Genomic DNA, 57671 nt, shown 5'->3' on the forward strand with positions numbered 1-57671 from the left:
GCAAGAACTTCAGCTACGGCCTCGACGTCCCCGCGATGGCTGGCTCGTTCACCCCGCTGCTGTCCGGGGACGCGCTGGCCGGCCCGCGGGCGGTCTTCCATCGCGAGGTCAAGCGCATGCAGGCCGCGATCACCGCGGTCGCGGATTGCCGCACCCCGACCATCGCCTCGGTGCACGGCTGGTGCATCGGCGGCGGGGTAGACCTGATCTCGGCGGTCGACATCCGCTACGCGAGCGCCGACGCCAAATTCTCGGTGCGCGAGGTGAAGCTGGCCATCGTCGCCGACGTCGGCAGCCTGGCGCGCCTGCCGTACATCCTGAGCGACGGGCACCTGCGGGAATTGGCGCTGACCGGTAAAGACATCGACGCGGCCAGGGCGGAGAAGATCGGCCTGGTCAACGACGTGTACGACGACGCCGAATCGACCCTGGCCGCCGCGCACGCCACCGCGGCCGAGATCGCCGCCAACCCGCCGCTGACCGTCCACGGGGTCAAGGACGTGCTCGACCAGCAGCGCGTCGCCGCGGTCTCGGAGAGCCTGCGTTACGTCGCCGCCTGGAACGCCGCCTTCCTGCCGTCGAAGGACCTTACCGAGGGCATCGCGGCGACATTCGAGAAGCGGCCGCCGCAGTTCACGGGCGAGTGAGGCACGTACCCTCTCTGAGGTGACGACGACACCAGACGGCAGGATCCGCCTCCCGGCTGACTTGGACGCGGTGACGGCGATCGGCGCCGAAGACCACTCCGAAATCGACAGCGCCGCCGTCGACCGCATCTGGGCGGCCGCGCGGCATTGGTACCAGGGCGGCTACCACCCCGCCATCCAGCTGTGCATCCGCCGGCACGGGCGCGTCGTGCTCAACCGGGCGATCGGCCACGGCTGGGGCAACGCCCCGAGCGACCCGCCCGACGCCGAGAAGATCCCCGTCACGCCCGACACACCGTTCTGCGTGTACTCGGCGGCCAAGGGTATGGCGGCGACCGTCGTTCACATGCTCGTGGAGCGCGGTGTCTTCTCGCTCGACGACCGGGTGTGCGACTACATCCCCACGTTCACCAGTCATGGCAAGCACCGCATCACCATCCGCCACGTCATGACGCACAGCGCGGGACTGCCCTTCCCAACCGGCGCCAAGCCGGACGTCAAGCGGGCCGACGACCACGAGTACGCGCAGCAGAAGCTGGGCGAGCTTCGCCCGCTCTACCGGCCCGGGCTGGTGCACATCTATCACGCGCTCACCTGGGGACCGCTGGTGCGCGAGCTCGTTTATGCGGCCACCGGCAAGGAGATTCGCGAGATTCTCGCCACCGAGATTCTCGACCCGCTCGGCTTTCGCTGGACCAACTTCGGCGTATCCCAGGAGGACCTGCCGTTGGTCGCGCCGAGTCACGCGACGGGGCGGCCGTTGCCGCCGGTGGTGGCCCAGATCTTCCGCAAGGCGATCGGCGGAACCGTGCACGAGATGATTCCCATCACCAACACCCCGTTGTTTCTCACCACCATCATCCCGTCGTCCAACACGGTCTCGACCGCGCACGAGATGTCCCGGTTCGCCGAAATCTGGCGTCGCGGAGGCAATCTCGACGGCGTCCGGGTGGTGAGCCCCGAGACGATGTACGGCGCGATCAAGCAATGCCGCCGACTGCGACCCGATTTCGCGGTCGGACTGCAGCCCGCCCGATGGGGCACCGGCTTCATCCTCGGAACCGACCGGTGGGGACCATTCGGACGCAACGCCCCCAACGCTTTCGGCAACCTCGGGCTGGTCAACATCGCGATCTGGGCCGACCCCGCGCGGGGCCTGGCGGCCGGCGTCGTCAGCAGCGGCAAACCCGGGCGCGACCCGGAAGCGAAGCGCTACACGGCCCTGATGGACACGATCACCGCCGAGATCCCCACCGATTGAGGGCCCCCTCGGGTGGGAACACTGCGCGCATGGCTACCTACCGAGTGCTCAACCCGAAGGGCGACGTGGTCGCGACCAAGGACATCGAAAGCGCCGACAAAGCGCACGCGTGGTTCGCCGACGAGGCCGTTGAGGGCAACGAACTGGGCTGGCGCATGGAAGTCGAGGCCGACGGCGAGTGGCGCTTCTTCGACACCAGCGAAGGCGATCGCAGCTACTAGGGTTTGTCTGTCGATCGGTGGGGCACCCGAAAAGGCATGGATTCTGATCGCTTCCGCAAGTTGCTCGACGCTTCCGGGCCGTTCGCGTCGGTCTACTTCGATGATTCGCATGACACCCACGACGCCGAAGCTCAGCTCGAGCTCAAGTGGCGGGCATTGAAAGAAGACCTCGAAAGGCAGGGCGCCGCCGAGGCGCTCGTCGAGGAGATCGGGCGCGCGGTGATGGACCTTCGGCCGGCTATCGGGCGCAGCGGCCGCGCCGTCGTGGCCGGTGCGGAGGGCGTGCTGCTGAACGAACGCCTGCTGAGGTCGACAGCGCAGCCGATCGTCCGGTTGTCCGAATTGCCTTACCTCGTCCCGATTGTCGAACACGGCTTTCACCGCCCCGACTACCTGGTGGTGGAGGTCGACCATACGGGCGCCGACATCACCCGGCAGGTCGGTGGCGGCGTGCGCTCCGAGACCGTGGACGGCGGTGGGTTCCCCGTCCACCACGCCGCGGGCGCCGAAACGGCCGGGTACGGCGATCCGCAACTGCGCACCGACGAAGCCGCGCGCAAGAACATGCGCGCCGTCGCCGACCGGATCGCGGAGCTGGTCGACGCGGCGAACATCGACGTCGTCTTCGTCGTCGGTGAGGTCCGCTCCCGGTCGGATCTGGTCGCCGAACTGCCGGAGCGGATAAGCCAACGCGTGGAACAGCTGAACGTCGGGGCGCGCCACAGCGGACATGACGCCGACGAGTTGCAGCGCGCCATCGAGGCCGGCTGCCTGCGCCGGCATCTGAGCGTGATCGACGACGCCGCTGAGCGTTTCACCGCCGAGGTGGGTCGGCAATCCGGGCTGGCCGCCGAGGGGCTGGACGCGGTGTGCTCGGCCCTGCGCCAGGGCGCGGTGGACACGTTGATCATCGGCGACATCGGTGACGCCACCGTGGTCGCCAATGCCGACCTGACGACGGTGGCCCCCAACGAGAACGTGCTGTCGGAACAGGGCGCGGCCCCGGACAGGACGCTGCGGGCCGACGAGGCGCTGCCGCTGTTCGCGATTTCGGTCGGGGCGGCGCTGGTGCGCACCGACGAGCGGATCACCCCGGCCGATGGCGTCGGTGCGCTGCTCCGCTACGCACCGACGCTGCATTAGGCCGCCGGCTGACATCCGCGGTGGCGGAGGGATTTGAACCCCCGGACGGTGTTAGCCGTCTCTCGCTTTCAAGGCGAGTGCATTAGGCCGCTCTGCCACGCCACCGCTGATTAGGGTAACCGGACTCGGTAGCGTGGCCACCATGCGCGCAATCGTCGCCGAATCCCCCGACCAGCTTTCCTGGCAAGACGTGCCCGACGTGTCGGCCGGCCCCGGCGAGGTGCTGATCAAGGTCGCCGCGGCCGGCGTCAACCGCGCCGACGTACTGCAGGCCGCCGGCAAGTATCCGCCGCCACCGGGCGCCAGCGAGATCATCGGCATGGAGGTGTCCGGCGTGGTCGCCGACACCGGTGACGGCGTGGCGGGTTGGTCGGCGGGACAACAGGTTTGCGCGCTGCTCGCCGGCGGCGGATACGCCGAGCACGTCGCCGTCCCCGCCGGCCAGGTGATGCCGATTCCCGATGGCGTGGACCTCGTCGACGCCGCCGGGCTGCCGGAAGTGGCGTGCACGGTGTGGTCCAACCTGGTGCTGACCGCGCACTTGGGCACAGGGCAGTTGCTGCTGGTGCACGGCGGGGCGAGCGGCATCGGGAGCCACGCGATTCAGGTGGCGCGGGCGCTGGGTGTGCGGGTGGCCGTCACGGCCGGATCGGCGGAGAAACTGGAATTCTGCCGTGAGTTGGGCGCCGAGATCACGATCAACTATCGCGACGAGGACTTCGTCGAGCGGCTGCGGGAAAGCGGTGGGGCCGACGTCATTCTCGACATCATGGGCGCCGCGTATCTGGACCGCAATATCGACGCCCTGGCCACCGACGGCCAGCTGGTCATCATCGGCATGCAGGGCGGCATCAAGGGCGAGCTCAATATCGGCAAGCTCTTGATGAAGCGCGCCCGGGTCATCGGCACCACGCTGAGGGCGCGGCCGGTCACCGGGCCCAACAGCAAGACGGAGATCGTGCAGGCGGTGATCGGGTCGGTGTGGCCGATGATCGCCGACGGCCGCGTCCGCCCGATCATCGGCGCCCGCCTGCCCATCCAGCAGGCCGGTGAGGCACATCAATTGCTGACCGAGGGCAAGGTGACCGGGAAGGTTGTGCTGACGGTTTAGCCGGCGCTCGTCAGCCCAGGGATGCCAGGGCGCGCACCAACTGGTCGACCTCGGCCGTCGTCGAGTAGTGCGCCAGCCCGATGGTGACGGCGCCGCCGATGTCGTTGACGCCCAGCACGTCGAGCGCGCGGGAGTTCTCGCACGTGACGGCCAGAATCCCGTTGTCCGCCAACCGCTGCACCACCCGCTCGGCGGGCACGCCGTTCAGCGCGAAGCTGACCACGGGTATCCGCACCTCCGGGCGGCCGATCACCATGACCAGCGGCAGCGAGCGCAGCGCCACCATCAGGTAATCGAAGATCCGGTTCATGTACAGGCCGGCCGATTGCATCGACACCGACAGGCGCTCGCGCCGGCTGCCGCGGGCGGACTCGTCGAGCGCCGCCAGATACTCGATGCTGGCGACCACCCCGGCCAGCAGACCGAATTGGTGCGCGCCGACCTCGAGCCGCGCCGCGCCGGTGGCCTTGGGGTCGGTGGAGATGGAACCGAACGAACTGAGCAGCGCCGGGTCGCGGAACACCACCGCGCCGATCGGCGGGCCGCCCCACGCCAGGGCGTTCACCGCGACCACGTCGGCGTCGGTTTCCTTCACGTCGAGCAACCGGTACGGCGCGGCGGCGGAATGGTCGACCACCACCAGCCCGCCGACGTCGTGCACCAGCTTGGTCATGGCCCGCAGGTCGGTGACCGTGCCCAGCGCGGCGGACGCCGAGGCGACGGCCACCAGCCTGGTCGACTTCCCGATCAGGCCCTCCCACTGCCAGGTGGGGAGCTCGCCGGTTTCGATGTCGATCTCGGCCCACTTCACCTTGGCGCCGTAGCGGTGCGCCGCCCGCAGCCACGGGGCGATGTTCGCTTCGTCGTCCAGGCGGCTGACGATCACCTCGTAGCCCAGCCCGGCCCGCGACGAGGACGCCTCGGCCAGCGCGGAGAGCAGGATCGCCCGGTCGGCCCCGAGCACCACACCGGCCGGGTCGACGTTGAACAGGTCGGCCACCGCCGCGCGCGCCGCCTCCAAGATGGCGGCGCTGCGCTGGGCCGAAGGGTGCGCGCCCACCGTGGTGGCGCTGGATCGCCGGAACGCCGTGGAAACGGTGGTCGCGACGGAGTCGGGGATCAGCATTCCGGTCGGCGCGTCGAAGTGCACCCACCCGTCACCCAGCGACGGATGCAGTCCGCGCACCCGGGCGACGTCGTAAGCCATGCCAGCCACCTTAGAGCTTGCGCATTTCCGCGAAACTGTGACCGTAGCGGGTGCCTTGAAAGGGTCCAAGCCGTTCCGGCCAACCGGTGGCTTCCCGAGGCAGGACACCCGGCCAGCCATACTAGTCGAGTGGGCCTTTGGTTCGGAACGCTGATCGCATTGTTCTTGCTGATAGCCCCCGGAACGGTCATCGCGCGAATCAGTCAGCTGAGTTGGCCCATCGCGGTCGCGGTCGGCCCCGCGCTGACCTACGGCGCGGTCGCGCTGGCGATCATCCCGTTCGGCGCCGTCGGCATCCCGTGGAACGGCTGGACCGCGCTGGCCACGCTGGTCGCCGTGTGCCTGGGGATGGTCGTCCTGCAGCTGCTGCTCGGTCGCTACCGCGACACCGAGGCCGAAGCCCGCGGGATCGGCCGCTGGCCGGCGCTGGCGGTGGCCGCCGGGGTGCTGCTCGGGGTGCTGCTGATCATGTGGGCCGCCTATCGCGGTCTGGCCGCCCATTGGCAGACCATCCCCAGCACCTGGGACGCCGTCTGGCACGCCAACGAGATCCGGTTCATCCTCGACACCGGCCAGGCGTCGTCGACGCACATGGGCGAGCTGCGCAACGTCGAAACACACCAGACGCTGTACTACCCGTCGGTGTTCCACGCGCTGGCCGCGGTGTTCTGTCAGCTCACCGGCGCCGCCCCGACCACCGGCTACACGCTGAGCTCGGTGGCCGCCTCGGTCTGGCTGTTTCCGACCAGCGCGGCGATGCTGACCTGGAAGCTGCTGCGCCCCCACTGGTCGGAATGGCGCACCGCCGGCGTCGCCGCCACCGCCGCGGCGCTGTCGGTGTCGTTCACCGCCCTGCCCTACGTCGAGTTCGGCGTGGCGGCGATGCCCAACCTGGCCGCCTACGGCGTCGCCGTCCCGACGTTCGTGCTGATCACCTCGACGCTGCGCCACCGCGATCGCATCCCGCTGGCGGTGCTGGCCTTCGTCGGGCTGATGTCCGTCCACCTGACCGGCGGGTTCATCGTCATCTTGTTCCTGGTCGCCTGGTGGTTGCTGGATGTGTTGTGGCATCCGGTGCAGGGCCGTATTCCCGACGCGGTGACGCTCGCCGGCGTCACCGTGGCCACCGGGCTGATCCTGCTGCCGCAGTTCATCAGCGTCCGCCAACAGGAAGACATCATCGCCGGGCACTCCTTCCTGACTCACCTGAGCAAGAAGCGCGGCCTGTTCGACGCCGTCTTCCAGCACTCGCGGCACCTCAACGACTTCCCCTACCAGTACGGGCTGATGGGGCTGGCGATCGCCGGCGGGCTGGTCTTCGCCTACAAGAAGATCTGGTGGCCGCTCGCGGTCTGGCTGCTGCTCGTGCTCGTCGACCTCGACGCGGGCACCCCGCTCGGCGGCCCACTCGGCGCGCTGGCCGGCGCCTTCGGGGAGTTCTTCTACAAGGATCCGCGCCGGATCTCGGCGGCGATCACCTTGCTGCTGATGCCGATGGCGGGGCTGGCCCTATTCCTGGTGGTGACGGCGGTGGTTGGTGCGGCCAAGCGGGCCGCCGACCGCCGATTCAAACCGTTGCCCGCGCCGGCCTGGACCGCGGCCACGGTTGTCGTGCTGTTGGCGACGACCGTGCTCACCGCACGCCACTACTTCTATCGGCACCTGGTGTTGTTCGGCGACAAGTACGACTCGGTGATGATCGACCAACGCGACCTGATGGCCATGGCGTACCTGGCGACGCTGCCCGAGGCGCACACCACCGTCATCGGCAACGCCAACACCGACGGCACGGCGTGGATGTACGCCGTCGCCGACCTGCACCCGCTGTGGACCCACTACGACTACCCGCAGCAGATGGGCCCCGGCCCCAATCGGTACATCTTCTGGGCCGGCGCCCGCAAGGGCGACGCCGACCCGCGGGTGGTCGAGGCGATTAAAGCGCTCAATATCAGGTACATCTACACCAGCACCCCGACGGTCCGGGGCTTCGCCGTACCCGACGGGCTAGTCTCACTGGATAAATCGAAGTCGTGGGCGCTGATCTACGACAACGGTGGAGCCCGAATCTACGAATGGCGCGGAATCGGCGCGGCGCCGCACCCTTAGTCCGCAAAGGATGGTGAAGGATTGAGTACCCGCAACGACGACGATGGCATCGAGATCATCGGCGGCGTCGACCCGCGGATCACGGCGGTAACGGAGGACGACTCCGACGAGCGCTCCCTGACCGACCTCGTTGAGCAGCCCGCCAAGGTCATGCGCATCGGGACGATGATCAAGCAGCTGCTCGAGGAGGTGCGGGCCGCACCGCTCGACGAGGCCAGCCGCAACCGCCTGCGCGAGATCCACGCGACCAGCATCCGCGAACTGGAAGAGGGCCTGGCGCCGGAACTGCGCGAGGAGCTCGACCGCCTCACCCTGCCGTTCAACGAGGACGCGGCGCCGTCCGACGCCGAATTGCGGATCGCCCAGGCCCAGTTGGTCGGCTGGCTGGAGGGCTTGTTCCACGGCATCCAGACCGCGCTGTTCGCCCAGCAGATGGCCGCGCGAGCGCAGCTGGAGAACATGCGCCAGGGCGCGCTGCCCCCGGGCGTCGGCAAGCCGGGCGGCTCCGGACACGGTCAGTACCTCTAAGCGAAGCACGGTGGCGGGCCCTCACATCGAGACGCACAACGCGTGGGTGGAATTCCCCATTTTCGACGCGAAGTCGCGCTCCCTCAAGAAAGCCTTCCTGGGCAAGGCGGGCGGCACCATCGGCCGCAACAGCTCCAACGTGGTCGTCGTCGAGGCGCTGCGCGACATCACCATGTCGCTGGAGCTGGGCGACCGCGTCGGCCTGGTCGGCCACAACGGCGCGGGGAAATCGACTCTGCTGCGGCTGCTTTCGGGGATCTATGAGCCCACCCGCGGCTGGGCGAGGGTCACCGGCCGGGTCGCGCCCATCTTCGATCTGGGCGTCGGCATGGACCCCGAGATCTCCGGCTACGAGAACATCATCATCCGCGGGCTGTTCCTGGGGCAGACCCGCAAGCAGATGATGGCCAAGGTGGACGAGATCGCCGAGTTCACCGAGCTGGGTGATTATCTGTCGATGCCGCTGCGCACCTACTCCACCGGGATGCGGGTGCGGCTGGCCATGGGCGTGGTCACCAGCATCGACCCCGAAATCCTTTTGCTCGACGAGGGTTTGGGCGCCGTCGACGCCGACTTCATGAAGAAGGCCCAGTCCAGGCTGCAGAGCCTGGTGGAGCGGTCCGGAATCCTGGTGTTCGCCAGCCACTCCAACGAATTCCTCGCCCGGCTGTGTAAGACGGCGATGTGGATCGACCACGGCGTGATCCGCATGTCCGGCGGCATCGAAGACGTGGTGCGCGCCTACGAGGGCGAGGATGCGGCCCGGCACGTGCGCGAGGTGCTCGCCGAGACGGCCGCAGACAATCCGCTGGCGCAAAGAGCATCCGGGGATGAGTGACTCCATCTTCGCCGTCGTCGTCACCCACCGGCGCCCGGACGAACTGGCCAAGTCACTGGGCACCCTGAGCAGCCAGACCCGGGTGCCCGACCATCTCATCGTCGTCGATAACGACGGGTGCGGTGACGGCCGGGTCCGCGACCTGGTGGCCGGCCAGCCCATCCCGACCACCTACCTGCCCTCCCGCCGAAACCTCGGCGGCGCAGGCGGTTTCGCGCTGGGCATGCTGCACGCGCTGGCCCACGGCGCCGACTGGGTATGGCTCGCCGACGACGACGGGCGACCGCAGGACTCGAACGTGCTGGCCACGTTGCTGGAGTGCGCCGAAAAGCACGGCCTGGCCGAAGTGTCGCCGATGGTATGCAATATGGACGACCCGGAGCGGCTCGCGTTCCCGCTGCGCCGCGGCCTGGTATGGCGTAGGCGCGCAAGCGAATTGCGTACCGAGTCGGGACAGGACCTGCTGCCGGGGATCGCGTCGCTGTTCAACGGCGCGCTGTTCCGGGCGTCCACACTCGAGGCGATCGGCGTCCCCGACTTGCGCCTGTTCATCCGCGGCGACGAAGTCGAGATGCATCGGCGGCTGGTGCGGTCGGGCTTGCCGTTCGGCACCTGCTTGGATGCGATCTACCTGCACCCGTGCGGCTCGGCGGAATTCCGGCCGATCCTGGGCGGCCGCATGCACACCCAATACCCCGACGACCCCAGCAAGCGGTTCTACACCTACCGCAACCGCGGCTACCTGCTGTCCCAGCCCGGCCTGCGCAAGCTGCAGCTTCAGGAGTGGGTCCGGTTCGGGTGGTATTTCCTGGTGACCCGCCGCGATCCCAAGGGCCTGGCCGAGTGGATTCGGTTGCGGCGCTTGGGCCGTCGCGAACAGTTCGGCAAACCTCGTGGCGGGTCGTCGCGAACAGTCGAAGCCGGGCGAAGCGGGTCGCCACCATCGGAGCCGGGAGGATCGGCATGACGTTTCTGGACGCCGCCGCCCAGTCGCGGACCTTCACCCGCGCCCGCGGCGACCTGATCGCCGGCTTCCGCCGGCACGAGCTGTGGCTGCACCTGGGCTGGCAGGACATCAAGCAGCGCTACCGTCGCTCGGTGCTGGGCCCGTTCTGGATCACCATCGCGACCGGCACCACCGCCGTCGCGATGGGCGGCCTGTACTCCAAGCTGTTTCACCTCGAGCTCGCCGTCCACCTGCCGTACGTCACGCTGGGCCTGATCGTCTGGAACCTCATCAACGCCGCCATCTTGGAGGGCGCCGACGTCTTCGTCGCCAACGAGGGACTGATCAAGCAACTGCCGACGCCGCTGTCCGTGCACGTGTACCGATTGGTGTGGCGGCAGATGATCCTGTTCGCGCACAACATCGTCATCTACGCCGTCATCGCGGTCATCTATCCCAAGCCGTGGTCGTGGGCGGACCTGTCGGTCATCCCGGCGCTGGGGCTGATCGTGCTCAATTGCATTTGGGTGTCACTGTGTTTCGGCATCCTGGCCACCCGGTACCGCGACATCGGCCCGCTGCTGTTCTCCGTCGTGCAGTTGCTGTTCTTCATGACGCCGATCATCTGGAACGACGACACGTTGCGGCAACAGGGCGCCGGCCGCTGGTCGCGGATCGTCGAACTCAACCCGCTGCTGCACTATCTCGACATCGTCCGCGCGCCGCTGCTGGGCGCCCACCAGGAGCTGCGGCACTGGGCCGTGGTGGTGGGGCTGACCGCCGTCGGCTGGGTGCTGGCGGCGTTCGCGATGCGGCAATACCGCGCCCGGGTCCCGTACTGGGTCTAGCGATGTAGCGCTCACATGAGGGGCGGCAGCGGATTGAGCCAGTCCAGCGAACCGTCGATCTGCCCCTTGTACTGCGGGCAGTAGGCGGACACCGAGAGCCCGACGAAGAACCCGGCTTGCCGCGCCGAAAGGTTGGTGTCCTTCATCACCTTCATCGCCACGACGCTGGATTTCTGGTTCCGGTCGAGCCCGGCGCAGACGGCGCGGCCCATCGCGATCGCGGTGCCCGGGTCGTTCATGACGATGCCGTTGGCCGCCAGGGCGCCCACGAAGGCGTCGTCGGACGGGTCGGCGACCGCCGGGGCAGCAGCGACCAGCGCGACGACGGCCAGCGCGGCCGCGGCGACCGTCGACCTCGTTACCGGACCGACGTTCATATCCACCACGATAGGCCGCGATCACCCTCCAAGAATTCATAGAGGATCCCGCAAGGCCGGCGCCCGACGCTGTGCCCATGCGTAACACCGCTTTCGCCGATGGGGCCCGCGTGGCCACGATCCACCGCGCCGACGCGCCGCTGGGCCGCACCGCCAGGTTCCACTTGCGCAGGTTGTTCGACAACCTGCCCTGCTGCCACCGCTCGTGGGCCAACCACGGCAAGCGCTTCTTCCTGCACGGGTACGAGCGGGCCTTCGACATCGAGTTCGCCTGCGCCGAAACCGAAGCCGACACCGACGCGGTGATCGACGAGGCCACTCTGGACGAGGTCAAGACGGCGCTGCGGGGCCAGTTCGACCACACCACGCTGATCGCCGTCGACGACCCGCAGCGCGACCTGTTCGAGTTGCTGGCCGACCGGGGCGTCATCGACCTGCGGATCATGGACGACACCGGGATGGCGGGCACGGCCGCCTGGACGTTCGAGACGGTCGAAGGCATCGTCGCGCGGGCGACCGGCGGCCGCGTCTGGGTGTCCCGGATCAAGGCGCGGGAGAGCCGCAACAACGTCGTCACGCTCACGGCCGGCCCCGTTTAGACGAAATCCGACGCTCGCAATGCCGATGCGGGAGTATGCGTTCGTGAGCGACGCCTCGGCAATCGGTTGCGTTGGGACGTTGACCGTGGCGACCCGCGGCGCCCGCGGCGCCGGGGAGGTGCTGGTCACCGTGCGGGGCGCCAAGGAGGCCTTCCTGGCGTGGTCCGACCATCCCCTGCCGAAGGGCGCCCAGGTGCTGGTGGTGGAGGTCAGGGGTGCCCGGACGGTGGTCGTCGAACCCTGGCACGGCCTCGCCTGATCCGAATTGACCACCCGGCTTCGCCGGGATACAACAGCGAAACCCAAAAAGGAGTCCCCATGCTCGGTTACAAAGTGCCCTCCCCCGACGAGGCGATGCTCGTCTCGGGCGGCCGAAGCAAGAACAACGCCCCGTTCCGCGTCGTCACCGGCCACGGCGCCTTCATCATGCCGTTCTTCCGCAAGGCGCGCTTCCTCACGCTGGCGATGTGCGAGGCCGAGGTCGCCGAGAAATGCGTGACCCAGCAGGGCATCACGCTCAACGTCCGGGCGGTGATCGCCTTCAAGGTCGGCAACGACACCGAAAGCATCATCAGCGCGGCCCAGCGATTCCTGTCCGAACAGGACCAGATGTCCGTGCTGACCGGGCGCATCTTCGCCGGCCACCTGCGGTCGATCATCGGCTCGATGACCGTCGAGCAGATCATCCGGGAACGCCAGAAGCTGGCGACCGAGGTCCTGGACGGCTCCAAGGAGGAGATGGCCCGCATCGGCCTCACGGTCGACGCGCTGCAGATCCAGTCCATCGACGACGACGGGCTCGGCTACATCAACGCGATGTCGGCGCCGCACAACGCGGCCATCCAGCAGCAGGCGCAGATCGCCCAGGCGCAGGCCAACCAGGCGGCCGCCGAAGCCGAGCAGGAGTCGCAGCGCAAACAGGCCGAGTTCGCCCGCGAGACGGCGATCGTCAAGGCCCAATACAAGGCCGAGGTAGACAAGGCCCAGGCCGAGGCCGCCCAGGCCGGCCCGCTGGCAGAGGCCGAGGCCCAGCGCGAGGTGCTGCAGATGCGCACCGAGCTGGCCCAGCGCGCCGCCGAACTGCGCCAGCAGGAGCTGGTCGCCGAGGTGGTCAAGCCCGCCGAGGCCGAGGCCGAACGCGTGCGGATCCTGGCGGTGGCCGACGCCGAGAAGATGAAGATCCAGGCCGAGGCGGCGGCCTCGCACAACCGCGTCGCGCTGGACAAGGCGCTGATCGATCAGCTGCCCGAGATCGTGGAGAAGGCGGCGCGGGGGCTCGCCAACGCGAACGTGACCGTGCTCAACGGCGCGGAGGGGCTCACCGAGGTGGCCAGTGGGCTGGTCGCCCAGGGCAGGGCGATATTCGACGCCCTGCGGGGCACCGTCGACTACTACGACGACGAACCCGCCGCGCCGCCGCTCACCACCAACTCCGAATCGGGCTCGACCAGCCACTGAGCAAAAATTGCCGCTTGTTCAATAACAGTGGCGGCGGCCCCGTCGTGGTGCAACACTGGAACGCCACCTGAGCAAACTGGGCGAAAGGTCCGACGTGAGCAAGAAGGCGCAATCAGCTGCGGACGCGGCGCGGGAGAACCTGGCCGCGGAGCTGGAGCGGCTGCGGCAGCGGCGGGACCGCCTGGAGGTCGAGGTCCGCAACGACCGCGGCATGGTGGGCGATCACGGCGACGCCGCCGAGGCCATCCAGCGCGCCGAGGAGCTGGTGGGGCTCAGCGACCGGATCAACGAGCTGGACCGCCGGCTGCGGACGGGGCCGTCGGAGCGCGACGCATCGGAGACCCTGCCCGGTGGCACCGAGGTGACCCTGCGGTTCTCGGACGGCGAAGTGGTCACCATGCACGTGATCTCCATAGTGGAAGAGACGCCGGTGGGCCGGGAAGGTGAGACGCTGACTGCGCGCAGCCCCCTGGCCCAGGCCTTGGCCGGACACAAGGCGGGCGACACGGTGACGTACTCCACGCCGGCGGGCGAGGATCAGGTCGAGCTGATAGCGGTCAAGCTGCCCCGCTAAAGCGTCGCGTAGCGTCCCCGGCGCGGCCCGCCGGCCCGGTTAGACTCCCCCCGATGGTTGCCCCGCTGCCCGATGCCGCGCCGCCCAGCCCGCAGTTGAGTCTGACGACACAGGTGATGCGTTTCGTCGTCACCGGCGGCCTGGCGGGGATCGTGGACTTCGGCCTGTACCTGGCGCTGTACAAGGCGGTGGGAGTTCAGGTCGACCTGGCCAAAGCCGCCAGCTTCGTCGTCGGCACCATCACCGCCTACCTGATCAACCGCCGGTGGACGTTCCAGGCGGCGCCCAGCACCGCCCGGTTCGTCGCGGTCATGATCCTCTACGGCATCACCTTCGCCGTGCAGGTCGGCCTGAACCATCTGTGCCTGGCGCTTTTGCACTACCGCGGGTGGGCCATCCCCGTCGCGTTCGTGATCGCGCAGGGCACCGCGACCGTCATCAACTTCATCGTGCAGCGAGCCGTTATCTTCCGCATCCGCTGAGCCACTTGCGCAAGCGGTACCCTCTTTGACGATGTTGAGCACCGACGTTCCGACCACCACCACCCGGCTGATGGGCTTTGGCCGCACCGCGCCGTCGGTGGCCGAGGTGCTCTCCACCCGCGACCCCGAGGTGATCGCCAAGGCCGTCGCCCGGGTGGCCGAATCCGGCGGCCCGAACGGTCGGGGCGTCATCGCGCGCGGACTGGGCCGGTCGTACGGCGACAACGCCCAAAACGGCGGCGGCCTGGTGATCGACATGACCCCGCTCAACCGCATCCACTCGATCAGCGCCGACACCCGGCTGGTCGACGTCGACGCCGGCGTGAGCCTGGACCAGCTGATGAAGGCGGCGCTGCCGTTCGGGCTGTGGGTGCCGGTGCTGCCGGGCACGCGCCAGGTCACCGTAGGCGGCGCGATCGCCTGCGACATCCACGGCAAGAATCATCACAGCGCGGGCAGCTTCGGCAACCATGTGCGCTCGATGGACCTGCTCATGGCCGACGGCACCGTCCGCACCATCACCCCCGACGGTGACGACGCCGAACTGTTCTGGGTCACGGTCGGCGGCAATGGGCTGACCGGGATCGTGTTGCGCGCGACCATCGAGATGACGCCGACGGAAACGGCGTACTTCATCGCCGACGGCGTCGCCACCAAGGACCTCGACGAGACGGTCGCCGTTCACCTCGACGGCAGCGAGGCCAACTACACCTACTCGAGCGCCTGGTTCGATTTGATCAGCCCGCCGCCCAAACTCGGCCGGGCCGCGGTCAGCCGCGGCAGCCTGGCCAAGCTGGACCAACTGCCCGACAAGCTGGCCAAGAATCCGCTGAAATTCGATGCGCCCCAGCTGTTGACGGTGCCGAACGTCTTTCCGGTCAGCGCGATGAACAAGCTGTCATTCATGGCCATCGGCGAGGTGTACTACCGCTTGGGCGGGACCTACACCGGCAAGATCATGAACCTGTCGCAGTTCTACCACATGCTCGACTTGGTCAGCGGCTGGAACAACGCTTACGGCCCAATGGGTTTCGCGCAGCACCAGTTCCTGGTCCCGCCGGACGCGATGGACGAGTTCAAGGCCATCATCCGCTGGATCCAAACCCGAGGCCATTACTCGGCGTTGAACGTGTTCAAACTCTTCGGCCCGGGCAACCGCGCGCCGCTGAGTTTCCCGATGGCCGGGTGGAACGTCGCCATGGACTTCCCCAACAAGCCGGGCATCAACGAGTTCCTCAACGAACTCGACCGGCGCGTACTGGAATTCGGCGGCCGGGTGTACACCGCCAAGGATTCCCGCACGAGCGCCGAGACCTTCCACGCCATGTACCCACGCATCGACGAATGGATCGCGGTGCGCCGCAAGGTGGACCCCGCCGGGGTGTTCGCCTCCGACATGGCCCGACGTTTGGAGCTGTTGTAAATGGTGCTGGACGCCGTGGGAAATCCACAGACCATCCTGCTGCTCGGCGGTACCTCCGAGATCGGGCTGGCCATCTGTGAGCGCTACCTGCAGAACGCGCACGCCCGTATCGTGCTGGCCGCCATGCCCGACGACCCGGGCCGCGACGCCGCCGTCGCCCAGATGAAGGCGGCGGGCGCGCGGTCGGTGGAGCTGATCGACTTCGAGGCCACCGACGCCGACAGCCATCCGAAAACGATCGAGGCGGCCTTTGCCCACGGTGACGTCGACGTGGCGATCGTCGCGTTCGGCATCCTCGGGGACGCCGAGGAGCTGTGGCAGGATCAGCGCAAAGCCGTCCTGGCCGCCGAAATCAACTACACCGCAGCGGTTTCGGTGGGGGTGCTGCTCGGTGAGAAGATGCGCGCCCAGGGCTTCGGCCAGATCATCGCGATGAGCTCGGCCGCCGGGGAGCGGGTGCGGCGATCCAACTTCGTCTACGGCTCCACCAAGGCGGGGCTGGACGGCTTCTATCTGGGCCTCGGAGAGGCGCTGCGCGAGTACGGGGTTCGCGTCCTGGTGATCCGCCCGGGCCAAGTTCGCACCCGGATGAGCGCGCACGTCAAGGAAGCCCCGCTGACGGTGGACAAGGAGTATGTCGCCAACCTCGCGGTGACCGCGGCCGCTAAAGGTAAGGAATTGGTTTGGGCGCCAGGAGCATTCCGTTACGTGATGATGGTGTTGCGACACATTCCCCGGCCCATCTTCCGCAAGCTGCCCATCTGATCATGCGTAACGCGCTGGCCAGTCTCGGCCAGATGGCTTTGGCGGCCGCGGTGGCCGTTGTCGTCGCCGTGGTCTCGCTGGTCGCCATCTCCCGCGTCCAGTGGCCGGCCTTTCCGTCGTCGAACCAACTGCACGCGCTGACCACCGTGGGCCAGGTCGGCTGCCTGGCCGGCCTTCTCGCCGTCGGCTGGGCGTGGCGGCGGTGGCGCTGGCCCGCCCAGCTGGGCGGGCTGGTGTTCGTGTCCGCGTTCACCGTCGTGACGCTGGGCATGCCGTTGGGGGCCACCAAGCTGTACCTGTTCGGCATCTCCGTCGATCAGCAGTTCCGCACCGAGTACCTGACCCGGCTCGCCGACAGCCCCGCCCTGCGCGACATGACCTACATCGGGCTGCCGCCGTTCTACCCGCCCGGCTGGTTCTGGATCGGCGGGCGGGCCGCCGCACTGAGCGGGGCGCCGGCCTGGGAGGTCTACAAGCCGTGGGCGGTCACCTCGATCACCATCGCGGTCGCCGTCGCGCTGGTGCTGTGGTGGCGGATGGTCCGGTTCGAGTACGCGCTCATCGTCACGACCGCGACCGCGGCGGCGACGCTCGCCTACGGCTCGCCCGAACCGTACGCGGCGATGATCACCGTGCTGCTGCCGCCGGTGCTGGTGCTGACGTGGTCGGGCCTGCGCGCTGGCCGACGCGAGTGTCACGCTAGCGTGACGCCCGACGCCGACGGCCACGCTGGCGTGACGGTCGGTGCCGCCAGTGCGACGGTCGACGCACGAAGCGGCTGGGCCGCCGTCGTCGCCGCCGGACTCTTCCTCGGCGGCACCGCCATTTGGTACCTGCTGCTGTTCGGCTTCACCGCGTTCGCGATGGCGCTGATGGGCCTCGCGCTGGCCGGGTCGCGCTGGCGAGAAGGAGGTTTCCGGGCGGCGCTCGACCCGCTGCGCCGGCTTTCCGTCATCGCCGTCATCGCCGCGGCCATCGGCAGCACCACCTGGCTGCCGTTCCTGTTGCGGGCGGTTCGCAGCCCGGTCAGCAACTCCGGCAGCGCGGCCCACTACCTGCCGGCCGACGGCGCCGTCCTGACGTTCCCGATGCTGCAGTTCTCCCTGCTGGGCGCGATCTGCCTGCTGGGCGCCTTGTGGCTGGTGGTGCGGGCCCGGTCATCGGTGCGGGCCGGCGCCCTGGCGATCGGCGTGCTGGCCAGCTATTTGTGGTCGCTGCTGTCGATGCTGACCACGCTGGCGCGCACCACGCTGCTGTCGTTCCGGCTGCAGCCCACCCTGACCGTGCTGCTGGTCGCCGCCGGGGCGTTCGGCTTCGTGGAGGCGGTCAAGGCCCTGGCCCCACGGAGCCGCGCCATACTTCCGGTGGCCGGCGCCGTCGGCCTGGCCGCCGCGATCGCGTTCAGCCAAGACATTCCCGACGTGCTGCGTCCGGACCTCACCGTCGCCTACACCGACACCGACGGCAACGGCCAGCGCGGCGACCGGCGACCGCCCAGCTCGGAGAAGTTCTACCCCGACATCGACCGCACCATCGTGACCGTGACCGGCCGGCCCCGCGACCAGACCGTCGTGATGACCGCCGACTACAGCTTCCTGTCCTTCTATCCCTATTGGGGATTCCAGGGACTGACGTCGCACTACGCCAACCCGCTGGCGCAGTTCGACCTGCGGGCCGCCCAGATCAACAAGTGGTCCAAACTCAAGTCCGCCGACGAACTGCTGCACGCGCTGGACACCTGTCCCTGGCCGCCGCCCACGGTGTTCCTGATGCGCCGCGGCGCGAACGGCAACTACACGCTGCGCCTCGCCGAGGACGTGTATCCCAACCAGCCCAACGTCCGTCGCTACACCGTCGACTTGCGGGCCGCCCTCTTCGACAGCCCGCAGTTCGTCGTCCACAGCGCCGGCCCGTTCGTGCTGGCCATCCGCAAGCCGGTGCCAGGCCGCTGATGAGCACCGACACCTCGCCGCCCGGCGTCGAAGAACTAGCATCTAGCACCGTGACCGACACGGGAGCGAACCACCGGATCGCTCGGTGGGTTGCTATCGTCGCCGGGCTGCTCGGGGCTTTGCTGGCCATCGCCACCCCGCTGCTGCCGGTCAACCAGACCACCGCCGAGCTGAACTGGCCGCAAAACGGCAGGTTCGAAAGCGTAGACGCCCCCCTGATCGGTTACGTGGCGACCGACTTGAACATCACCGTGCCGTGTCAGGCCGCCGCCGGGCTGGCCGGACCGCAGAACGCCGGCAAGACGGTGCTGCTGTCCACGGTGCCCAAGCAGGCGCCCAAGGCCGTCGACCGCGGGCTGCTCATCCAGCGCGCCAACGACTACCTGGTGGTGGTCGTGCGCAACGTCGCGGTGGTGACCGCCCCGCTGAGCCAGGTGCTCAGCCCGGCCTGCCAGCGGCTGACCTTCACCGCGCACGCCGAGAAGGTCACCGCCGAATTCGTCGGCCTGACCCAGGGCCCCAATGCGGAGCACCCCGGCTCGCCACTGCGCGGCGAAAAGAGTGGCTACGACTTCCGGCCCCAGATCGTCGGCGTCTTCACCGACCTGAGCGGGCCGACGCCGGCGGGCCTGAGCTTCTCGGCGACCATCGACACGCGCTACAGCAGTAGCCCTACCGAGTTGAAGATGGCGGCGATGATCCTCGGGGTCGTGCTGACGGCCGCCGCCCTGGCCGCGCTGCACCTGCTCGACACCGCGGACGGCACCCGGCACCGCCGTTTCCTGCCGTCGCGTTGGTGGTCGATCGGCGGGCTGGACGCCTTGGTCATCGCCGTGTTGGTGTGGTGGCAGTTCGTCGGCGCCAACACCTCCGACGACGGCTACATCCTGACCATGGCCCGGGTATCCGAGCACGCGGGCTACATGGCCAACTACTACCGCTGGTTCGGCACGCCGGAAGCCCCCTTCGGCTGGTACTACGACCTGCTGGCGGTGTGGGCCCACGTCAGCACCGCCAGCATCTGGATGCGGTTGCCCACCCTGGCCATGGCGCTGACGTGCTGGTGGGTGATCAGCCGTGAGGTGATGCCCCGCCTGGGGCACGCCGTCAAACAGAACCGCGGCGCGGCGTGGACCGCCGCCGGCATGTTCCTGGCCGTGTGGCTGCCGCTCAACAACGGGCTGCGCCCCGAGCCGATCATCGCGCTGGGCATCCTGCTCACCTGGTGCTCGGTGGAACGTGCGGTGGCCACCAGTCGGCTGCTGCCGGTGGCGGTCGCCTGCATCATCGGCGCCCTGACGTTGTTCTCCGGGCCGACCGGCATCGCCTCGATCGGCGCCCTGCTGGTGGCCATCGGGCCGTTACGGACCATCCTGCACCGCAGGTCCAAACGATTCGGCGCGCTGCCGCTGGTGGCCCCCCTGTTGGCGGCGGTCACCGTCACAGCCATCCTGATCTTCCGCGACCAGACGCTGGCCGGCGAGATCCAGGCCAGCATGCTCAAGCGGGCCGTCGGCCCCAGCCTGAGTTGGTTCGACGAACACATCCGCTACGAGCGCCTGTTCATGCCCAGCCCCGACGGCTCGGTCGCCCGCCGCTTCGCCGTGCTGGCCGTGGTCCTGGCGCTCGCGATCACGGTCGCAATGTCGTTGCGCAAGGGCCGAATTCCGGGCACGGCCGCCGGGCCGAGCCGCCGCATCGTCGGGATCACGATCATCTCGTTCATCGCGATGATGTTCACGCCAACCAAGTGGACCCACCACTACGGGGTGTTCGCCGGGCTGGCCGGGCCGCTGGGCGCGCTGGCCGCCGTCGCCGTGACTTCGGTGGCGATGCGGTCCCGGCGCAACCGCACCATGTTCGCCGCCGTGGTGCTGTTCCTGATGGCCCTGTCCTTCGCCAGCGTCAACGGCTGGTGGTATGTCTCGAATTTCGGTGTGCCATGGTCGAATTCGTTCCCGGCGTGGCACTACGCCTTTGCCACCGCGCTGCTCGGACTGACGGTGGTGGTGCTGCTGCTGGCCGCGTGGTTCCATTTCGTCGATCCCGAGAACGGCGCACCGAAGACCCGGTTGGGGGCGCGGGTCGCTGGAATCGTCCAGTCCCCGTTGGCGATTGCGACGTGGCTGCTGGTCGTGTTCGAGGTGGCGTCGCTGACCCTGGCGATGGTCGACCAGTACCCCGCCTGGACGGTGGGCCGCTCCAACCTCGAGGCGCTCACCGGCAAGTCCTGCGGACTGGCCGAGGACGTGCTGGTGGAACAGGACCCCAACGCCGGCGCGCTGGCGCCGGTGAGCGCCACGGTGGCCGACGCGCTGGGCTCGGGCCTGTCGGAAGCCTTCACCCCCAACGGTATTCCCGCCGACGTCCGCGCCGACCCCGTGATGGAACGCCCGGGCGACCGCAGCTTCATCAACGACGACAGGCTGGTCACCGGTGCGGAGGCCGGCACCGAGGGCGGCACCACCCCGGCACCGGGAATCAACGGTTCGGTCGCCCAGCTGCCCTACAACCTCGACCCCGCGCGCACACCGGTGCTCGGCAGCTGGCGGTCGGGCATCCAACTGCCCGCCCACCTGCGGTCGGGCTGGTACCGGCTGCCCACCCGCGACAGTGCCCGGCCGCTGCTGGTGGTGAGCGCGGCCGGCCGCTTCGACCCCCGCGAGGTTCAGGTCCAGTGGGCGACCGACGAGCAAGCGGCCAGCGGGCATGCCGGCGGGTCGTTCCAGTTATCCGACGTCGGGGCATCCCCGGCGTGGCGCAACTTGCGGTTGCCGCTGTCGGCGATCCCCGCCAACGCCACCCAGATCCGGCTGGTCGCCGACGACGAAGACCTGGCGCCGCAGCACTGGATCGCGCTGACCCCGCCGCGCATCCCGCAGCTGCGCACGCTGCAGGACGTCGTCGGCTCGAAGGACCCGGTGTTCCTGGACTGGCTGGTCGGTCTGGCGTTCCCCTGCCAGCGCCCGTTCGGCCATCAGAACGGCGTCGACGAGACGCCGAAATGGCGCATCCTGCCGGACCGTTTCGGCGCCGAAGCCAACTCGCCGGTGATGGACAACAACGGCGGCGGCCCGCTCGGCGTCACCGAACTGCTGCTGAAGGCGACCACGATGGCGACCTATCTGAAGGACGACTGGTCACGCGACTGGGGTTCGCTGCAACGGTTGACCCCGTATTACGCCGGCGCGCAGCCCGCGCGCCTGCAGCTGGGGACGTCGACGCGCAGCGGCCTGTGGAGCCCCGCGCCGCTGCGCAAGACCTAGAGGCCTCCTGTTCGGCGGGTCTTGCCCCGCCCTGATCGGTAAGTCTACGCTTACCGTTCGTGGCCACTTACCAAAGCGGGGACGTGTGGCTGGCCCTGGCCGACGGCACACGGCGGGCGATTGTGGAACGCCTCGCTCACGGCCCGTCAGCGGTCGGCGATTTGGCCCGCGACCTGCCCGTGAGCCGGCCGGCGGTGTCGCAACACCTCAAAGTGCTCAAGTCCGCAGGGCTGGTGCGTGACCGTGCCGCAGGAACTCGCCGCGTGTACCAGCTCGACCCCACCGGCCTGGAGGCGTTGCGCGCCGACCTGGACCGGTTCTGGACCCAAGCGTTGGCCGGCTACGCCCAAAGAATCGACGAGAGTAAGGGAGAAAGCCTGTGAATCAACGGATATCGAACGTCGCCCACCACGTCGTCGTCAATGCCCCAATCGAGCGGGCTTTCGCCGTTTTCACCGAACAATTCGGCGACTTCAAACCGCGGGAGCACAACCTGCTCGCCGTCCCGATCGCCGAGACGATCTTCGAGCCGCGGGTCGGCGGGCACATCTATGACCGCGGCGTCGACGGCAGCGTGTGCCGCTGGGCGCGGATCTTGGTCTACGAGCCGCCGCACCGCCTGGTGTTCAGCTGGGATATCGGCCCCACCTGGCAAATTGAGTCCGACCCCTCGAAAACCAGCGAGGTCGAGGTGCGGTTCACCGCCGAGTCCGACGAGCGCACCCGGGTAGACCTCGAACACCGCCACCTCGATCGCCACGGTCCCGGCTGGCAATCCGTCGCGGAAGGCATCGACGGCGATGCGGGCTGGCCGCTGTACCTGGATCGCTACGCCCGTCTGCTACCCGCCCGGGACCGGCAATGACGACAAGCCTGATGAGCATGGCCCGCGACGAGCGGGCCGACCTGGCGGAATTCCTGGCCACCCTGACGCCGCAGCAGTGGGAGGCGCCCAGCCTGTGCTCGCGCTGGACGGTCAAAGACGTTGTCGCGCATACGATCAGCTACGAAGAGCTCGGGCCGCTGGGGTTGGCGAGGCGCTTCGCGAAGGGCTGGGTCGTCCGCGCCAACCAGGTGGGCGTCGACGAGTTCGCCGACCTGAGTCCAGAACAGCTGCTCGACTTCCTGCGGGCCCATCTGGAACCACGCGGGTTGACAGCGGGTTTCGGCGGAATGATCGCCCTCCTCGACGGCACCATCCATCACCAAGACATCCGCCGCGCGCTGAACCGGCCCCGCGTCGTCCCCGCCGATCGGCTCGAGCGTGTTCTCGAGCTGGCGCCGGGCAACCCGAGGCTCGGGGCCGGCCGCCGGATCCGGGGGTTGCGGCTGCGCGCCACCGACGTCGATTGGGAACACGGCCACGGGCCGGAAGTCACCGGCCCCGGCGAGGCGCTGCTGATGGCGATGTCCGGCCGCCCGGCGGCGCTCGCCGACCTTGACGGCCCGGGCCTGAACGCCCTGGCCGCCCGGCTCCGCCGCTGACGCCGCGCAGCCCCGCGCGGCCCCGCGTCCTCCGCGGACAAAGCGGCTTCGCTTACGATCGAGCCTCGTGCCCCACGACGGTTTTCAGCGATCGCAGCGGATCCCGCGGTTCGTGGCCGCCGTCGCGGGCATCGTCGGACTGCTGTTGTGCGCGCTCGTCCCGTTGCTTCCGGTGAAGCAGACCACCGCCACGGTGCTGTGGCCGCAGGGCATCGTGGACGGGCACGTCACCCAGATCACCGCACCCCTGGTGTCCGGGGCGCCACGCGCGCTCGACATCTCCATCCCCTGCGCGGCAATCGCGACCCTGCCCGCCAGCGGCGGCCTGGTCGTCTCGACCCTGCCCGCCGGCGGCATCGACGCCGGCAAGGACGGGCTGTTCGTGCGGGCCGACAAGGACCTGGTGGTCGTCGCGTTCCGCGACACCGTGGCCGCGGCCGCGCCGCGGGCGGCGGTCGCGGGCGGGGCCTGCAGCGTGCTGCACGCCTGGGCCAACGCGGGCGCGGCGGGTGCCGAGTTCGTGGGCATGCCGGGCGCCTCGGGCAGCCTGTCCCTGGAGAAGAAACCCCAGGTAGGCGGCATCTTCACGGACCTGAAGGTGCCGCCCCAGCCGGGGCTGTCGGCCCGCATCGACATCGACACGCGCTTCATCACCGCCCCGACCGCCGTCAAGCAGCTCGCGATGGCCGTGGGTGCCCTGGCCGTTCTGACCGCCGTCATCGCGCTCGCCGCCCTCGACCGTCGCAGCCGCGGCGGCGGCACGCTGGTCAATTGGCGGTCGCCGATCGCCTGGCTCTCCCGCTACCGCCCGCGGGCGCGGTGGAGTTCCTGGCGCCGCGTCGGGCTGGCAACCTGGATCGCCGATCTCGGGGTCATCGCGACGCTGCTGGTCTGGCACGTCGTCGGCGCGACCTCGTCGGACGACGGCTACAACCTGACCATCGCCCGCGTCTCCCCGAAGGCCGGCTACATCGTCGATTACTACCGCTACTTCGGTACGACGGACGCGCCGTTCGACTGGTACCTGGGCGTGCTGTCCAAGCTGGCGTCGGTGAGCACCGCCGGGGTGTGGATGCGGTTGCCCGCAACGCTGGCCGGGATCGCGTGCTGGCTGGTGATCAGCCACTGGATCCTGCGCAGGCTGGGCCCCGGTCGGGGCGGCCTGGCGGCGAACCGGGTGGCGGTGTTCACCGCGGGCGCGGTGTTCCTGGCCGCCTGGTTGCCGTTCAACAATGGACTGCGGCCCGAGCCGCTGATCGCGCTGGGTGTGCTGGTCACCTGGATGCTGGTGGAGCGGGCGATCGCGCTGCAACGCCTGGCCCCGGCCGCGGTCGCGATCTTCGTGGCGATGCTCACCGTGACGCTGGCGCCGCAGGGTCTGATCGCCGTCGCCGCGCTGCTGACCGGTTCGCGGGCCATCGCCCGGACGATCCGCCGGCGCCGGGCGACCGACGGGCTGATCGCGCCGCTGGCGGTGCTCGCGGCGTCGCTGTCGCTGATCACCGTCGTGGTGTTCCACGGTCAGACGCTGGCCAACGTCGCCGAGTCGGCGCGCATCAAGTACAAGGTCGGTCCCACGATCGCGTGGTACCAGGACTGGCTGCGCTACTACTTCCTCACGGTGGAGTCCAACCCCGACGGGTCCATGGCCAGGCGGTTCGCGGTGCTGGTGCTGCTGCTGTGCCTGTTCGGGATGCTGGTCATCCTGCTGCGGCGGGGGCGAGTGCCCGGCGTGGCCAGCGGCCCGGCCTGGCGGCTGATCGGCACCACCGCGATCGGCCTGCTGCTCTTGACGTTCACCCCGACGAAGTGGGCGGTCCAGTTCGGCGCCTTCGCCGGACTGGCCGGGGCGTTGGGCGCGGTCACCGCGTTCGCGCTTTCGCGGATCGGCCTGCACAACCGCCGCAACCTGACGCTGTACGTGACGGCGCTGCTGTTCGTCGTGGCGGTGGCGACCTCGGGCGTCAACGGCTGGTTCTACGTGGGCAACTACGGGGTGCCGTGGTACGACATCCAGCCGGTGATCGCGAGCCACCCGGTGACGTCGATGTTCCTGACGTTGTCGATCCTCACCGGGCTGCTGGCCGCGTGGCAGCACTTCCGCATGGACTACGCCGGCCACACCGAAGTCAAGGACAACCGGCGCAACCGGGTGCTGGCGTCGACCCCGCTGCTGGTGATCGCGAGCATCATGGTGGTCGGCGAAGTCGCCTCACTGACCAAGGGCGCGGTGTTCCGCTACCCGCTCTACACCACCGGCAAGGCCAACCTCGCCGCCCTTGCCTCGGGGCTGTCCCCGACGAGCTGTGCCATGGCCGACGACGTTCTTGCCGAGCCCGACCCCAACGCGGGCCTGCTGGCGCCGGCGCCCGGGCAGGCTTTCGGACCCGACGGCCCGCTCGGCGGGGTCAACCCGGTCGGCTTCAAGCCCGACGGCGTCGGCGACGACCTGCGGTCGTACCCCGTGGTGACCAAGCCCGGAGTGGTGAATTCGGACGCGTCGCCCAACAAGCCCAACGCCGCCATGAGCGACTCGGCGGGCACGGCCGGAGGCAGAGGCCCCGCCGGCGTCAACGGTTCCCACGCGGCGCTGCCGTTCGGCCTCGACCCGGCCCGCACCCCGGTGATGGGCAGCTACGGCGAGAATTCGCTGGCCGCCACGGCGACGTCGGCGTGGTACCAGCTGCCGCCCCGCACCCCGGACCGGCCGATCGTCGTGGTGTCGGCGTCCGGCGCGATCTGGTCGTACAAGGAGGACGGCACCTTCACCTACGGGCAGTCGCTGAAACTGCAGTGGGGAGTCACCCGCCCCGACGGCACCACCCAGCCGCTGGCCGAGGTGCAGCCGATCGACATCGGCCCCGAGCCGGCGTGGCGCAATCTTCGGTTCCCGCTGACCTGGGCGCCGCCCGAGGCCAACGTCGCACGCATCGTTGCCTACGACCCGAATCTGAGCTCGGATCAGTGGTTCGCGTTTACGCCGCCGCGGGTGCCGGTGCTGCAAACCCTGCAGCAGCTGATCGGGTCGCGCACCCCGGTGCTGATGGACATCGCGACCGCCGCGAACTTCCCGTGCCAGCACCCGTTCTCCGAACACCTTGGCGTGGCGGAACTTCCGCAATACCGCATCCTGCCCGATCACAAGCAGACGGCGTCGTCGTCGAACGGGTGGCAGGCCAGCGAGGCCGGCGGTCCGTTCCTGGTCACGCAGGCGATGCTGCGCACCTCGACGGTCGCGACGTATCTTCGCGGCGACTGGTATCGCGACTGGGGCTCCGTGGAGCAGTACTTCCGGCTGGTGCCGGCTGACCAGGCGCCCGACGCCGCGATCGAACAGGGTGTGATGACAGTGCACGGCTGGAGCCGGCAGGGACCGATTCGGGCGCTGCCATGAGCGTCACGGCCGTGAACAACCGCGAAGACAACGTGACCGCCCGTCAAGACGTGCGCACGACGCGCTGGGTCGCGACGATCGCCGGGCTGATCGGCTTCGTCCTGTCGGTCGCGACGCCGTTGCTGCCCGTCGTGCAGACCACCGCCACCCTCAACTGGCCGCAGGGCGGTCAATTGAACAGCGTTACGGCTCCGTTGATTTCGCTGACCCCGGTGGACGTGACGGCAACCGTGCCGTGCGCGGTGGTGGGCGCCCTGCCGCCGGACGGTGGGGTCGTCCTGAGCACGGCGCCCAAGAAGGGCAAGGACGCCGCGCTGAACGCGTTGTTCGTCGTCGTCAACGCCAAACGCGTCGACGTCACCGACCGGAATGTGGTGATCGCTAGCGCGCCGCGCGACCAGGTCGCCTCCCCACAGTGTCAGCGCATCGAGATCACCTCGACGAAGGCCGGCGCCTTCGCCACCTTTGTCGGACTGAACGATTCGGCCGGCAGGCCGATCGGTGGCGGTTTCCCCGACCCGAACCTGCGGCCGCAGATCGTCGGGGTGTTCACCGACCTGACCGGCCCCGCCCCGCCAGGCCTGAAACTGTCGGCCACGATCGACACCCGATTCTCCACCACCCCAACGACTTTGAAGCTGACCGCGATGGTGCTGGCCATCGTGTCCACCATCGTCGCGCTGATCGCGTTGTGGCGCCTGGACCAGTTGGACGGGCACCGGATGCGCCGGCTCATCCCGGCGAACTGGCGCACCTTCACCCTGGCCGACGTCACCGTCATCTTCGGGTTCCTGCTGTGGCACGTGATCGGGGCGAATTCGTCCGATGACGGTTACATCCTGGGCATGGCCCGCGTCGCCGACCACGCCGGCTACATGTCGAACTACTTCCGTTGGTTCGGCAGCCCGGAGGACCCGTTCGGCTGGTATTACAACCTGCTCGCGTTGATGACCCACGTCAGCGACGCCAGCCTGTGGATGCGGCTGCCGGACCTGATCGCGGGAATCGTCTGCTGGCTGCTGCTTTCGCGTGAGGTGCTGCCCCGCCTGGGGCCCGCGGTCGCCGGCAGCAAGGCGGCGAACTGGGCGGCGGGCATGGTCCTGCTGACCGCGTGGATGCCGTTCGACAACGGCCTGCGCCCCGAGCCGATCATCGCGGTCGGTTCGCTGATCACCTATGTGTTGATCGAGCGCTCCATGCGTTACAGCCGGCTGACGCCCGCCGCGCTGGCGGTCATCACCGCGGCGTTCACCCTCGGCGTCCAGCCCACCGGATTGATCGCGGTGGCCGCGCTGGTCGCCGGTGGCCGGCCGATCCTGCGCATCCTGGTCCGCCGGCATCGGCTGGTGGGCACCTTGCCACTGGTGGCGCCCATGCTGGCGGCCGGCACGGTCATCCTGACCGTGGTGTTCGCCGATCAGACGCTGTCAACGGTGTTGGAAGCCACCAGGATTCGCACCGCCATCGGGCCCAGCCAGGCTTGGTACACCGAAAACCTGCGCTACTACTACCTGATTCTGCCCACCGTCGACGGTTCGCTCTCACGGCGCTTCGGGTTCCTGATCACCGCGCTGTGCCTGTTCACCGCCGTGTTCATCATGTTGCGGCGCAAGCGGGTTCCGGGCGTGGCCCGCGGTCCGGCGTGGCGCCTGATGGGCGTCATCTTCGGCACCATGTTCTTCTTGATGTTCACCCCCACCAAATGGGTGCACCACTTCGGGCTGTTCGCCGCGGTGGGCGCGGCGATGGCCGCGCTGACGACGGCGCTGGTGTCGCCGAAGGTGCTGCGCTGGTCGCGCAACCGCATGGCGTTCCTGGCGGCGGTGCTGTTCATCCTGGCGCTGTGCTTCGCCACCACCAACGGCTGGTGGTACGTCTCCAGCTATGGTGTGCCGTTCAACAGCAGCATGCCCAAAATTGGCGGAATCTCAATCAGCACAATATTTTTCGCGCTGTTTGTGATCGCCGCGGTGTATGCGGCGTGGTTGCACTTCGCCGACACCAGCCACGGCGAGGGCCGCCTGGCCCGCGCGCTGACGGCTGCGCCGATCCCGCTGGCGGCCGGCTTCATGGCGCTGGTGTTCGTGGCGTCGATGGTGGCGGGCATCGTGCGTCAGTACCCCACCTACTCCAATGCCTGGGACAACCTGCGCGAGTTCAGCGGAGGCTGCGGCCTGGCCGACGACGTGCTCGTCGAGCCGGACAGCAACGCCGGCTTCATGGCTCCGCTACCCGGCGATTACGGTCCGCTGGGGGCGCTCGGAGGCACGAACCCAACGGGATTCAGCCCCAACGGCGTCCCGGACCGCACGCTGGCCGAGTCGGTCAAGGAGACGTCGGTGCCGCAGCCGGGCACCGATTACGACTGGGACGCGCCGCTCAAGCTGACGACGCCCGGCATCAACGGATCGACGGTCCCGCTGCCGTACGGCCTTAACCCCGCTGAAGTTCCGCTGGCCGGCAGCTACACGACCGGGGCGCAACGGCAGAGCAGGCTCACCTCCGCGTGGTATCAGCTGCCGAAAGCGGACGAGGGGCACCCGCTGGTGGTCGTGACCGCGGCGGGCACCATCGCCGGCAACAGCATCTTGCACCACCACACCAGCGGCCAGACGGTCGAGCTGGAATTCGGCAGGCCCGGTCCCGGCGGATCCGTGCAGCCGGGCGGCAGGCTGGTGCCCTACGACCTCTATGGCGAGCAACCCAAGGTGTGGCGCAACCTGCGCTTCGCGCGCTCCGAGGTCCCCGCCGACGCCGTCGCCGTGCGACTGGTCGCCGAGGACCTGTCCCTGACGCCAGACGACTGGGTCGCGGTCACCCCGCCGAGGGTGCCGGAACTGCGCTCGTTGCAGGAGTACGTAGGTTCGACGCAGCCGGTGCTGATGGACTGGGCGGTCGGGTTGGCCTTCCCGTGCCAGCAGCCGATGTTGCATGTCAACGGGGTCACCGAGATCCCGCGGTTCCGCATCACTCCGGACTACAACGCCAAGAAGCAGGACACCGACACGTGGCAGGACGGCGTCAACGGCGGCCTGTTGGGCATCACCGATCTGCTGCTGCGGGCCCATGTGATGTCGACCTATCTGTCGCACGACTGGGGCCGGGACTGGGGATCGCTGCGCAAGTTCGACACCATCGCCGACGCCCAGCCCGCGGAGCTCGAGCTGGGCACGGCGACCCGCAGCGGTTGGTGGTCTCCCGGGCCGATCCGCATTAAGCCCTAGGGATTTTTAAGCGCCTTTTTTGCGCAATTCGTCAGCCGCCTAATAAGTGGAGAAATTGACGATTGAGTAATTGCCGAAAAATGGTTTGATTTCGCCGCATTCGGGTTAATACCTAACCGCTGTGATCCAGTTCACACGGGGGGAAACGGGTAGGGCCCATGTACACGCTGAGACGTATCCGAACATGTGCGGCGCTGATTGCGGTGGTGACCACCGGGGCGATGACGTTCGGCGTCCAGGCCCACGCCGAAGGGGGCACCACAGTGGTGCTGGACAACTATTTGCGGCGCTGCGATTTCAGCCGCGTCGGCGTGGCCCCCAAGGTGCCGAGCCCGATGCTTGGCACCGGCTTCGCGGTGATCCGTACCGCCGGGTCGAAAGCGGTCGCCGAGGTGCACCTGTACGACGAGCCCGAGCCCGGCGCCCACTTCGACGTCGGGCTGATCCAGATGCCCCGGCCGTCGTCGAGCACGTGCGGGCCGGGTGACCCCGGCACCGCTTTCTCCGGCATGGATATCGATGCGGCGGGCACTGGTACAACGACCGTGCAAGACACCATTCGCCCCGGCACGACGGGGGTGTGGGTGATTATCGAGCGGGCCAACGCTAACTCGCAAAATCCGGCGGAGTTCTACACATCGGAGTTCGTCGCGCCGGTATAACCACGCCTTTGGGAAAGGCAGTGCCTTAAGTCCCTATCTCGACGCCGCGGTCGAGTGCTCCGATAAAGGGGTCGCCGCGTCGCCGGCGTCGGATGAAAGGTACGGCAATGGACACTTCCGCACAGTCGACACGCTTTTTCTGCCGCGTGCTCGGTCCCTTCCTTGTCGTCGTCGATGTGACGGCGGTGGCGCGCGCCGCGGACATGCAGTCGCTGCTGTCGCAGTTCGAGGCGAATTCGATGTGGACCTTCGTGACCGGCGCCTTCATCTTGCTGCTCGGCCTGAGCATCGTCGCGGCGCACCAAAGCTGGCGCGGCGCCGCGGCGGTCACCGTTTCCCTACTCGGCTGGCTGATCGTGCTGCGCGGGTTGCTGTTGGTGGCCTTTCCCAAGTTCTTCGCCACGCTGGCCAACGACATGATCGGCGCGCAGGGCTGGTGGATCACCCTGTGCGTCGTCTTCGCCCTGGTCGGTTTGTACCTGACCTACGTCGGTTGGGTGCCGGCGCCGGAGCGCCCGACATCGCGGGCGGCGGCGGTCAACCCGGACCTGCCGCGAGCGGCGTGAGCGAGACGGGGTCGACGCCGCACCGGCCAATTCGGCGCGAAGACTCGGAGGACCGCACCGGCGCCATCGGCAGCGCCATGCCCGCCGAGCTCGACGCGCCGGCGACCGCCGCCGACGCCGCGATCGAGGACACCTCGGCGTTGCGCCCGGGCTCGGCGTTGCTCGTCGTCAAGCGCGGCCCCAACGCCGGTTCGCGCTTCGCCCTGACCGCAGAGGTGGTGTCCGCGGGCCGGCATCCCGAGAGCGACATCTACCTCGATGACATCACCGTGAGCCGTCGGCACGCCGAATTCCGAAGCGATGGCGGCCAATTCCGCGTCGTCGACGTGGGCAGCATGAATCAGACCTACGTCAACCGGGAGCCCGTCGATTCGGCGGTGCTGGCCAACGGCGACGTTATCCAAATCGGCCGGGTCCGTCTGGTTTTCCTGACGAGCGCGTAGCGTCTCACCCATGAGCGAGTACGCCGCAGAGGCGGTAGACAGGCTGCCCTTCGCCACCGAGGAGAAGGCGCAGCGCTACCGAACCGAGAACTACCGCGGGGCCGTAGGCCTCAACTGGTACCTCACCGACCCCACCCTGCGGTTCACCATGGCGTACTACCTGCAACCGGAGGAACTGGCCGTCGTGGAGCCGCATCTGGCACGCATGGGCGAGCTGATGGGCGGTCCGGTCGCGAGATGGGCGGAGGAGACCGATCACAACCCACCCCGGCTGGAACGCTACGACCGGTGGGGGCACGACGTGAGCCAGGTCGTCATGCCGGCGTCCTTCACCCAGTCCAAGCGCGCGGTCCTGGACGCCCAGCAGGCGCTGCGCAACGACGCCCGCGCCGCCAAAGTGAGCTCCGGGCTGGGCCTGTTCGCGTCGAACTACCTGCTCAACCAGGCCGACATCGGGATGGGATGCGCGCTGGGCACCGGCGGCGGCATGGTCTCCTCGCTGGTGGCCGCCTATGCGCCGGCCGACGTGCGCGAGCACGTGCTGGCCAAATTCGCCTCCGGCGAGTGGGCCGGGGAGACGGCGCAGCTACTGACCGAACGCACCGGCGGCTCGGACCTGGGTGCGCTGGAGACGACGGCGACCCGCGCCGGGGATGCCTGGATCCTCAACGGGTTCAAGTGGTTTGCCTCCAACTGCGCCGGCGAGGCCTTCGTCGTACTGGCCAAGCCCGAGGGTGCGCCGGACTCGAGCCGCGGCGTCGCGAACTTCCTGGTGCTGCGCACCCGCCGCGACGGGTCCCGCAACGGGGTGCGGGTGCGCCGCCTGAAGGACAAGCTCGGCACCCGCTCGGTGGCCTCCGGCGAGGTGGAATTCGTTGACGCGGAGGCGTTTCTGCTGTCCGGGGAGCCCAGTGGTGAGGCGGGCCCGTCGGACGGCAAGGGCTTGGGCCGCATGATGGAGCTGACCAATGCCGCGCGCCTCGGCATCGCCTTGTTCGGGCTCGGCAACGCGCGCCGCGCCCTGGTCGAGTCGCTGTGCTACGCCCGCCGACGGCACGCGTTCGGCGGCGCGCTGATCGACAAGCCGCTGATGCGGCGCAAGCTCGCGGAGATGATCGTCGACGTAGAAGCCGCGCAGGCAATGGTTTTCGACGGCACCGGCGCCACGAATCATCGCCAGCCCCGCGGCATGCGGCAACGCATCGCCGTGCCGGTCACCAAGCTCAAGGCCTGCCGGCTCGGCATCACCGCGGCGTCCGACGCGATCGAAATCCACGGCGGCAACGGCTATATCGAGACCTGGCCGGTGGCTCGACTACTGCGCGACGCGCAGGTGAACACCATCTGGGAGGGGCCGGACAACATCCTGTGTCTGGACGTGCGGCGCGGCATCGAGCAGACCCGCGCGCACGAGGCGTTGTTGGCGCGGCTGCGCGACGCGGTGTCCGTCTCGGACGACGACGACACCACGCGACTGGTCGCCGGACGCATCGAGGATCTCGACGCGGCCATCACGGCGTGGTCCAAACTGGACCGCGACATGGCCGAGGCGCGGCTGTACCCGCTGGCTCAATTCATGGGCGACGTGTACGCCGCGGCGTTGCTCACCGAGCAGGCCGCCTGGGAACGCGAGGCCCGCGGCGGGGAGCGAAAGGCGTTGGTCGCCCGGCTATATGCGCAGCGGTACCTCGCCGATCGGGGGGCGCTGCGCGGCATCGACGCCGAGTCCGACGAGGCGCTGGAGCGGTTCGACGAACTGGTCGAGGGCGCGTTCGCCGGCTAGCGAATTGGGGAACCTTTCCCTCGCGAGCAGACGCAAATTCGCGTGATCTGCATGCCCGGAGCGCGATTTTGCGTCTGCTGGCCGAAGATACTAAACCGGGATCAGCCCGTGCTTTCGTGCCGTGCGGAACCATAACTGCTTGTCCCGCAACAACTTCATGGACTTACGCAGCAGCAGCCGGGTGTCGTGCGGGTCGATGACCGCGTCGATGAAGCCGCGCTCTGCGGCCGTCCACGGGATGGCCATGTTGAGGTTGTAGCCCTCGATGAAGTCCTTCTTGATCTGCTGCGCCTCGGGCGTGGTCGGGTCGGGGAACCGCTTCATCAGCAGCTGTGCGGCGCCCTCGGCGCCGATCACCGCGATGCGCGCGGTCGGCCACGCGAAGTTGAAGTCGGCGGTCAGCTGCCGGGAGCCCATCACGGCGTACGCGCCGCCGTAGGACTTACGCACGGTGATGGTCACCTTCGGCACGTCGGCCTCCACGACGGAGTAGAGGAACCGCCCGCCGCGCTTGATGATGCCCCGCTTCTCCTCCTCGGCGCCCGGCAGGAACCCGGGGGTGTCCACCACGAAGACCAGCGGGATATTGAACGCGTCGCAGAACCGGATGAACCGCGCCGCCTTGTCGGAGGCCTCGTTGTCAATCGACCCGGACAGGTACATGGGCTGGTTGGCGATCACGCCCACGGGGTGCCCGTCGACGCGGGCGTATCCGGTGATGATGGCCGGGCCGTGCTGCGCGGCGACCTCGAGGAAGTCGCCGTCGTCGAAGATCCGCAGCAGGATCTCGTGCATGTCGTAGGCCATGTTGTCGGAGTCCGGCACGATCGAGTCGAGCTCCAGATCGGTCGGCGTGACCTCCGGTTCCAGCCCGGGGTTGACGATCGGCGGCTTGTCGAAGCAGTTCGAGGGCAGGAACGACAGGAAGTCCCGCACGTACTGGAACGCCTCTGCCTCGGAATCCACCACCTGATGAATGTTGCCGTAGCGGGCCTGCGCATCGGAGCCGCCGAGCTCGTCGAGGGTGACCTCCTCGCCGGTGACCTCGCGGATGACGTCGGGACCGGTCACGAAGAAGTAGCCCTGGTCGCGCACCGAGACCAGCAGGTCGTCCTGGATCGGCGAATACACCGCTCCCCCAGCGCACTTGCCGAAGATGAGCGAGATCTGCGGTACCAGTCCCGACAGCGCCTCGTGGCGGCGGCCCAGCTCGGCGTACCAGGCCAGCGAGGTGACGGCGTCCTGGATGCGCGCTCCGCCGGAGTCCTGGATGCCGATGATCGGGCAGCCGATCATCGCGCACCACTCCATCAGCCGGGCGACCTTGCGGCCGAACATCTCGCCGACCGTGCCCTGGAACACGGTCTGGTCGTGCGAGAACACCCCGACCGGCCGGCCGTCGATCATCGCGTGCCCGGTGACACACCCGTCGCCGTAGAGCGCGTTCGGGTCGTTCGGTGTCTTGGCCAGCGCCCCGACCTCGAGGAAGGTGCCCGGGTCGACCAGTGCGTGGATGCGGGCCCGGGCACTGGGAATGCCCTTCTTGTCGCGCTTGGCGACGGCCTTCTCACCGCCGGGCTCCTTGGCCAGCTCCATCCGAACGTGCAGCTCGGCCAGCTTTTCGGCTGTCGTGTGAGCGCGAGAAGGCTCCGCACCGGTCACTAGTTGCCCACCTCACTCTTCCGGCGGCGCCCCGCCTCGATGTTCTCCAGCGCCTCGGTCATGTGCGCGCCGACCTTGGCGATGATCGGCTCGTCGATCGCCTGGATGTGCTCCCCGCCGATCGGCACGACCTCGAGCTCGGACACGTACTCGCCCCAGCCGCCATCCGGTTGCCGAATGGCATACCGCGGCTCGAACTCGATGACGTCGTCATGGTAGCGATCGGCCATGTAGAGCGTGACGTGGCCGTCGTACGGCTCGATCTGGACCGTCTCCAAGGCGCGGTTGTCCAGGTATGACGTCCGCTGGTGCTCGATGATCCCGCCCGGCACCTGCACGCCGCTCTGCTGGACGATCTCCAGCACGAACTTGACCTGACCCTCGTCGTCGAGCTCCTCGAGCTGCTCGTAGGGGATTGCGGGAATCTCGACGTTGAAGGTGCGTTCGGCGAATCTCGCGTACCGGTCCCAGCGCTTGCGGGTCTCTTCCTTGGTCTGCGGGATCTCCTCACCGGCCCGCACCGTGTCGATCATGCCGACGAACGCCACGTTGGCGCCCATCCGCTTGAGCCCGATCGCACAGGCGTAGGCCAACGCGCCACCCAGCGACCAGCCAACCAGGATGAACGGCTTGTCTCCGTTGATCTCCAGCAGTTTGGGCACGTATTGGGCGGCCCGTTCCTGCACGGTGCCCTCGACGCGCTCAAGCCCATACATCGGGGTGTCCGGCGGTAGCCGATTGAGCAGCGGCTCGTAGACCACCGTCGAACCGCCGGCCGGGTGGAAAACGAAAACCGGTATCTGCGAATCGTTTTGCGGCGGCCGGATGGTGCGGACGAATCCGTCGAGTTCGCCGGCCTCGAGGTATCCCCGCACCTTCTCGGCCAGCGCCTCGATGTTCTCCGACGTCAGCACGTCCTCGGCGGTGATCGGCCCTTCGGCCCGCTCCGAGAGGCGCTGGGCCATCTTCTCGGCCTGCGCGTCGTCCAGCTTGGGCAGCGGGTTGAAGATGCCGCCCGGGGACTTGCCGGTGACGATCGCCCACGTCGCGAACGTGACCCGTTCGGCGGCGTCGCGCGGCGGCACGTCGGAGTTGAGCGCCTTGGTGACCGCCTCCTGGTTGAGCGCTTGGGCAGCGCCGGCCAGGTTGGGCTGCCCGCCGTTGGCCTTCGGCCCGGATGGGTCGGTGGGCGGCGGCGGGATCGGGATGTCGGACGCCGGAGGGGCCCCCTGGGTCTCCGGCTCCGCTTGCGGGTCGGGCGCGGGCGCCGCGATCGTGGCGGGTGAGGCGCCGCTGATCAACTCCGCCTGAGCCTTGGCGATGTCCTCGGCCGAGTGCGTCTGCTGGTACTCGTGCAGCTGCTCGACCTCGTCACGGTGCTCGACCGCGTACTTGATCAGCTCCTCGATGTTGTAGAGGTTGGCGTCCCGAACGGCCGTCAATTGGATTGGCGGCAGGTCGAAGTCGTACTCGACGCGGTTCTTGATCCGCACCGCCATCAGCGAGTCCAGGCCCAGCTCGATCAGCGGCACCTCCCACGGCAGGTCCTCGGGCTCGTAACCCATGGCGGAGCCGACAATCAGCCCCAGGCGCTCCGCGACCGTTTCGCCCGAGTCGGGCGACCACTTGCCCATGCTGGCCGAGAAGTACCGGTTGGTCAGGCTGTCCGTCAGCGTTTCGGCGTCCGGCTCGTCGGCTGGCGCCTCGGGCGCGGCAGCCGCCCCGTTGGACGCAGCCGTGATCGCCGCGCCCGCGCCGACCGCCGCCGGCAAGGCGACGCCGCCCTCACCGGCCCGGGTCACCAGCGCGTCGTACACCAGCGTGAAGGACTCGTCGATGCGGGCGTGCACCTGCACCGAGGCGCCGCCCGGGTGCCGGGTCAGCGTCGTCACCAGCCGGGCGCCCTCGCCGGGGACCGCACGCTGCTCGGCGGCCGCCAGCTGCGCGTCCGGAAGGACCTCGGCCGCAGCGGCTTTCACCAACGCGGGCAGGTCAGTCAGGCCCCGGGGGTTGTACTCCCAGACGTGGCGGCCGTCCGGCAGCGCGACGTGGTTGCCCGGCATGAGCACCGAGCTGCTGCCGTGCGAGAAGTGCACGTCCAGCCAGTGCTCCTTGCGCTTGAACCGGGTCGGCGGGATGTTCGCGTAATCCTGCGGTCCGGAAGCGCGCGTGAACAGCGTCCAGATGTCCAGGGCGTGGCCGTGGACGTAGAGCTGCGCCATGGTCGAGATCATCGACTCGACCTCGTCCTGCTTGCGGGCCAGCGTCGGGATCAGCTGCGCGTCGTGCAGCCCGGCGGCGGCCGTGGTCAGGCCCACCTGCATCAGCGCCACCGGGTTGGGCGCCAGCTCAAGGAAGGTGGTGTGTCCGCTGTCGACGGCGTTGCGGACGCCGTGGGTGAAGTAGACGCTGTGGCGCAGGCCCTTCTTCCAGTAGTCGACGTCGTGGATCGGCTCGCCGCCGGGCTTGATGTAGCTGCCCTCGTGCACGGTCGAGTAGATCCCGACCGTCGGGCTCAGCGGCTTGATGCCCTGCAGCTCCGCGGCGAGCTCGCCCAGCAGCGGGTCCATCTGCTGGGTGTGGCTGGCGCCCTTGGTCTGGAACTTGCGGGCGAACTTGCCCTCGGATTCCGCGCGGGCGATGATCGCGTCCACCTGATCCGGCGGGCCGCCGATGACGGTCTGGGTGGGCGCCGCGTACACGCACACCTCCAGGTCCGGGAAGTCGGAGAACACCGTCTTGATCTCGTCGGCGGAGTATTCGACCAGCGCCATCAGGCGGATGTACTCGCCGAACAGCATCGCCTCGCCCTCACCCATCAGATGCGAGCGGGAGCAGATGGTTCGGGTGGCATCGCGCAGCGACAGCCCGCCGGCGAAGTACGCCGAGGCGGCCTCGCCCAGCGACTGGCCGACCACCGCGGCGGGCTTGGCGCCGTGATGCTTGAGCAGCTCACCGAGCGCGATCTGGATCGCGAAGATGGTGACCTGCGTGGTCTCGATGCCGTAGTCCTGCGAGTCGTCGAGGATCAGCTCGAGCACCGAGTAACCCAGCTCGTCCTGGACGAGCGCGTCGACCTTCTCGATCCACTCGGCGAAGACCTCGTTGCGAAGGTAGAGGCTCTTGCCCATCTTGCGGTGCTGCGCGCCGAACCCGGCCAGCACCCAGACCGGGCCGTTGGTCACCGGCCCGTCGACGCTGAACACGCCCGGCCGCTGCTTGCCGTCGGCGACCGCGCGCAGACCCTTGATGGCCTCCTCGTGGTCGTGGGCCAGCACCACCGCGCGGGAGCGGCCGTGGTTGCGCCGCGACAACGCGCGCCCGATCGATTCCAGGGACGACGCCTGCCCCTCGGGGCTTTCCATCCAGTCCGCCAGCTCGGCGGCCGCGGCCTTCTTGCGCGAGGTCAAGAACGCCGATACGGCGAGCGGGATCAGGGGCTTGGTTGGCTCCGCGTCCTCCTGCGCCGCAAGCTCTTCCAGCGCGATCTCCTTGAGCCGCAGCGCCTCGTCGGTGACGCCCGGCAGCTCGTACTCTTCCTCCTCGGGCGCCTCGACATCCGGGATGATGTTGCCGAAGTCGTCGAACCGCAGCGCGTGGCTTTCCATGGTGGGGGCCTCGGCGGGTTCGGCGGCCGCCTCGCCGGCGGTATTCACCTCGGGCTCGGCCTCGCGCTCGATGACGTCGCGGGGCAAGACCTCACGCACCACCAGGTGCGCGTTGGCGCCGCCGAAGCCGAAGCTGGACACCCCGGCCAGGGCGTAGCCGCCGTAGCGGGGCCAGTCGGTGGCCTGGTCGACCACCTTCAGGCGCATCGCGTCGAAGTCGATGTAGGGGCTCGGGCCGGCGAAGTTGATCGACGGCGGCAGCTTGTCGTGCTGCAGCGCCAGCACCACCTTGGCCATGCTGGCCGCGCCGGCCGCCGACTCCAGGTGTCCCACATTGGTTTTCACCGCGCCAAGCAGCGCCGGGCGGTCGGCCGGGCGGCCCCGGCCGACGACGCGGCCGAGCGCCTCGGCCTCGATCGGGTCGCCGAGGACGGTGCCGGTGCCGTGCGCCTCGATGTAGTCGACGTTGCGGGGATCGATGCCGGCGTCCTTGTACGCCCGGCGCAGCACGTCGGCCTGCGCGTCCTGGTTGGGGGCGATCAGTCCGTTGGAGCGGCCGTCGTGGTTGACCGCGCTGCCCGCGATCACCGCGAGGATCTGGTCGCCGTCGCGGCGGGCGTCGTCGACCCGCTTGAGCACCAGCATGCCGCCGCCCTCTGAGCGGGTGTAGCCGTCGGCGTCGGAGGAGAACGACTTGATCCGGCCGTCGGGCGAGAGCACCTGGCCGATCTCGTCGAAACCGAGCGTCACCACGGGCGTGATCAGCGCGTTGACGCCACCGGCGACGGCCACGTCGGCCTCGCCGTTGCGCAGGCCCTGCACAGCCTGATGGATCGCGACCAGCGAGCTCGAGCACGCGGTGTCGACGGCGACCGACGGGCCGCGGAAATCGTAGAAATAGGAGACCCGGTTGGCGATGATCGACGTCGCGGTGCCGGTGATCGCGTAGGGATGCGCGACGGTCGGGTCGGACACCGCCAGGAAGCTGTAGTCGTTGTTGGAGACGCCGACGTAGACGCCGACGGACCCGCCGCGCAGGCTCGACGCCGGGATGCGGGCGTGCTCGAGCGCCTCCCAGGTCAGCTCCAACGCCATCCGCTGCTGCGGGTCGATGTTGTCGGCCTCGGTCTTGGCCACCGCGAAGAACTCGGAGTCGAACCCCTTGATGTCTTTGAGGTAGCCGCCGCGGGTGCGGGCCTTCGCCATCCGCTCGGCCAGCCGCGGCTCCTCCAGGAACTCCTCCCAGCGGCCCTCGGGCAGGTCGGTGATGGCGTCGCGGCCCTCCATCAGCGCTTGCCAGGTCTCGTCGGGGCTGTTCATGTCCCCGGGCAACCGGGTCGACAGGCCCACGATCGCGATATCGACACGCTCGGCCGGGCCGTTGCGCGTCCAGTCGGAAACGTCGTCCCCGGAGGTGTCGAGTTCCGGCTCGCCCTCGATGATCCGCGTTGCCAGCGACTCGATGGTCGGGTGCTGGAAGGCCACCGCGACCGACAGGGTGACACCCGTCATGTCTTCGATGTCGGCGGCCATCGCGACGGCGTCGCGCGACGACAAGCCGAGCTCCACCATCGGCACCGACTCGTCGACGTCGTCCGGCGACTTGCCGACGGCCCGGCCCACCCAGTTGCGCAGCCACTCGCGCAGCTCGGGGACCGTCATTTTGCGCCGCTCCTCCTCATCGCTCCGCTCTGCATCGTCGCCGGCGCGCATATCGGTCTTCTTGGCGGGCAGATTCTCCTGCTGGTCCTGGGGGTCCTGGGGGTCGTCTAATTCAGCCATGGTTCCTGGGTTCAGTCGTTAGCGCCGGCGAAAGCCGTCGGTGATCCGACGCCGCTACGCAGGCTGCCGTCAAGGTAGGCGGCGCGGCACGCGCGGCGCCCGATCTTGCCGCTGGAGGTACGCGGAATCGTCCCCGCCTGCACCAGCAGCAGGTCGCGGATGGTCACCCCGTGGCGGACGGCGATGGCCGCCCGGATCTCGTCCGCGATCGGCTGGTATTCGAGCTTGTGCGTTCCGGGGGCGCGCTCGGCCACGATCACCAGCTGCTCGGAGCTGTCCTCGGGGTCGTACTTGAGCCCGGTGTGCGGGTTGTCGAACACCACCTGCGGCAGCTCGTTGGCCGGGACCGAGAACGCGGCAACGTAACCGGTGCGCAGGGCCCGGCTGGCCTCCTGCGCCGAGTACTCGAGGTCCTGCGGATAGTGGTTGCGGCCGTCGATAATGACCAGGTCCTTGATGCGGCCCGCAATATAGAGGTGCCCGTTGTGGTAGGTGCCGTAGTCGCCGGTGCGCACCCACAGCCCGTCCTCCTCGGCCCCTTCGGCGTGCGACTGGCTGATGCGCGACTTGAGGATGTTGCGGAAGGTCTCCTGAGTCTCCGCCTCCTTGCCCCAGTAGCCGAGCCCGAGGTTCTTGCCGTGCAGCCAGATCTCGCCGATCTGGTCGTCCGGCAGCTCGGTGGCCGTGTCGGGGTCGACGATCACGGCCCACTCGTCGACACCGATGACGCCGGCGGAGACCTGCGCGACGGCGTTGGGCGCGTCGGCGGCGACCTCGACGAAGCGTTGCTTGTTGAGCTCGTCGCGATCGACGTGGATGACCGTGGGCGCCTCGTCCATCGGCGTGGTGGAGACGAACAGCGTGGCCTCGGCCAGGCCGTAGGAGGGCTTGACCGCCGTCTCCCGCAGCCCGTACGGCGCGAACGCCTCGTAGAACTTGCGCATCGACGCGGGGGACACCGGCTCGCTGCCGTTGAGGATCCCCTTGACATTGCTCAGGTCCAGTGGCGGCCCACCCTCCTTGGGGACGCCGCGCACCGCGGCGTGCTCGAAGGCGAAGTTGGGGGCGACGGTGAACAGTTCGGAACCCGGCTCGTCGTCGGGCTTACGCGCCATCTCGCGGATCCACCGGCCGGGGCGGCGCACGAACGCGGCCGGCGTCATGAACGTGAAGTTGTGGCCGAGGACCGGGGACAGCAGCGCTGTGATCAGGCCCATGTCGTGGAAGAACGGCAGCCAGGACAGGCCGCGGTCACCTTCCTTGCCTTCCAGCCCGTTGAGCACCTGCAACACGTTGGTGGGCAGGTTCAGGTGACTGATCATCACGCCGGTCGGGGTCCGGGTGGAGCCGGACGTGTACTGCAGGTAGGCGATGGTGGTCTCGTCGGCCTCGGGCTCCACCCAGGTGGATGCCACCTCGGTGGGCACCGCGTCGACGGCGATCACGCGGGGGCGTTCCTTGGCGGAGCGGGCGCGGATGAACTTCCGGACGCCTTCGGCGGCCTCGGTGGTGGTCAGGATCGTCGAGGGGGTGCAGTCGTCGAGCACGGCGTGCAGGCGGCCGACGTGGCCCGGCTCGCCCGGGTCGAACAACGGCACGGCGATCCGCCCGGCGTAGAGCGCGCCGAAGAAGGCGATCAGGTAGTCCAGGTTCTGCGGGCACAGGATGGCGATGCGGTCACCGGGCTGGGTGACCTGCTGCAGGCGGGCGCCGACGGCGCGGTTGCGGGCGCTGAAGTCGCGCCAGACGATGTCGCGGTAGACACCGTCGCGTTCGGTGGAGTAGTCGATGAACCGGTAGGCCAGCTTGTCGCCACGAACCCTCGCCCACTTCTCAACGTGCTTGACCAGGTTGGTGTTGTCCGGGAACCTGATCTTTCCATTCACGATGAACGGGTTGTGGTACGGCATTCCGCTCTCCTGTCACACCTGTTTTAGGCCGGCGCTTACGCCGGCCTTTGTTCTTCGGTCGGCCAGGCCGACAATTTCCATCTCTACGCGGGCCAGTCCTCGCGCGGCGCCACTGACGCCAGCATCCTGCTCATCCCAGGTCGGCTTATACCGGGACCGGGTCCGCGACAAAGTCTCTAGCTCTTAAATTCCTCTTAATGTTAAGGGGCGGCCCGCAGCACACCAAATCACAAGGTACCGCTGATCTGCACCGGCAACGGGCTCCTGACGGTGTGTCCTTCGGCCGGGTCATCCATGTTTGGGATGCGGCGCGTTGGCGATCAATCCTTGAACCCAGTTCAACGTCCAATCGGTGGCCGGCTGCCCGTCCAGGTTCCAGAACTGCGTGGTCGCGTACAACGCGTGGATGGGCTGTCCGGCGCCGCCGGCCAGCGTGTTGAGCGTGTTGGGCAGATTGGCAACGCTAAACGCCTCGTCAGGGGCGGCGCAGATGAGGTCGCCCGGCGCGCAGATCTCGTTGGTCTTGTCGTTGAGCGCGCCGAAGCCCCCGGGCCGCGCGCCGGTCATCGTCAAGCCCAGCCCGGAGAGCACCGGCACTTCGTGCAGCGTGACCTCGGCGCCCTGCCCGGGCGGGTTGGGCCCGATGTCGTTGCCCACGCCGGGCTGGCGCCGACCGTCGGCGATCAACGTCACACCGAGTACCAGGTCGTCGTCGACGGGTCCGCGGCCGTTGCCGATATCGCTGGCGATGTCACCGGCGATCACCGCTCCCTGCGAGAAGCCCATCAGCACGTAACTGGTCAGCGGGCACTTGGCGTTCATGTCCGTCATCGCCTGGACCGTCGCGCGGGTGCCCTCGGCGCGGCTTTCGTTGTACGACATCTGCGTGTCGCCGCTGAGTGGGTTGTGGAACTGCGCGGTGTAGGGCGTGGTGTATTCCTGCACCCGGGACGCCGGGAATTGCTGGGTGATCGCCACGGTGACCTTGTGCAGCAGCGCGTTCGGGAATTGCATCGGGTTGAGCGGATCGTCCTGCGGGGCGGACTCCCAGGTGCCGGGGACGTTGACCAGCTGGACGTCGGGGCACGACGCGTCTTGCGAAGCGGGCCGGGGCTTGTGCGGGTGGGTGGTCGTGGACGGCGACGGCAGGACGCCCGGCGGCACCGCGCTGGGCGGCGATTCGTGGCCGCGCAGCGTGACGACCGCGAGCACGATCACCAACAGCACCACCCCCGCCATCGCCAAGGCGGCGGTCCAGGCGAGGGCTCGGTGGCGCTTACGCCGGGCGTTGGTGGCCATGTTCTCCCGCTAGCAGAGTCGGTGGATCGCAGCGAAGCGGTCCTCCCGACCCCTGCTGCACCTTTTACACGGTACCGGCTCGCGGGACTACCTCAGCCGGGCAGCGACCCGCAGCGCCCGGCTCCACCGCGCTCGCGATCGCCGCAACTCAGCCGGGCAGCGACCCGCAGCGCCCGGCTCCACCGCGCTCGCGATCGCCGCAACTCAGCCAGGCAGCGACCCGCAGCGCCCGGCTCCACCGCGCTCGCGATCGCCGCAACTCAGCCGGGCAGCGACCCGTCCCCCGCGATCACCGGATGGCGCCGACGATGTCGCCCGACATGGCCCCGAGCTGCCCCGACCAGGAGCCCCAGCCGTTGTCGCCGCCGCCCGGAAAGTCGAAGTGACCGTTGTGGCCGCCGTTGCTGCGGTACTGCTGGTAGAACTCGCGGGAGCTGCCCATGGCCGCGCCCGCCTGCCCGATCATGGCGGCGTCGTCGCCGCCCATGTTCGTCGGGCTGTAGACCCACACGCGGGTGTTGTTCTGCGCCAGCAGGGAGGCGTGCACGTAGGGGTCGTGCCACTTCCACCGGCCCAGCTGCGGGGCGCCCCACATCCCGTTACCGTCCACACCGCCGAACTGCTGCAGGCCGGCCAGGATCGCGCCGTTGTAGTTAGTGCTCGACGGGTACAGGAACCCAGACAGCGAGCCGGCGAACCCGAAGCGGTCGGGGTGGAAGGCCGCCAGCGCCATCGCGGCGTAGCCGCCCTGCGAGGCGCCCACCGCGGCGTGACCACCGGGCGCCAGGCCCTTGTTGGCGGCCAGCCAGTTCGGCAGCTCGCTGGACAGGAAGGTGTCCCACTGCTTACTGCCGTCCTGCTCCCAGTTGGTGTACATGCTCCAGGCCCCGCCCGCGGGCGCTACCACCGAGATGCCCTTGCCGCCCAGCGTGCTCATCGCGTTGCCCGCGGTGACCCAGTTGCTGACGTCGGGGGCCGCATTGAAGGCATCCAGCAGATAGACCGCGTGCGGTCCGCCGCCCAGGAACGCCACCGGGATGTCGCGGCCCATCGCCGCCGACGGCACCATCAGGCTCTCGTAACCCGCCGCCCTCGCCCTACCGGCCGGCCCGCCCGTCACGGTCACGCCGATCAATCCGATCGCCAAGGCGGCTACGGAGAACACCCGAAGAAGCGCTGACGCACCCCGCACGACCCTCATGTCACCCTCCATCGTCTAGTCGCTGACGAGCACATTAGCCAGCGCCGTGGTTCCCCCGCCCGCGGGGTAGTGAAACAAATCACACGCCAAAACAACTAGCGGCGGAAACCCCGAAGGGTTCCCGCCGCCAGTCGCGTTGTTCGTGGGCTTAGGTGCCCTGGCCGTTGGTGCCGTTCCCGGCAGCCGCGGCGGCCGTGGCCGGCCCCGCGCCCGGGGTGGCGCCCAGCGCCGACTGCAGATCAGGCTTCATCGCCTGCAGCTGCGCGCCCCAGTAGGGCCAGTCGTGGGTGCCGTTGGCGTCGAAGTTCCACACCGCGTTGTGGCCACCGGCCTGGTTGTAGGCGTCCTGGAACTTCAGGTTGGAAGTCCGCACGAAGCCCTCGAGGAACTTGGCGGGCAGGTTGTCGCCACCGAGGTCCGACGGCTTGCCGTTACCGCAGTACACCCAGATCCGGGTGTTGTTGGCTACCAGCTTGGCGACCTGCAGCGACGGGTCGTTGCGGGCCCACGCCGGGTCCTCCTTGGGGCCCCACATGTCGGCGGCCTTGTAGCCACCCGCGTCACCCATGGCCAGGCCGATCAGCGACGGCCCCATCCCCTGCGACGGGTCCAGCAGAGCCGACAGCGAGCCGGCGTAGACGAACTGGTTCGGGTGGTAGGCGGCGAGGATCAGCGCCGACGACCCGGCCATCGACAGACCGACGGCGGCGTTGTTGGTCGACTTGACCTGCTTCTGCGCCGACAGGTATGCGGGCAGCTCGCTGGTCAGGAAGGTCTCCCACTTGTAGGTGGTGCAGCCGGCCTTGCCGCAGGCGGGCTTGTACCAGTCGGAGTAGAAGCTGGACTGGCCACCAACCGGCATGACGACCGAGATGCCGGACTGGTTGTACCACTCGAAGGCCGGGGTGTTGATGTCCCAGCCGTTGAAGTCGTCCTGCGCGCGCATCCCGTCGAGCAGGTACAGCGCGGGAGAGTTGGCCCCACCGCTTTGGAACTGAACCTTGATATCGCGGCCCATCCCGGCGGAAGGAACCTGCAGGTATTCCACCGGCAGACCGGGGCGCGAGAAGGCACCAGCGGTCGCCGAGCCCCCCACGGCGCCAATCAGGCCCGAGAGCAGCGCCGCGCCAGCGGCCGCCACCACGAGCCGCCGCGGCATACCTGCCACGGCGCCGCGAAACCTGTCGACAAGCGTCATCCTTGCTTCCTCATCCTTCTTCGGCGCGCCCGTCACCCGGGCGCGTCATGTTTTGGGTCGTACTGCATACGATCTCCGCGCAGCAGTGCTCGTGTAGTCAACCACACCTTCGGCCGCCCGGTCGCATCGAGGCGGCCCGCCAAAGGGGCAGTGGGGCCGCCCTACCCGGTGTCTTCCAGGGGGAACGTCGACCCCGAAATCCGCGTTTCCGCATGTGCTTGAGCGTCACTGCCAGCTGGTTAAGAGCCAAATGTGATGTTGCTGGCAATTTTTCGCCGGGCGCGCGTGACGACAATCTTGAGATTCTTCGAAAATTCCTCTGCGCGGGGCTTACTCGCGAGGCGGAGGCGGGGCCTCTTCAGGCACCGGCAGGCCGCATCTGGCGAGCTCGTAGCGCGGCACCCGGTCTATCCGGTATTTGGTGAATTCATAGGAATGCAGCAGGTTGGACAGGAATCTGTGCGGGGTCATCGGTGCGCGTACCGAACTCAGCACCGCCTCGGTCTCGGGACACTTGAGGGCGGTCACCGCCTCGGCGACCCATTGCTGGTCCAGATAGCCCGGAATGCCGGGATAGACCTTCACCCACGGCCCGTCGGCGATCGCCCAATCCGGGAAGAGGTTCTTGTCGTGCCCGATGCGGCCGTGTTGCAACCGTTCCGTGTGTTGCGCAAGCGGATTCGCCAATCCGATCTGGTCGATCACCCTGACGTCGAGCCCGACGTTCATGCCGACCATGCCCAGGTTGGTGAAAAACACTGCGTGCTGCGGCTTTTGGGGCGGCTTGTCCGGACCCGGCTGCGCCATCGGCACCAGGTCCCACTGGATGTAATTGCCCGACGGCAGCAGCAGCGCGCCGTCCGGGGTGTTGTCGAGCGCCGTCAGGATGGCCGCCATCCGCGGATACCCCAGGTAGTCGGCGGCGGTGAGGGGGTGCGCGTGCCCGGTGGCCTGCGCGTAGAAGCGCCGCTCGTCGACGATCCCGGAATAGCTGACGTGGGTGGCGTCGTCGCCCATTCCGGGCGAATTCGCCGCCCACAGCGACCAACCGGCCACACCCAGCCAGAGCACGCCGGCCGCGCCGGCCACCCAATAGCCCGTCTCCCGCGAGTAGTCCTGCCCGTCCGGGATGGCCAGCGGGATGACGGCTACGGGTGCCAGCAAGCAGAACAGCGGCGCCAGCAGCACCCGCCCGTGCATGAAGTCGCCGCCCTGCCGAATCCAGTAGAGCGCCTGCAGCAGGCCGCTCACCAGAACGAAAGCCACGACGGCGGGCGGGCTTTGAACCGCCCGGGCCACCCGCCCGTAGTTGGGGGCGAGGGCGGGCCGCAGGAACGACGGCCGGCGGCGCGCCGCGAGCAGCAGCAGCGCCAGCGGCAGCAGGAGCACCACGGGCACCCACACGGCGTAGGGCGCGTCGAAGTTCGACAGGTAGATGATGCCTTGGGACCACTTGTCGCCGGCCGCGTCCTTGGCGAGCGCGGTCCCGGGCACCAGCAGGCCGTAGTAGCCCATGCGGAAAATCTGATAGCCGACGGGCAGCAACCCGCCGGCCACCACGACGAGCACCCGGCGGCGCCAGGTCCGCGCCGCGACCAGCATCATGATCAGCGCCAGCCCGCCCATCAGCGCCAGCTCGGGCCGGACCAGGACGCTGAAGCCGGCCACGAACGCCAACGCACCGATGAAGAGGTCGCGATCCGGCCGGTTGCGCACCGGCTGCGCCCAGCAGACCATCATCCACCACAGCAACCCGAGGTAGGCCAGCGTCAGCCCGCTCTCCAGGCCGGAGGTGGCGAAGTCACGCGCGGGGGGCAGCGCGACGTAGACCAACGCGCCGGCGGGCAGCATGATCGCCTTGCGGCCCCGGAGGCTGGGCGCATACAACCGGGCGGCCCCCAGCATGAGCAGCGCCACGCCCAGCACCGAAAGCGTCAGGGCCAGCGCCAGCGCCACGTATTCCATCCGCATCGGCCCGCCCACCCAGCTGCCGACGTACATCAGGTAGGTCCAGGCCGTGGAGGTGTTGGCCTCCACCCGCTCGCCCTGGTTGAAGACCGGCCCGTTGCCGGCGAGCAGGTTGCGCACCGTGCGCAACACGATGAGCCCGTCGTCGGCGATCCAGCGCCGCTGCCATGCGCCCCAGGCGAACAGGACGGAGACCACCGCCACGCTGAACCACAGGCTGATCCGGACCAGCGTCGTGTACGGGAACACTGGCCAGCCCAACCGCCTGATGACCGGCCGGGTGCGCATCATGCGCGCTTTGAGGGCCTGCAGTTCGGAGCTAACCGAAGGCAACGGCGGCTCCAAGCGTCGCGATCCACGCCAGGAAAAGCAGCTGCAGCACCCGGTCACGCAGCGCGATGTCTTCGGGCTCGCCGGCCAGCCCGCCGTCGACGTCGACGGCGTAGCGCAGGATCGCGATGGTGAACGGCACCATCGATACCGCGAACCAGGATCCCGAGTGGCGGTCACGCTCGAACGCCCACAAGCCGTAGCAGAGCACCACCGCGGTGGCCGACATCGTCCAGACGAACCGCAGGTAGGTGCTGGTGTAGCTCTCCAGGGACTTGCGGATCGCGGCGCCGGTGCGCTCGGCGACCTGCAGCTCGGCGTATCGCTTGCCGGCCACCATGAACAGCGACGCGAACGCCGCCGACAGCAAGAACCATTGCGATAGCGGGATGCCGGTGGCGGCGCCGCCGGCGATGGCCCGCAGCAGGTACGCCGACGACACGATGCAAATGTCCATCACCGCTTGGTGTTTGAGCCCGAAGCAGTACGCCAGCTGCATGCTGAGGTAGACGGCCATCACCACGGCCAGGTCGGGCGTCAGCCACCAGGCGAGCGCCAGCGAGGCCGCACCGAGAACCACCGCGAGGGTGTAGGCCAGCCATTCGGGCACCACGCCGGCCGCGATGGGCCGGAATCTCTTGGTGGGGTGCTCGCGGTCGGCGTTGACGTCGCGCACGTCGTTCACCAAGTAGATCGACGAGGCCGCCAGGCAGAACACCACGAACGCCACGGACACCTTGGTCAGCACGTCGGCGTAGTTGTAGTGCACCGGGCCGCCCAACGCGGCCAGCGGCGCGGCCAGCACCAGAACGTTCTTCACCCACTGCCGCGGGCGGATCGCCTTGACGACCCCGACCACCACGTTGCCCGAGGGCCCGGTCACCACGTCCTCACTCATTCGCCCAGACCTTCCGCGCCCGGCCCTCCAGCCGAACGGTGATTCGCGCGACGGTGGCACCGAGGACGATGCCGCAGGCCACGTCGCTGGGATAGTGCACCCCGAGCAGCATCCGCGACAACGCCATCGGGGGAATCAGGAGGGCGGGTAGCGGCAGGCCGGTGATCCGGCCCATCAGGATGGCCGCGGCCGTCGTCGAGGTGGCATGGGCGGAGGGGAAGCTCAGCTGGCTGGGGGTGCCGACGTTCACCACGACGGCCGGGTCGTGCGGCCGTCGGCGGCGCACCACCCGCTTGACCAGCACGGCGGCGGCGTGCGCGGCGAACGCCCCCGCCCCGGCGACCAGCCAGTCCCAGCGCCGCCTCGGCGCCAGCAGCGCGCCGACCGCCGCCACGGCCAGCCAGCCGAGGCTGTGCTCGCCGAAATGGGACAGGCCGCGCGCCGTCGTCAGCACGCCGGGGCGCTCGGCGAGCGCGGCTTGCACGGCCACCAGGGCGGCCACTTCGCCGCGCGGGGAGGCCGAATCAGCCATGCTCTCGCTCGGCGTGCGCGGGCAGCAGCGCCGTCTCCCATTTCTGCTTGCTGGACAGCACCGGCAGCGCGTCCCGGTACGTTTTGCGCATCTGGTCGAAGCGGCTCACCAGAAGGCGCTGCCGGCGCAGCGAGGCGAACAGCAGTTGGAACATTTTGCGCCGGTCGCGTTGCCGGTAGACGACGCCGCACCCGTCGGCCGTCGTCACGGTGACGCCGTCGACCGTGCACAGCCGGAACCAGCGGGCATCCTGGGTCGGCACGTTGAACTCGGGGCGCCGGTGGGCTTCGGGGTCGGCCTTAGTTGCGTTGTGCAAAATGCCGCGGGCCAGCCGGTAACCGATCGACAGCGGGTTTACGGGCGGCTTCATCGCCTTGGTCTTGTTGGCCGGCGCGGGGAGTTCGCTCGCGGCCGGCAGCACCACCGCGTCCGGGTACTCCTTGCGCAGCCGATGCACCTCGGGCAGCGCGGATTCCAGGATCGAAAAGATGTGCTCCGGGCCGGCGAGGAAGTCGTCGATGGCCCTGTTCTGGATTGCGACGGTCGAATACTCAAGGCAGGCAAGGTGTTTCAGTGTTGCCTTCAGGTGACTGCGGACCAGTCCGGTGATGTCGCCGTCCCAGTGCATCGCGGCGACCACCAGCCGGTTGCGCAGGTGGTAGTAGGCCTGCCAGTCGATGGCGTCGTCCTTGTCGCTCCAGGCCATGTGCCAAATCGCCGCGCCGGGCAGCGTGACGGTCGGGTATCCATGCTCGCCGGCGCGCAGGCCGTATTCGGCGTCGTCCCATTTGATGAACAGCGGTAGCGGTTGGCCCAGCTCCTCGGCGACCTGCCGCGGGATCATGCACGTCCACCAGCCGTTGAAGTCGACGTCGATGCGCCGGTGCAGCAGCGCGCTTCGAACGTTCTTGTCGTTCAACGGATGTTCGGCGAAGTCGTGGTCGTACTCGGCGTGCGGCGCGGCGGTCCACATGAAGTTCGACTGGTTGACGACCTCGCCCATGATGTGCAGGTGCGAGGGCTCCTGCAGGTTGAGCATCTGACCGCCGATCAGCATCGGCGTCTTGGCGAAGCGGTGTAGGGCCAGCACCCGCAGGATCGAGTCGGGCTCGATGCGGATGTCGTCGTCCATGAACAAGATCTGTTGGCAGTCCGTGTTTTTCAGCGCCTCGTACATCACCCGGCTATAACCACCCGAGCCGCCGAGGTTCGGCTGGTTGTGAATGGACAGCCTGCTGCCCAGGCCGGCGGCCGCCGCCGGGAAGTCCGGGTGGTCGCGCACCTTTCGGGTGCCCTGGTCCGGCACGATCACCGCCCCGATCACCGCGTCCACCAACGGATCTGCGGTGAGGTCGGCCAGCGCGTTGACGCAGTCGGCGGGCCGGTTGAACGTGGGGATGCCGACGGCGATGTTGGCCGTGCCCGGCGCGGGCTCGGTCGCATACCAGCCACCGCTCACCAGGTTCACCGGGGTGTCGGTGGTGATGTCGAACCAGATCCAGCCGCCGTCCTCGAACGGTTTGAGCGGCACCTCGATCTCGACGATGGCCGGCTGGTCCTCGGTGCCGACGAACTGGCGGCCCTCCACGGAGATTCGTACCCCGGTGGCCTTGGTCCGGTACACGTCGACGCGTCCGGTTCCGGTGAGCTCGACCCGCAACACCACCGACGTGCAGATGGACCAGCGGCGCCAGTAGCTGGCCGGGAACGCGTTGAAGTACGTGGCGAACGACACCTCGGACTCTTTGCCGATCTCCAGCGAGGTCCGGCTGGTCGCGTGCGCACGGCGCGCGTTGGTGGTCGATTCCTCCAGATACAGCTTGCGCACGTCGAGGGGTTCACCCGGACGCGGCAGGATGATTCTGGAAAGCAGGCTTACTGCGGTCATCCCCCCGCGCCTTCCTCCACTAGTGCCTTACCCTCGCGCAGGTGCGGCGCGAGGGTGTTGTCGTACATGTTCAGTGCGCTGGCGATCGCCATGTGCATGTCCAGGTATTGGTAGGTGCCCAGCCGGCCACCGAAGAGCACTCTCGCCGAAGCGGTTTCGGCCTTCGCCCGGGCGCGGTACGCGGCGAGCAGGGCGCGGTCGGCCTCGGTGTTGATCGGGTAGTAGGGCTCGTCGTCGTCTTCGGCGAACCGCGAGAACTCCCGCATGATCACCGTCTTGTCGGTCGGATAATCGCGCTCGAGGTGGAAGTGGCGGAACTCGTGGATGCGGGTGTACGGGACGTCGAGGTCGTTGTAGTTCATCACCGGCGTGCCCTGGAAATCTCCGATGGGCAACACCTCGACCTCGAAATCGAGTGTGCGCCAACCCAGCCGGCCTTCGGCGTAGTCGAAGTAGCGGTCCAGGGGGCCGGTGTAGACGACCGGGGCGTCGGGACTTTCCGCGCGCAGCTGGTCGCGCACGTCGAACCAGTCGGTGTTCAGCCTGACCTCGATGCGGTCGTCGGCGGCCATGTTCTGCAGCCATGCCGTGTATCCGTCGACCGGCAGGCCCTCGTAAGTGTCGCTGAAGTACCGGTTGTCGAAGGTGTAGCGCACCGGCAACCGGGTGATGTTGGCGGCGGGCAGCTCCTTCGGATCGGTCTGCCACTGCTTGGCGGTGTAGCCCTTGACGAACGCCTCGTACAGCGGCCGCCCGATCAGCGAGATCGCCTTCTCTTCCAGGTTTTGCGCGTCCTCGGTTTTGATCTCGGCGGCCTGCTCGGCGATCAGTCGGCGTGCCTCGTCCGGGGTGAAGTACTTGCCGAAGAACTGCGACACCAGGCCCAGTCCCATCGGGAACTGGTAGGCCTGCCCGTTGTGCATCGCGAACACCCGGTGCCGGTAGTCGGTGAACTCGGTGAACTGGCGCACGTAGTCCCACACCCTCTTGTTGGAGGTGTGGAAGAGGTGGGCGCCGTACTTGTGGACCTCGATGCCCGTCTGTGGCTCCGCCTCGGAATAGGCGTTGCCGCCGATGTGCGGGCGGCGTTCCACCACGAGCACGCGCTTCCCGAGTTGGGTAGCCACGCGCTCGGCAATGGTCAGGCCGAAGAATCCGGAGCCGACGACAAAGAGGTCAAAGCGACTGAAAGGAGAAGTCATCGGTTGCTTAGGGTATCCGACCGCGTGGGCCTAACCCATTTAGCGAGGCCAGGGAGCCCGCGATCGGTCAACTGAGGACTTTTCTTCGACCCATGAGCCGGGCGATCACGGTCCGGGTCGCAATTGCCTCACGATTCAATATCACCACTCTAGTCACAACAATCTCACTCGTACCATCGACTCTGTGTGGTTGCCACCAGCTACGAACCGGTAAGGCCGCACCGACACAACACAGTTGAGATTGAGTTGTCCAGATTGAGGAGACTTCCGTGCCGAACCGACGCCGACGCAAGCTTTCGACAGCCATGAGCGCGGTCGCCGCCGTGGCAGTGGCGAGTCCTTGCGCATACTTCCTTGTCTACGAATCGACGGCCGGCAGCAAGCCGCCCGAGCACCACGACTTCAAGCAGGCGGCCGTGATGACCGACCTGCCGGGCGAGCTGATGGGCGCGCTGTCGCAAGGGCTGTCGCAATTCGGCATCAACCTGCCACCGGTGCCCGCGCTGAGCGGGGGCGCGGCCAGCACTCCGGGCCTGGCGAGTCCCGGCCTGGGCACTCCGGGCCTGGGCACTCCGGGCCTCGGGACTCCGGGTCTCGCGAGCCCCGGTCTGACCAGCCCTGGCCTGACGAGCCCGGGGTTGACCAGCCCCGGCCTAACCAGCCCCGGTCTGACCAGCCCGGCTGCGACCAGCCCGGGCCTGGCGCCCACGACGCCGGGGCTCACCGCGCCCGGCGCGCTGCCGACCACCCCGGGTGCCGGAGTGGCGACCCCGGGCGCGGGACTCAACCCGGCGCTGTCCAATCCCGGGCTGACCAGCCCGGCCGGGATCGCGCCCGGACTGGGCAGCCCGACGGCTGGCGGTGAAGTCCCGATCACGGCTCCGGCCAGTCTGGACCCGGGCGCCGACGGTACCTACCCGATCCTGGGCGACCCGTCGTCCTTCGGTAGCGGTTCACCGATCGGTGGTGGCACCGGCCTCGGCGGCGGGGGCGGAAGCTCCAGCGGCGGCGGTGGTGGCCTGGTCAACGACGTGATGCAGGCCGCCAACCAGCTTGGCGCCGGTCAGGCCATCGACCTGCTCAAGGGCTTGGTGATGCCGGCGATCACGCAGGGTCTGCACGGCGGAGCGGGCGCAGCCGGTGCGCTACCAGGTGCAGCAGGCGCCCTCCCGGGTGCCGCCGGTGCGTTGCCGGCCGCCGCGGGTGCGCTGCCGGGTGCAGCGGGCGCCCTCCCGGGTGCCGCCGGCGCCCTGCCGGGTGCCGCCGCGGGTGCCTTGCCGGCCGCCGCCGGCGCGGCCGGGGCGTTGCCGGCCGCCGCGGGTGCGGCACCGGTCCTGCCCCCCGTCTAGACCTCGGGGAAGCCTCCAACCAGACGGCACCGCAGATTTCTTCTGCGGTGCCGTCGAATTTGGCTGCAGATTCGACGCCGCCCAGCTCGTGTCGTCTCATCATTAACATTAGAAACACAAGTAACATCGCCTGGTGTCTCTTACCCGTGGGCCGACGACGTTGCTCACCGCCATCGTGGCGACCGTCGTCATCGTCTCCTGGGTGGCGGACACGACGCGCGGCCACCGCAGCGCCACCCCTGCGCCTGCCCACGACACCCAGCTGACCGAACAGCCGCTGGTCGGGTTGGGCGGCGGCGTCACGGTTCGCCAGATCAGCCAGGAGACCCCGTTTTCGCTCGTCGCGCTTACGGGCGACCTGGCAGGCACCTCGACCCGGGTACGGGCGAGGCGGCCGGACGGTTCGTGGGGGCCCTGGTATCAGACCGAGTACGAGACGGCGGCGCCCGACGGGGCGACGAACGGATCACTTGAGGGGCCACGCGGAACGGACCCGGTGTTCGTCGGCACCACCACCACCGTCGAGATCGCGGTCACCCGTCCGATCGATGCGCTACCGACCCTGGGGGCCCCGCCCGCCGGCGGGGGCGCGCCGTCCGTGCCCCCCAACGAGGCCGGCCTGGGCTACAAACCGGCGTCCCGGGAACAACCCTTCGGGCAGAACATCTCCGCCATCCTCATCTCGCCGCCGCAAGCGCCGGCGAAAACTCAGTGGACGCCGCCTTCGGGAGTCTTGATGCCCGGCCAGGCCCCCGCCATCATCAGCCGGGCGGAGTGGGGCGCCGACGAGTCGCTGCGATGCGGCAGCCCGCAGTACGACAACGGGGTTCGCGCCGCCGTCGTGCACCACACCGCGGGCAGCAACGACTACTCGCCGCTAGAGTCGGCCGGCATCGTCAAGGCCATCTACACGTATCACAGCAAAACCCTGGGCTGGTGCGACATCGCCTACAACGCCCTGGTCGACAAGTACGGCCAGGTATTCGAGGGCAGTGCAGGGGGGCTGACCAAAGCGGTCGAGGCCTTCCACACCGGCGGATTCAACCGCAACACCTGGGGCGTGGCGATGATCGGCAACTTCGACGACGTACCGCCGACGCCGATCCAACTCCGCACCCTGGGCCGGTTGCTGGGCTGGCGCCTCGGCCTGGACGGCGTCGACCCCAAGGGAACCGTGTCGCTGGAGTCGGCGGGTAGCCACTACACCACCTTCGCGGCCGGTTCCATCGCGACGCTGCCCACGATCTTCACGCACCGCGACGTCGGAAATACCGATTGCCCGGGCAATGCCGCCTACGCGCTGATGGACGAAGTGCGCGATGTCGCTTCGCATTTCAACGACCCGCCCGAGGAATTGATCAAGGCCCTGCAGGGCGGCGCGATCTACGACCACTGGCAGGCGATGGGCGGCATGAACAGCGTGCTGGGCGCGCCGACGTCCCCCGAGGACAGCGCCGAGGGTGACGCGCGGTACGTCACATTCGCCCGGGGTGCGATGTACTGGTCGCCGGAAACCGGCGCGCAGCCCGTTACCGGCGCCATCTACGACGCCTGGGCGTCGCTGAGCTACGAACGCGGACCGCTCGGACTGCCTACCAGCGCGGAACTTCAAGAGCCGCTGCAGATTACGCAGAACTTTCAGCATGGAACGCTGAACTACGAGCGGCTCACCGGCAACGTCACCGAGGTCGCTGAGGGCATCACCACGCCGCTCTCGACGCAGCCACCGAGCGGCCCAACCGTTGCGCCCGAACACTTCTCGCTACCGGCGCACCCATCCGCCACCTAGCGGGGTCAACGCGTCGCGGCAGCGCTAAGCCACCAGCGCTCCAGCACCCGGCCCACGCCGTCGTCGTTGTTGACGGCGGTGACCTCGTCGGCCGCCTCCAACACTTCGGGATGCGCGTTGCCCATCGCCACGCCATGGCCGGCCCAGCGCAGCATCGGCAGGTCGTTGGGCATGTCACCGAACGCCAACACCTCGCCGCTGGAGATCTGCAGGGGCCTGGCGACCTCGTCCACACCGGTGGCCTTGCTGATGCCGAGCGGCACGATCTCCACGAGGCCGTTGTTGGTGGAGTAGGTGATGTCGCCCTCGATGCCGACGTGCTTGGCGAGCGCGGCGGCCATATCGGCGCTGCGCGCCCCGCTTCGGCGGATCAGCAGCTTGATCGCGGGCGCGCTGAGCAGGTCCTCGATCGACACCTCGGTGTTGTCCGGGTTCAACCACGCGTGCTCGTAGCCCGGCGAGCTGATGAACTGGGGGGTCGCCGTGTCGTGGGCGCGTTCACCGATCCGCTCGACGGCCAGGCCGGCGCCCGGGATGACGCGCGTCGCCAGCTCCGCCAGCTCGGCCAGCGTGTCAACGGACAGCGTGCGGGCCGACACCACCCGGTCGGTGGCGGGATCGTAGACGACGGCACCGTTGGCACACACCGCCATTGGCGCGAAGCCGAGCGCGTCGACGACGGGGCGTATCCATCGCGGCGGGCGGCCCGTCGCCACCACGAAAGTCGCACCGGCATCGACGGCGGCGCGCACGGCATCGCGGGTGCGCGGGGTGATGGTTTCGTTGTCGTCGAACAGGGTGCCGTCGACGTCGCAAGCTATGAGCGCCGGCTGAGTCACTGTGCAGTCATCTGGACGGTTCCGCGTTCGCAGCTCCCCGGTGTGGTCAATGCACTCCGCTCTGGTCCTGTCCGGGGCGGGTCACGCCGTCGGTGCCGCGCTTCTGCATCCGCGCCTGCAGCTCCGACAGGCGGATCGCCCGGGAATCCTCCTGGCTCGGCGCCGTGCCGCCCAGGCGCCGCGGAACCCAGAATTCGCCCTCCGGGTGGGGGTATTCGTCCTGCACCTGATAGAGCAGCGCATTCATCGCCTGGCGCAGCGCCGCGTTGAGCTGTTCGGGCGTGCCATGCGGCGGCAGCGGCCGACCCGCGGCGACGGTGATCGGAACCTTGTTGCGCCACAACTTTTTTGGATGATCCTTGGGCCAAATCCGGTGCGCACCCCAGACGATCATCGGAACGATCGGCACTTGGGCATCCAGCGCCATTCGGGCCGCGCCGCTCTTGAACTCGCGTAGCTCGAAACTGCGGCTGATCGTGGCTTCGGGATGCATCCCGATGAGCTCGCCCTCGCGCAGGCGCTGCACCGCCACCTCGAGCGCGTCGTGTCCGGTCCTGCGGTCCACCGGGATCAGCCTGGCGTGGTTGATCACGTAGTTGACCGCCTTCACCTCGGCCATCTCGGCCTTGATCATGAAGTAGGCCCGCCGGCGGCGCTCGCGCACCGCGAGGAGCGTTGGCAACCAGTCCAGGTAGCTGGTGTGGTTTTGGGCGAGCAGGGCGCCGCCCCGCTCGGGGATGTTGTCCAGGCCGCGGTAGGTGAACTTCGTTCCCTGCATCGCGACCATCGGCGGCACGACCCACTCACACAATCGGTAGAACCCCTCGGGCATGTCTTCTCCTTCGCCTACCGGGACGGCCGTCCACTACGACCCACGGCCCGCGCCGCGGCCTCGTCCGCCTCCATC

The 57671-nt window shown here is 68.7% G+C and carries 46 protein-coding genes and 1 tRNA gene (2 of these 47 running past the window's edge); 30 read left to right on the forward strand and 17 right to left on the reverse strand.

Going from position 1 to position 57671, the window contains the following annotated elements; genetic code table 11:
* The 4 genes in view from BRW65_RS12380 to BRW65_RS12395 are tightly spaced (at most 36 nt apart) and all read left to right on the forward strand, a layout consistent with a single transcriptional unit that may run on beyond the window.
* Nucleotides 1-647 carry the 3' portion of a crotonase/enoyl-CoA hydratase family protein gene (locus BRW65_RS12380; RefSeq protein ID WP_073874931.1) on the forward strand. It extends 178 nt beyond the left edge of the window, so 647 of the gene's 825 nt are visible here — the last part of the coding sequence; its start codon lies beyond the left edge, outside the window; its stop codon occupies nt 645-647.
* Between the two features lie 19 nt (nt 648-666).
* Entirely contained in the window at nt 667-1908 is a 1242-nt protein-coding gene (lipE, locus tag BRW65_RS12385; RefSeq protein ID WP_073874933.1) for a lipase LipE, read from the forward strand.
* Between the two features lie 29 nt (nt 1909-1937).
* A complete protein-coding gene (locus BRW65_RS12390; protein ID WP_073874935.1) occupies nt 1938-2129 on the forward strand; it encodes a hypothetical protein in 192 nt (63 codons plus the stop codon).
* Nucleotides 2130-2165: 36 nt separating this feature from the next.
* Nucleotides 2166-3272, forward strand: a complete 1107-nt coding sequence (locus tag BRW65_RS12395; protein WP_073874937.1) for a hypothetical protein — start codon at nt 2166-2168, stop codon at nt 3270-3272.
* An 18-nt stretch (nt 3273-3290) separates the two neighbouring features.
* On the opposite strand, the gene BRW65_RS12400 is transcribed toward BRW65_RS12395, so the two are convergent.
* A tRNA-Ser gene (locus BRW65_RS12400) sits at nt 3291-3377 on the reverse strand.
* A 37-nt stretch (nt 3378-3414) separates the two neighbouring features.
* Here BRW65_RS12400 and BRW65_RS12405 point away from each other — a divergent pair.
* Nucleotides 3415-4383: an NAD(P)H-quinone oxidoreductase gene (locus BRW65_RS12405; protein ID WP_073875084.1), complete on the forward strand. Its 969-nt coding sequence runs from the start codon at nt 3415-3417 to the stop codon at nt 4381-4383.
* Nucleotides 4384-4393: 10 nt separating this feature from the next.
* Here BRW65_RS12405 and BRW65_RS12410 read toward each other — a convergent pair whose 3' ends face one another.
* Nucleotides 4394-5590: a cysteine desulfurase-like protein gene (locus BRW65_RS12410; RefSeq protein WP_073874939.1), complete on the reverse strand. Its 1197-nt coding sequence runs from the start codon at nt 5588-5590 to the stop codon at nt 4394-4396.
* A 129-nt stretch (nt 5591-5719) separates the two neighbouring features.
* Here BRW65_RS12410 and BRW65_RS12415 point away from each other — a divergent pair, with 129 nt between their 5' ends.
* The 5 genes from BRW65_RS12415 to wzm are packed head-to-tail and all read left to right on the forward strand — an operon-like array spanning nt 5720 to nt 10856.
* Nucleotides 5720-7696 carry a DUF6541 family protein gene (locus BRW65_RS12415; RefSeq protein ID WP_073874941.1) on the forward strand — a complete coding sequence of 659 codons (1977 nt, stop codon included), beginning with the start codon at nt 5720-5722 and terminating at the stop codon, nt 7694-7696.
* Nucleotides 7697-7717: 21 nt separating this feature from the next.
* On the forward strand, nt 7718-8224 hold the full coding sequence (locus tag BRW65_RS12420; protein WP_073874943.1) for a bacterial proteasome activator family protein: 507 nt from the start codon (nt 7718-7720) through the stop codon (nt 8222-8224).
* A gap of 10 nt (nt 8225-8234) precedes the next feature.
* Nucleotides 8235-9062: a galactan export ABC transporter ATP-binding subunit Wzt/RfbE gene (wzt, locus tag BRW65_RS12425; protein WP_073874945.1), complete on the forward strand. Its 828-nt coding sequence runs from the start codon at nt 8235-8237 to the stop codon at nt 9060-9062.
* Complete coding sequence (gene glfT1 / locus BRW65_RS12430) at nt 9055-10029, forward strand: galactofuranosyltransferase GlfT1 (protein WP_073874947.1); 975 nt, start codon at nt 9055-9057, stop codon at nt 10027-10029. The genes wzt and glfT1 overlap by 8 nt, the downstream gene beginning before the upstream one ends.
* Nucleotides 10026-10856, forward strand: a complete 831-nt coding sequence (gene wzm / locus BRW65_RS12435; protein WP_073874949.1) for a galactan export ABC transporter permease subunit Wzm/RfbD — start codon at nt 10026-10028, stop codon at nt 10854-10856. The genes glfT1 and wzm overlap by 4 nt, the downstream gene beginning before the upstream one ends.
* An 11-nt stretch (nt 10857-10867) precedes the next feature.
* Here wzm and BRW65_RS12440 read toward each other — a convergent pair whose 3' ends face one another.
* Nucleotides 10868-11233 (reverse strand): DUF732 domain-containing protein, encoded by a 366-nt coding sequence (locus BRW65_RS12440; protein WP_073874951.1) that lies wholly within the window; start codon nt 11231-11233, stop codon nt 10868-10870.
* A gap of 77 nt (nt 11234-11310) precedes the next feature.
* On the opposite strand from BRW65_RS12440, the gene BRW65_RS12445 reads away from it, so the two are divergent.
* The 18 genes from BRW65_RS12445 (at nt 11311) to BRW65_RS12530 (ending at nt 33309) form a co-directional block, all read left to right on the forward strand.
* Nucleotides 11311-11832 carry a 6-carboxytetrahydropterin synthase gene (locus BRW65_RS12445; RefSeq protein WP_084187800.1) on the forward strand — a complete coding sequence of 174 codons (522 nt, stop codon included), beginning with the start codon at nt 11311-11313 and terminating at the stop codon, nt 11830-11832.
* Nucleotides 11833-11875: 43 nt separating this feature from the next.
* Entirely contained in the window at nt 11876-12091 is a 216-nt protein-coding gene (locus tag BRW65_RS12450) for a hypothetical protein (RefSeq protein ID WP_084187807.1), read from the forward strand.
* 59 nt (nt 12092-12150) lie between these two features.
* Nucleotides 12151-13290 (forward strand): SPFH domain-containing protein, encoded by a 1140-nt coding sequence (locus BRW65_RS12455; RefSeq protein ID WP_073874955.1) that lies wholly within the window; start codon nt 12151-12153, stop codon nt 13288-13290.
* A 94-nt stretch (nt 13291-13384) separates the two neighbouring features.
* Entirely contained in the window at nt 13385-13864 is a 480-nt protein-coding gene (locus BRW65_RS12460) for a GreA/GreB family elongation factor (RefSeq protein ID WP_073874957.1), read from the forward strand.
* Nucleotides 13865-13980: 116 nt separating this feature from the next.
* Nucleotides 13981-14346, forward strand: a complete 366-nt coding sequence (locus BRW65_RS12465; RefSeq protein ID WP_139273056.1) for a GtrA family protein — start codon at nt 13981-13983, stop codon at nt 14344-14346.
* Nucleotides 14347-14377: 31 nt separating this feature from the next.
* Nucleotides 14378-15769, forward strand: a complete 1392-nt coding sequence (locus BRW65_RS12470) for an FAD-binding oxidoreductase (protein WP_073874961.1) — start codon at nt 14378-14380, stop codon at nt 15767-15769.
* Entirely contained in the window at nt 15770-16534 is a 765-nt protein-coding gene (locus BRW65_RS12475; protein ID WP_073874963.1) for a decaprenylphospho-beta-D-erythro-pentofuranosid-2-ulose 2-reductase, read from the forward strand.
* 2 nt (nt 16535-16536) lie between these two features.
* Nucleotides 16537-18486, forward strand: a complete 1950-nt coding sequence (locus BRW65_RS12480; RefSeq protein ID WP_073874965.1) for a galactan 5-O-arabinofuranosyltransferase — start codon at nt 16537-16539, stop codon at nt 18484-18486.
* Nucleotides 18486-21752, forward strand: coding sequence for an arabinosyltransferase domain-containing protein (locus BRW65_RS12485; protein WP_073874967.1), 3267 nt, complete (start codon nt 18486-18488; stop codon nt 21750-21752). Before BRW65_RS12480 ends, BRW65_RS12485 begins: the two co-directional genes overlap by 1 nt.
* Before the next feature lie 59 nt (nt 21753-21811).
* Nucleotides 21812-22135, forward strand: coding sequence for an ArsR/SmtB family transcription factor (locus tag BRW65_RS12490; protein ID WP_073874969.1), 324 nt, complete (start codon nt 21812-21814; stop codon nt 22133-22135).
* On the forward strand, nt 22132-22617 hold the full coding sequence (locus BRW65_RS12495; protein WP_073874971.1) for an SRPBCC family protein: 486 nt from the start codon (nt 22132-22134) through the stop codon (nt 22615-22617). Before BRW65_RS12490 ends, BRW65_RS12495 begins: the two co-directional genes overlap by 4 nt.
* On the forward strand, nt 22614-23237 hold the full coding sequence (locus tag BRW65_RS12500; protein ID WP_073874973.1) for a maleylpyruvate isomerase family mycothiol-dependent enzyme: 624 nt from the start codon (nt 22614-22616) through the stop codon (nt 23235-23237). The genes BRW65_RS12495 and BRW65_RS12500 overlap by 4 nt, the downstream gene beginning before the upstream one ends.
* Nucleotides 23238-23304: 67 nt before the next feature.
* Nucleotides 23305-26631, forward strand: coding sequence for an arabinosyltransferase domain-containing protein (locus BRW65_RS12505; protein ID WP_073874975.1), 3327 nt, complete (start codon nt 23305-23307; stop codon nt 26629-26631).
* Complete coding sequence (locus BRW65_RS12510) at nt 26628-29855, forward strand: arabinosyltransferase domain-containing protein (RefSeq protein WP_073874976.1); 3228 nt, start codon at nt 26628-26630, stop codon at nt 29853-29855. The genes BRW65_RS12505 and BRW65_RS12510 overlap by 4 nt, the downstream gene beginning before the upstream one ends.
* 158 nt (nt 29856-30013) lie before the next feature.
* Nucleotides 30014-30517, forward strand: a complete 504-nt coding sequence (locus BRW65_RS12515; RefSeq protein ID WP_073874978.1) for a hypothetical protein — start codon at nt 30014-30016, stop codon at nt 30515-30517.
* 107 nt (nt 30518-30624) lie between these two features.
* Entirely contained in the window at nt 30625-31083 is a 459-nt protein-coding gene (locus BRW65_RS12520) for a hypothetical protein (protein WP_073874979.1), read from the forward strand.
* Nucleotides 31084-31160: 77 nt separating this feature from the next.
* Entirely contained in the window at nt 31161-31526 is a 366-nt protein-coding gene (locus tag BRW65_RS12525) for an FHA domain-containing protein (protein WP_084187808.1), read from the forward strand.
* A gap of 10 nt (nt 31527-31536) precedes the next feature.
* Nucleotides 31537-33309, forward strand: a complete 1773-nt coding sequence (locus BRW65_RS12530; protein ID WP_073874981.1) for an acyl-CoA dehydrogenase family protein — start codon at nt 31537-31539, stop codon at nt 33307-33309.
* A 90-nt stretch (nt 33310-33399) separates the two neighbouring features.
* Here BRW65_RS12530 and BRW65_RS12535 read toward each other — a convergent pair whose 3' ends face one another.
* The 11 genes from BRW65_RS12535 to glf form a co-directional block, all read right to left on the reverse strand.
* Nucleotides 33400-34905: an acyl-CoA carboxylase subunit beta gene (locus BRW65_RS12535; RefSeq protein WP_244168076.1), complete on the reverse strand. Its 1506-nt coding sequence runs from the start codon at nt 34903-34905 to the stop codon at nt 33400-33402.
* A gap of 65 nt (nt 34906-34970) precedes the next feature.
* On the reverse strand, nt 34971-40292 hold the full coding sequence (pks13, locus tag BRW65_RS12540; RefSeq protein ID WP_167374034.1) for a polyketide synthase Pks13: 5322 nt from the start codon (nt 40290-40292) through the stop codon (nt 34971-34973).
* A gap of 80 nt (nt 40293-40372) precedes the next feature.
* On the reverse strand, nt 40373-42271 hold the full coding sequence (gene fadD32 / locus BRW65_RS12545) for a long-chain-fatty-acid--AMP ligase FadD32 (RefSeq protein ID WP_073874987.1): 1899 nt from the start codon (nt 42269-42271) through the stop codon (nt 40373-40375).
* A 288-nt stretch (nt 42272-42559) separates the two neighbouring features.
* Nucleotides 42560-43570 carry a carboxylesterase Culp6 gene (gene culp6, locus BRW65_RS12550; RefSeq protein ID WP_073874989.1) on the reverse strand — a complete coding sequence of 337 codons (1011 nt, stop codon included), beginning with the start codon at nt 43568-43570 and terminating at the stop codon, nt 42560-42562.
* Between the two features lie 289 nt (nt 43571-43859).
* Complete coding sequence (locus BRW65_RS12555) at nt 43860-44762, reverse strand: esterase family protein (protein WP_073875090.1); 903 nt, start codon at nt 44760-44762, stop codon at nt 43860-43862.
* Between the two features lie 157 nt (nt 44763-44919).
* Nucleotides 44920-45969 (reverse strand): diacylglycerol acyltransferase/mycolyltransferase Ag85A, encoded by a 1050-nt coding sequence (ag85A, locus tag BRW65_RS12560; RefSeq protein ID WP_073875092.1) that lies wholly within the window; start codon nt 45967-45969, stop codon nt 44920-44922.
* Between the two features lie 330 nt (nt 45970-46299).
* Nucleotides 46300-48270 carry a terminal beta-(1->2)-arabinofuranosyltransferase gene (aftB, locus tag BRW65_RS12565; protein ID WP_279627669.1) on the reverse strand — a complete coding sequence of 657 codons (1971 nt, stop codon included), beginning with the start codon at nt 48268-48270 and terminating at the stop codon, nt 46300-46302.
* A complete protein-coding gene (locus BRW65_RS12570; protein ID WP_067896775.1) occupies nt 48257-49165 on the reverse strand; it encodes a decaprenyl-phosphate phosphoribosyltransferase in 909 nt (302 codons plus the stop codon). Before BRW65_RS12570 ends, aftB begins: the two co-directional genes overlap by 14 nt.
* Nucleotides 49158-49697, reverse strand: coding sequence for a phosphatase PAP2 family protein (locus BRW65_RS12575; RefSeq protein ID WP_073874993.1), 540 nt, complete (start codon nt 49695-49697; stop codon nt 49158-49160). Before BRW65_RS12575 ends, BRW65_RS12570 begins: the two co-directional genes overlap by 8 nt.
* Complete coding sequence (locus BRW65_RS12580) at nt 49690-51585, reverse strand: glycosyltransferase (protein WP_073874995.1); 1896 nt, start codon at nt 51583-51585, stop codon at nt 49690-49692. The genes BRW65_RS12575 and BRW65_RS12580 overlap by 8 nt, the downstream gene beginning before the upstream one ends.
* Complete coding sequence (glf, locus tag BRW65_RS12585) at nt 51582-52787, reverse strand: UDP-galactopyranose mutase (RefSeq protein ID WP_073874997.1); 1206 nt, start codon at nt 52785-52787, stop codon at nt 51582-51584. The genes BRW65_RS12580 and glf overlap by 4 nt, the downstream gene beginning before the upstream one ends.
* Nucleotides 52788-53056: 269 nt before the next feature.
* Here glf and BRW65_RS12590 point away from each other — a divergent pair, with 269 nt between their 5' ends.
* Both BRW65_RS12590 and BRW65_RS12595 read left to right on the forward strand, forming a co-directional pair.
* Entirely contained in the window at nt 53057-54136 is a 1080-nt protein-coding gene (locus tag BRW65_RS12590) for a PirG (protein WP_208611799.1), read from the forward strand.
* 130 nt (nt 54137-54266) lie between these two features.
* Nucleotides 54267-55925 (forward strand): LGFP repeat-containing protein, encoded by a 1659-nt coding sequence (locus BRW65_RS12595; protein WP_244168077.1) that lies wholly within the window; start codon nt 54267-54269, stop codon nt 55923-55925.
* A gap of 5 nt (nt 55926-55930) precedes the next feature.
* Here BRW65_RS12595 and BRW65_RS12600 read toward each other — a convergent pair whose 3' ends face one another.
* The 3 genes in view from BRW65_RS12600 to BRW65_RS12610 are tightly spaced (at most 46 nt apart) and all read right to left on the reverse strand, a layout consistent with a single transcriptional unit that may run on beyond the window.
* A complete protein-coding gene (locus BRW65_RS12600; RefSeq protein ID WP_073875003.1) occupies nt 55931-56764 on the reverse strand; it encodes a Cof-type HAD-IIB family hydrolase in 834 nt (277 codons plus the stop codon).
* A 46-nt stretch (nt 56765-56810) separates the two neighbouring features.
* Nucleotides 56811-57596, reverse strand: a complete 786-nt coding sequence (locus tag BRW65_RS12605; RefSeq protein ID WP_073875005.1) for a lysophospholipid acyltransferase family protein — start codon at nt 57594-57596, stop codon at nt 56811-56813.
* A 14-nt stretch (nt 57597-57610) separates the two neighbouring features.
* Nucleotides 57611-57671, reverse strand: partial view of a lysophospholipid acyltransferase family protein gene (locus BRW65_RS12610; protein WP_073875007.1) — the 3' end only. 695 nt of this gene lie beyond the right edge of the window; 61 of the gene's 756 nt are visible here — the last part of the coding sequence; its start codon lies off the right edge, out of view; it ends in the stop codon at nt 57611-57613.

It is taken from the genome of Mycobacterium paraffinicum, assembly GCF_001907675.1.
In the GTDB taxonomy this organism is placed as follows: Bacteria; Actinomycetota; Actinomycetes; order Mycobacteriales; family Mycobacteriaceae; genus Mycobacterium; species Mycobacterium paraffinicum_A.

What these genes read in the sequence shown, in the direction of transcription:
- BRW65_RS12445 (WP_084187800.1), top strand. Translation starts at nt 11,311, where the DNA reads ATGCGTAACACCGCTTTCGCCGATGGGGCCCGCGTGGCCACGATCCAC.
- BRW65_RS12465 (WP_139273056.1), top strand. Translation starts at nt 13,981, where the DNA reads ATGCGTTTCGTCGTCACCGGCGGCCTGGCGGGGATCGTGGACTTCGGC.
- BRW65_RS12440 (WP_073874951.1), bottom strand. Translation starts at nt 11,233, where the DNA reads ATGAACGTCGGTCCGGTAACGAGGTCGACGGTCGCCGCGGCCGCGCTG.
- BRW65_RS12475 (WP_073874963.1), top strand. Translation starts at nt 15,770, where the DNA reads ATGGTGCTGGACGCCGTGGGAAATCCACAGACCATCCTGCTGCTCGGC.
- BRW65_RS12605 (WP_073875005.1), bottom strand. Translation starts at nt 57,596, where the DNA reads ATGCCCGAGGGGTTCTACCGATTGTGTGAGTGGGTCGTGCCGCCGATG.
- BRW65_RS12405 (WP_073875084.1), top strand. Translation starts at nt 3,415, where the DNA reads ATGCGCGCAATCGTCGCCGAATCCCCCGACCAGCTTTCCTGGCAAGAC.
- BRW65_RS12520 (WP_073874979.1), top strand. Translation starts at nt 30,625, where the DNA reads ATGGACACTTCCGCACAGTCGACACGCTTTTTCTGCCGCGTGCTCGGT.
- wzm (WP_073874949.1), top strand. Translation starts at nt 10,026, where the DNA reads ATGACGTTTCTGGACGCCGCCGCCCAGTCGCGGACCTTCACCCGCGCC.
- BRW65_RS12500 (WP_073874973.1), top strand. Translation starts at nt 22,614, where the DNA reads ATGACGACAAGCCTGATGAGCATGGCCCGCGACGAGCGGGCCGACCTG.
- BRW65_RS12575 (WP_073874993.1), bottom strand. Translation starts at nt 49,697, where the DNA reads ATGGCTGATTCGGCCTCCCCGCGCGGCGAAGTGGCCGCCCTGGTGGCC.
- BRW65_RS12395 (WP_073874937.1), top strand. Translation starts at nt 2,166, where the DNA reads ATGGATTCTGATCGCTTCCGCAAGTTGCTCGACGCTTCCGGGCCGTTC.
- BRW65_RS12390 (WP_073874935.1), top strand. Translation starts at nt 1,938, where the DNA reads ATGGCTACCTACCGAGTGCTCAACCCGAAGGGCGACGTGGTCGCGACC.
- BRW65_RS12530 (WP_073874981.1), top strand. Translation starts at nt 31,537, where the DNA reads ATGAGCGAGTACGCCGCAGAGGCGGTAGACAGGCTGCCCTTCGCCACC.
- BRW65_RS12570 (WP_067896775.1), bottom strand. Translation starts at nt 49,165, where the DNA reads ATGAGTGAGGACGTGGTGACCGGGCCCTCGGGCAACGTGGTGGTCGGG.
- glfT1 (WP_073874947.1), top strand. Translation starts at nt 9,055, where the DNA reads ATGAGTGACTCCATCTTCGCCGTCGTCGTCACCCACCGGCGCCCGGAC.
- ag85A (WP_073875092.1), bottom strand. Translation starts at nt 45,969, where the DNA reads ATGACGCTTGTCGACAGGTTTCGCGGCGCCGTGGCAGGTATGCCGCGG.
- BRW65_RS12525 (WP_084187808.1), top strand. Translation starts at nt 31,161, where the DNA reads ATGCCCGCCGAGCTCGACGCGCCGGCGACCGCCGCCGACGCCGCGATC.
- BRW65_RS12515 (WP_073874978.1), top strand. Translation starts at nt 30,014, where the DNA reads ATGTACACGCTGAGACGTATCCGAACATGTGCGGCGCTGATTGCGGTG.
- BRW65_RS12485 (WP_073874967.1), top strand. Translation starts at nt 18,486, where the DNA reads ATGAGCACCGACACCTCGCCGCCCGGCGTCGAAGAACTAGCATCTAGC.
- BRW65_RS12510 (WP_073874976.1), top strand. Translation starts at nt 26,628, where the DNA reads ATGAGCGTCACGGCCGTGAACAACCGCGAAGACAACGTGACCGCCCGT.
- BRW65_RS12470 (WP_073874961.1), top strand. Translation starts at nt 14,378, where the DNA reads ATGTTGAGCACCGACGTTCCGACCACCACCACCCGGCTGATGGGCTTT.
- BRW65_RS12535 (WP_244168076.1), bottom strand. Translation starts at nt 34,905, where the DNA reads ATGGAGCTGGCCAAGGAGCCCGGCGGTGAGAAGGCCGTCGCCAAGCGC.
- culp6 (WP_073874989.1), bottom strand. Translation starts at nt 43,570, where the DNA reads ATGGCCACCAACGCCCGGCGTAAGCGCCACCGAGCCCTCGCCTGGACC.
- fadD32 (WP_073874987.1), bottom strand. Translation starts at nt 42,271, where the DNA reads ATGCCGTACCACAACCCGTTCATCGTGAATGGAAAGATCAGGTTCCCG.
- glf (WP_073874997.1), bottom strand. Translation starts at nt 52,787, where the DNA reads ATGACTTCTCCTTTCAGTCGCTTTGACCTCTTTGTCGTCGGCTCCGGA.
- BRW65_RS12455 (WP_073874955.1), top strand. Translation starts at nt 12,151, where the DNA reads ATGCTCGGTTACAAAGTGCCCTCCCCCGACGAGGCGATGCTCGTCTCG.
- BRW65_RS12480 (WP_073874965.1), top strand. Translation starts at nt 16,537, where the DNA reads ATGCGTAACGCGCTGGCCAGTCTCGGCCAGATGGCTTTGGCGGCCGCG.
- BRW65_RS12410 (WP_073874939.1), bottom strand. Translation starts at nt 5,590, where the DNA reads ATGGCTTACGACGTCGCCCGGGTGCGCGGACTGCATCCGTCGCTGGGT.
- pks13 (WP_167374034.1), bottom strand. Translation starts at nt 40,292, where the DNA reads ATGCGCGCCGGCGACGATGCAGAGCGGAGCGATGAGGAGGAGCGGCGC.
- BRW65_RS12580 (WP_073874995.1), bottom strand. Translation starts at nt 51,585, where the DNA reads ATGACCGCAGTAAGCCTGCTTTCCAGAATCATCCTGCCGCGTCCGGGT.